This window comes from Mesorhizobium sp. WSM4871 (assembly GCF_055811295.1).
Map to the genome: position 1 here is coordinate 1 of NZ_JBVVPU010000024.1, position 43,299 is coordinate 43,299.

General features: G+C 59.1%; 44 protein-coding genes, 6 pseudogenes and 1 riboswitch. Of the genes and pseudogenes, 35 read left to right on the top strand and 15 right to left on the bottom strand.

The window, feature by feature from the left end; translation table 11 throughout:
* Positions 1-294: 294 nt before the first annotated feature.
* Both AC0L2H_RS30650 and AC0L2H_RS30655 read left to right on the top strand, forming a co-directional pair.
* A pseudogene (locus AC0L2H_RS30650) lies at positions 295-895 on the top strand (M14 family metallopeptidase); the annotation flags it as partial.
* Positions 896-1,093: 198 nt separating this feature from the next.
* Entirely contained in the window at positions 1,094-1,579 is a 486-nt protein-coding gene (locus AC0L2H_RS30655) for a hypothetical protein (protein ID WP_348626602.1), read from the top strand.
* On the opposite strand, the gene AC0L2H_RS30660 is transcribed toward AC0L2H_RS30655, so the two are convergent.
* Positions 1,528-2,604: an IS5 family transposase gene (locus tag AC0L2H_RS30660; RefSeq protein WP_223217796.1), complete on the bottom strand. Its 1,077-nt coding sequence runs from the start codon at positions 2,602-2,604 to the stop codon at positions 1,528-1,530. The genes AC0L2H_RS30655 and AC0L2H_RS30660 overlap by 52 nt on opposite strands.
* Positions 2,605-2,802: 198 nt before the next feature.
* Between AC0L2H_RS30660 and AC0L2H_RS30665 the strand changes: the two genes are divergently transcribed.
* From AC0L2H_RS30665 to AC0L2H_RS30750, 18 genes and pseudogenes are all read left to right on the top strand, one after another.
* Positions 2,803-3,399 carry a M24 family metallopeptidase gene (locus AC0L2H_RS30665; protein ID WP_167626459.1) on the top strand — a complete coding sequence of 199 codons (597 nt, stop codon included), beginning with the start codon at positions 2,803-2,805 and terminating at the stop codon, positions 3,397-3,399.
* A gap of 740 nt (positions 3,400-4,139) precedes the next feature.
* Positions 4,140-5,135, top strand: a complete 996-nt coding sequence (locus AC0L2H_RS30670) for a succinylglutamate desuccinylase/aspartoacylase domain-containing protein (protein WP_019863459.1) — start codon at positions 4,140-4,142, stop codon at positions 5,133-5,135.
* A 299-nt stretch (positions 5,136-5,434) separates the two neighbouring features.
* On the top strand, positions 5,435-5,638 hold the full coding sequence (locus tag AC0L2H_RS30675; RefSeq protein WP_080643881.1) for a leucine zipper domain-containing protein: 204 nt from the start codon (positions 5,435-5,437) through the stop codon (positions 5,636-5,638).
* 353 nt (positions 5,639-5,991) lie between these two features.
* A complete protein-coding gene (locus AC0L2H_RS30680; RefSeq protein ID WP_155249168.1) occupies positions 5,992-6,372 on the top strand; it encodes a transposase in 381 nt (126 codons plus the stop codon).
* A gap of 88 nt (positions 6,373-6,460) precedes the next feature.
* A pseudogene (locus tag AC0L2H_RS30685) lies at positions 6,461-6,568 on the top strand (transposase); the annotation flags it as partial.
* 19 nt (positions 6,569-6,587) lie between these two features.
* The gene (locus tag AC0L2H_RS30690) at positions 6,588-6,998 is read left to right on the top strand and encodes a M24 family metallopeptidase (RefSeq protein ID WP_019863461.1); all 411 of its coding nucleotides are present in this window, start codon (positions 6,588-6,590) and stop codon (positions 6,996-6,998) included.
* Between the two features lie 229 nt (positions 6,999-7,227).
* Positions 7,228-8,481, top strand: coding sequence for a methylaspartate ammonia-lyase (locus tag AC0L2H_RS30695; RefSeq protein ID WP_019863462.1), 1,254 nt, complete (start codon positions 7,228-7,230; stop codon positions 8,479-8,481).
* Between the two features lie 15 nt (positions 8,482-8,496).
* A complete protein-coding gene (locus AC0L2H_RS30700; protein ID WP_019863463.1) occupies positions 8,497-9,648 on the top strand; it encodes a CaiB/BaiF CoA transferase family protein in 1,152 nt (383 codons plus the stop codon).
* 141 nt (positions 9,649-9,789) lie between these two features.
* On the top strand, positions 9,790-10,704 hold the full coding sequence (locus AC0L2H_RS30705) for an HpcH/HpaI aldolase/citrate lyase family protein (RefSeq protein ID WP_027047804.1): 915 nt from the start codon (positions 9,790-9,792) through the stop codon (positions 10,702-10,704).
* A gap of 175 nt (positions 10,705-10,879) precedes the next feature.
* Positions 10,880-11,806, top strand: coding sequence for a LysR family transcriptional regulator (locus AC0L2H_RS30710; RefSeq protein WP_019863465.1), 927 nt, complete (start codon positions 10,880-10,882; stop codon positions 11,804-11,806).
* 197 nt (positions 11,807-12,003) lie between these two features.
* Positions 12,004-13,437 carry an NAD-dependent succinate-semialdehyde dehydrogenase gene (locus AC0L2H_RS30715; RefSeq protein ID WP_020629160.1) on the top strand — a complete coding sequence of 478 codons (1,434 nt, stop codon included), beginning with the start codon at positions 12,004-12,006 and terminating at the stop codon, positions 13,435-13,437.
* A 6-nt stretch (positions 13,438-13,443) separates the two neighbouring features.
* Entirely contained in the window at positions 13,444-14,988 is a 1,545-nt protein-coding gene (locus tag AC0L2H_RS30720; RefSeq protein ID WP_019863467.1) for a fumarate hydratase, read from the top strand.
* A 68-nt stretch (positions 14,989-15,056) separates the two neighbouring features.
* Positions 15,057-15,554 carry an Lrp/AsnC family transcriptional regulator gene (locus AC0L2H_RS30725; RefSeq protein ID WP_019863468.1) on the top strand — a complete coding sequence of 166 codons (498 nt, stop codon included), beginning with the start codon at positions 15,057-15,059 and terminating at the stop codon, positions 15,552-15,554.
* A gap of 162 nt (positions 15,555-15,716) precedes the next feature.
* On the top strand, positions 15,717-17,123 hold the full coding sequence (locus AC0L2H_RS30730) for an aminotransferase (RefSeq protein ID WP_019863469.1): 1,407 nt from the start codon (positions 15,717-15,719) through the stop codon (positions 17,121-17,123).
* 667 nt (positions 17,124-17,790) lie between these two features.
* Positions 17,791-18,516 (top strand): LuxR family transcriptional regulator, encoded by a 726-nt coding sequence (locus AC0L2H_RS30735; RefSeq protein WP_019863470.1) that lies wholly within the window; start codon positions 17,791-17,793, stop codon positions 18,514-18,516.
* Between the two features lie 99 nt (positions 18,517-18,615).
* Positions 18,616-19,243, top strand: a pseudogene (locus AC0L2H_RS30740) (acyl-homoserine-lactone synthase).
* 7 nt (positions 19,244-19,250) lie between these two features.
* The gene (locus AC0L2H_RS30745; RefSeq protein ID WP_223217951.1) at positions 19,251-19,586 is read left to right on the top strand and encodes a transcriptional regulator domain-containing protein; all 336 of its coding nucleotides are present in this window, start codon (positions 19,251-19,253) and stop codon (positions 19,584-19,586) included.
* Positions 19,561-20,046, top strand: coding sequence for a DUF2285 domain-containing protein (locus AC0L2H_RS30750; RefSeq protein ID WP_245306407.1), 486 nt, complete (start codon positions 19,561-19,563; stop codon positions 20,044-20,046). Before AC0L2H_RS30745 ends, AC0L2H_RS30750 begins: the two co-directional genes overlap by 26 nt.
* A 30-nt stretch (positions 20,047-20,076) precedes the next feature.
* Here the strand turns inward: AC0L2H_RS30750 and AC0L2H_RS30755 are convergent, their stop codons facing one another.
* The gene (locus AC0L2H_RS30755) at positions 20,077-20,328 is read right to left on the bottom strand and encodes a DNA -binding domain-containing protein (protein ID WP_019863472.1); all 252 of its coding nucleotides are present in this window, start codon (positions 20,326-20,328) and stop codon (positions 20,077-20,079) included.
* Positions 20,329-20,453: 125 nt separating this feature from the next.
* Between AC0L2H_RS30755 and AC0L2H_RS30760 the strand changes: the two genes are divergently transcribed.
* The 4 genes from AC0L2H_RS30760 to AC0L2H_RS30775 all read left to right on the top strand — a co-directional run bounded on the left by AC0L2H_RS30760 (position 20,454) and on the right by AC0L2H_RS30775 (position 21,810).
* Positions 20,454-20,663 (top strand): helix-turn-helix domain-containing protein, encoded by a 210-nt coding sequence (locus AC0L2H_RS30760; protein WP_010913773.1) that lies wholly within the window; start codon positions 20,454-20,456, stop codon positions 20,661-20,663.
* Between the two features lie 302 nt (positions 20,664-20,965).
* Positions 20,966-21,181 (top strand): helix-turn-helix domain-containing protein, encoded by a 216-nt coding sequence (locus AC0L2H_RS30765; RefSeq protein ID WP_019863473.1) that lies wholly within the window; start codon positions 20,966-20,968, stop codon positions 21,179-21,181.
* A 64-nt stretch (positions 21,182-21,245) separates the two neighbouring features.
* Entirely contained in the window at positions 21,246-21,443 is a 198-nt protein-coding gene (locus AC0L2H_RS30770; RefSeq protein WP_019863474.1) for a helix-turn-helix domain-containing protein, read from the top strand.
* Between the two features lie 157 nt (positions 21,444-21,600).
* Positions 21,601-21,810 (top strand): helix-turn-helix transcriptional regulator, encoded by a 210-nt coding sequence (locus tag AC0L2H_RS30775; protein ID WP_019863475.1) that lies wholly within the window; start codon positions 21,601-21,603, stop codon positions 21,808-21,810.
* 226 nt (positions 21,811-22,036) lie between these two features.
* Here AC0L2H_RS30775 and AC0L2H_RS30780 read toward each other — a convergent pair whose 3' ends face one another.
* Positions 22,037-22,576, bottom strand: coding sequence for a hypothetical protein (locus tag AC0L2H_RS30780; RefSeq protein ID WP_019863476.1), 540 nt, complete (start codon positions 22,574-22,576; stop codon positions 22,037-22,039).
* 195 nt (positions 22,577-22,771) lie between these two features.
* Here AC0L2H_RS30780 and AC0L2H_RS30785 point away from each other — a divergent pair, with 195 nt between their 5' ends.
* The 4 genes from AC0L2H_RS30785 to AC0L2H_RS30800 all read left to right on the top strand — a co-directional run bounded on the left by AC0L2H_RS30785 (position 22,772) and on the right by AC0L2H_RS30800 (position 27,412).
* The gene (locus tag AC0L2H_RS30785) at positions 22,772-24,109 is read left to right on the top strand and encodes a serine hydroxymethyltransferase (protein WP_019863478.1); all 1,338 of its coding nucleotides are present in this window, start codon (positions 22,772-22,774) and stop codon (positions 24,107-24,109) included.
* 57 nt (positions 24,110-24,166) lie between these two features.
* Positions 24,167-25,342, top strand: a complete 1,176-nt coding sequence (metK, locus tag AC0L2H_RS30790; RefSeq protein WP_019863479.1) for a methionine adenosyltransferase — start codon at positions 24,167-24,169, stop codon at positions 25,340-25,342.
* A 100-nt stretch (positions 25,343-25,442) separates the two neighbouring features.
* A complete protein-coding gene (locus tag AC0L2H_RS30795) occupies positions 25,443-26,435 on the top strand; it encodes an adenosine kinase (protein WP_027047806.1) in 993 nt (330 codons plus the stop codon).
* Positions 26,436-26,812: 377 nt separating this feature from the next.
* Positions 26,813-27,412 carry a cold-shock protein gene (locus tag AC0L2H_RS30800; RefSeq protein ID WP_080643883.1) on the top strand — a complete coding sequence of 200 codons (600 nt, stop codon included), beginning with the start codon at positions 26,813-26,815 and terminating at the stop codon, positions 27,410-27,412.
* A 258-nt stretch (positions 27,413-27,670) separates the two neighbouring features.
* Here the strand turns inward: AC0L2H_RS30800 and AC0L2H_RS30805 are convergent, their stop codons facing one another.
* Positions 27,671-28,135 carry a Ros/MucR family transcriptional regulator gene (locus AC0L2H_RS30805; RefSeq protein WP_019863481.1) on the bottom strand — a complete coding sequence of 155 codons (465 nt, stop codon included), beginning with the start codon at positions 28,133-28,135 and terminating at the stop codon, positions 27,671-27,673.
* A 244-nt stretch (positions 28,136-28,379) separates the two neighbouring features.
* On the opposite strand from AC0L2H_RS30805, the pseudogene AC0L2H_RS30810 reads away from it, so the two are divergent.
* Positions 28,380-28,529, top strand: a pseudogene (locus AC0L2H_RS30810) (DUF982 domain-containing protein); the annotation flags it as partial.
* Positions 28,530-28,656: 127 nt separating this feature from the next.
* A riboswitch (cobalamin riboswitch) is annotated at positions 28,657-28,856 on the bottom strand.
* Between the two features lie 136 nt (positions 28,857-28,992).
* Here the strand turns inward: AC0L2H_RS30810 and AC0L2H_RS30815 are convergent.
* From AC0L2H_RS30815 to AC0L2H_RS30835, 5 genes are all read right to left on the bottom strand, one after another.
* Positions 28,993-30,450, bottom strand: coding sequence for an NAD-dependent succinate-semialdehyde dehydrogenase (locus AC0L2H_RS30815; RefSeq protein WP_019863486.1), 1,458 nt, complete (start codon positions 30,448-30,450; stop codon positions 28,993-28,995).
* Between the two features lie 417 nt (positions 30,451-30,867).
* A complete protein-coding gene (locus AC0L2H_RS30820; protein ID WP_223217795.1) occupies positions 30,868-31,449 on the bottom strand; it encodes a cytochrome P450 family protein in 582 nt (193 codons plus the stop codon).
* Entirely contained in the window at positions 31,404-31,841 is a 438-nt protein-coding gene (locus AC0L2H_RS30825; protein ID WP_473593504.1) for a hypothetical protein, read from the bottom strand. The genes AC0L2H_RS30820 and AC0L2H_RS30825 overlap by 46 nt, the downstream gene beginning before the upstream one ends.
* A 259-nt stretch (positions 31,842-32,100) precedes the next feature.
* Positions 32,101-32,793: an OmpW/AlkL family protein gene (locus AC0L2H_RS30830; RefSeq protein WP_019863487.1), complete on the bottom strand. Its 693-nt coding sequence runs from the start codon at positions 32,791-32,793 to the stop codon at positions 32,101-32,103.
* Between the two features lie 230 nt (positions 32,794-33,023).
* A complete protein-coding gene (locus AC0L2H_RS30835) occupies positions 33,024-33,395 on the bottom strand; it encodes a transposase (RefSeq protein WP_019863488.1) in 372 nt (123 codons plus the stop codon).
* A gap of 174 nt (positions 33,396-33,569) precedes the next feature.
* Between AC0L2H_RS30835 and AC0L2H_RS30840 the strand changes: the two genes are divergently transcribed.
* The 3 genes and pseudogenes from AC0L2H_RS30840 (at position 33,570) to AC0L2H_RS30850 (ending at position 36,492) form a co-directional block, all read left to right on the top strand.
* On the top strand, positions 33,570-34,445 hold the full coding sequence (locus tag AC0L2H_RS30840; protein WP_019863489.1) for an AraC family transcriptional regulator: 876 nt from the start codon (positions 33,570-33,572) through the stop codon (positions 34,443-34,445).
* 71 nt (positions 34,446-34,516) lie between these two features.
* A pseudogene (locus AC0L2H_RS30845) lies at positions 34,517-35,607 on the top strand (threonine aldolase family protein).
* A 429-nt stretch (positions 35,608-36,036) separates the two neighbouring features.
* A complete protein-coding gene (locus AC0L2H_RS30850) occupies positions 36,037-36,492 on the top strand; it encodes a GNAT family N-acetyltransferase (protein ID WP_019863490.1) in 456 nt (151 codons plus the stop codon).
* Between the two features lie 291 nt (positions 36,493-36,783).
* Here AC0L2H_RS30850 and AC0L2H_RS30855 read toward each other — a convergent pair whose 3' ends face one another.
* The 5 genes from AC0L2H_RS30855 to AC0L2H_RS30875 all read right to left on the bottom strand — a co-directional run bounded on the left by AC0L2H_RS30855 (position 36,784) and on the right by AC0L2H_RS30875 (position 40,208).
* Positions 36,784-36,993, bottom strand: coding sequence for a hypothetical protein (locus AC0L2H_RS30855; protein WP_019863493.1), 210 nt, complete (start codon positions 36,991-36,993; stop codon positions 36,784-36,786).
* Positions 36,994-37,861: 868 nt separating this feature from the next.
* The gene (locus tag AC0L2H_RS30860; protein ID WP_019863494.1) at positions 37,862-38,818 is read right to left on the bottom strand and encodes an ImmA/IrrE family metallo-endopeptidase; all 957 of its coding nucleotides are present in this window, start codon (positions 38,816-38,818) and stop codon (positions 37,862-37,864) included.
* Positions 38,815-39,342 carry a helix-turn-helix domain-containing protein gene (locus AC0L2H_RS30865; protein WP_032920912.1) on the bottom strand — a complete coding sequence of 176 codons (528 nt, stop codon included), beginning with the start codon at positions 39,340-39,342 and terminating at the stop codon, positions 38,815-38,817. Before AC0L2H_RS30865 ends, AC0L2H_RS30860 begins: the two co-directional genes overlap by 4 nt.
* Positions 39,343-39,357: 15 nt before the next feature.
* Positions 39,358-40,005 (bottom strand): hypothetical protein, encoded by a 648-nt coding sequence (locus AC0L2H_RS30870; protein WP_019863497.1) that lies wholly within the window; start codon positions 40,003-40,005, stop codon positions 39,358-39,360.
* Positions 40,002-40,208, bottom strand: coding sequence for a ribbon-helix-helix protein, CopG family (locus AC0L2H_RS30875; RefSeq protein WP_032921561.1), 207 nt, complete (start codon positions 40,206-40,208; stop codon positions 40,002-40,004). Before AC0L2H_RS30875 ends, AC0L2H_RS30870 begins: the two co-directional genes overlap by 4 nt.
* 148 nt (positions 40,209-40,356) lie before the next feature.
* On the opposite strand from AC0L2H_RS30875, the gene AC0L2H_RS30880 reads away from it, so the two are divergent.
* From AC0L2H_RS30880 to AC0L2H_RS30890, 3 genes are read left to right on the top strand one after another with little or no spacing between them, the layout of a single operon-like run.
* Positions 40,357-41,013 carry a multiubiquitin domain-containing protein gene (locus AC0L2H_RS30880; RefSeq protein ID WP_032921563.1) on the top strand — a complete coding sequence of 219 codons (657 nt, stop codon included), beginning with the start codon at positions 40,357-40,359 and terminating at the stop codon, positions 41,011-41,013.
* Positions 40,988-42,175 carry a ThiF family adenylyltransferase gene (locus AC0L2H_RS30885; protein ID WP_019863500.1) on the top strand — a complete coding sequence of 396 codons (1,188 nt, stop codon included), beginning with the start codon at positions 40,988-40,990 and terminating at the stop codon, positions 42,173-42,175. The genes AC0L2H_RS30880 and AC0L2H_RS30885 overlap by 26 nt, the downstream gene beginning before the upstream one ends.
* The gene (locus AC0L2H_RS30890) at positions 42,172-42,576 is read left to right on the top strand and encodes a ubiquitination-like system serine protease family protein (RefSeq protein WP_027047811.1); all 405 of its coding nucleotides are present in this window, start codon (positions 42,172-42,174) and stop codon (positions 42,574-42,576) included. Before AC0L2H_RS30885 ends, AC0L2H_RS30890 begins: the two co-directional genes overlap by 4 nt.
* 45 nt (positions 42,577-42,621) lie before the next feature.
* Here AC0L2H_RS30890 and AC0L2H_RS30895 read toward each other — a convergent pair.
* A pseudogene (locus tag AC0L2H_RS30895) lies at positions 42,622-42,811 on the bottom strand (aldehyde dehydrogenase family protein); the annotation flags it as partial.
* Between the last annotated feature and the right edge of the window lie 488 nt (positions 42,812-43,299).

Consider the following 43,299-nt stretch of genomic DNA (forward strand, 5'->3'; position numbering starts at 1 on the left):
CCTCCCATATTGTAGCGGCGAGAATGCGGCCTTCACTTGGCAACACTAGCCAAGCAATTGCGCTGCCTTGCGCGAAAGGTTCCTCTCCTACGCAGGAAAAGGGCGTTCTGCTTACATTTGAGCAAAGCAAGCGGGCTTGATGTAACTTCGTTTGTAGGCCCTCACTGCGTCACCGAATCATCCTGATCACCACGCCCTATCGTTCGGTCCATCGTTTCGGCCTGCCCGTATGTCCAGACATGGCTGGCAATGGTGGTCGACCAATGCTCGAGGCAATAATTGGCGATGCAACGCGATGGCTTGAATCTTAATCGAGCGTTTCCGGGCCGCGCCGAAGGGGTCGGTAACAGAACGCATTGCCGATGCGGTTTCAGGCCTGCTGTTGCCAATGGCCGACACCGTGTTTGATCTACACAGCATCGGACCTACCTGGGATTTTTTGCCGTCGAGCACGACGCACCCCATCGACGATCCCGATTTGATGGTTAAAACGGTCAAAATGGCAGAAGCGTTCAAATTTCCAATGACATTGATCTGGGAACACCACTCAAAACCAAGGCAAAATATTCGGTTGCGCTGAACTCGGCGGTGGCATCGTTGGCTCCGAAGGGCTCGCGATCTACGAAGCGGGCGTACAGAACGCACTCATCGCTCTCGGACTCGTCGAAGGAAAAGCTCAATATCTGCCTTCCGTCAAAAGCAGTCCACTCAGACATTTGAAACGCTCACGTCCGACGAGCTGAAATCGCCCGCGCGAGGCATTTTTGAACCTCGCCGCTCGACACTAGATGAAGTGAAACAGGGGGATCTTATAGGCATCCTGCATCCAATGGATACATTATCCCATTGTTCCATTGATATTCGCGCGCCTACGGCGGCAATCGTCTGCGGGGTTAATCCACAGCTCCTAGCATCGGTCCGATGCGTACTCTGCGTAACCAAACCACTGCACGGCAAATGATTGAGGTGAGATACGGCGACGATTACCTCAGCTATTCCCCTTACGAGTGTCCCGTTTCCGAGATCCGATTACGAGCGCCGACAGGGTAACGTGCTGGCGGCAGTAGCGAACGCGGGGTTAGACGCTCTTGTAGTGACTGCCCTTGGCCATCTCCCGTATCTTAGCGGATACGATGGCAGTGGTGGGTACTTCGCCCCGTTTCCTTTGATCATGGCGCCCGGTCGGTCGCCAACATATGTTGTACGACAGTATGATGAGCAATCAATTCGTTCTTATAGTTGTATTTATGAGATAGTTACTTATATGCACCAGCAAGATTTTGGGACAGTGTGTGCAGATGTCCTTCGATGGCATGGTTTGCAAAGCAGAGTGTCGGTTTTGATCTTGGCTGTTGGAACCTCGCGTTGGCAGATGGACACCTCGAACTACCGGCATTTCCAGAGGGAGTGGTGCGGCAATGAGGTTGCGAACAATCTGACGCGCGGCGGTGGCTGGATTTCGGTCGTTGGGGCTGATGCTGGTTGCCGATTTCGGCATCGCGGCGGCGTTTTCCGCCGCTCTCGCCGTCATGCGAACGCAGTTCGCCCCTGGTGCCAAACGAAGCGGGTGAGATTGTAGGCGAGGTTGGCCATGCCGATCTTGGTACGGGCGCGGGCGATGCCGATCGTGCGGACAAACAGGCCCATGCGGGATTTCTGCTGCGCGAAGACGTGCTCGACGAAAGCGCGGATCTTTGAGCGCCGGCCATTGGCCCGTGCCATCGCCTCACTCATCGGCCGGACCTTTCGGCTTCTTGTGATGAATGTCGGAGACGTAGCCGTTCTTGTCCAGCCACGCCTCATTCTTCTTCGAGCGATAGGCGGTGTCGGCCCACACCGTCGAGCCGGTGTTGTTCTTGTCCAGCACGTTGCGAAGCTGCGCCCCGTCCCCGAGGCGCCGGTGACGTTCCAGCCGCGGATGAAGCCGTGCCGGCGATCAATCGAGGCATGGTTCTTGTAGCCGAAGGCAGGAACGGCGATATCGCGCTGCTTCGTCTTTCCCTCCTCATCGGCCTTGGCCTTCGAGAACTTCACGGTCCAGCGCGCGTCCCGGTCCTTCTGGCGCAGCTTGGCTGGCTTCTTCTGCCACTCGTCCGGCACCTTTCCTGCCTTGATGTCGGCCTTTTCAGCATCGGAATTGCGTTGCTTCGGCGCCGCCACGATCGTGGCATCCACGATCTGGCCACCCATCGCCAGATAACCGGCCTTGGTGAGGTGCTTGTCAAAACGGGCGAACAGGTTCTCCACCGCCCGGGCCTGCGTGAGGTGCTCCCTAAACAACCAGATCGTCTTGGCGTCGGGAACCTTGTCGCCGAGCCCCAACCCGAGGAAGCGCATGAAGGAAAGCCGGTCCTGGAGCTGGAACTCGGCCTGATCGTCCGAGAGACTGTAGAGCGCCTGCAGAACCAGGACCTTGAACATCATCACCGCATCAAAGGGCGGCCGGCCGCCTTTGGCGCCATCGGAGCGCTTCAGCGCCTTGGCCAGCGGTTTCCGGAAAACCTCCCACGGCACCACCGCGTTCAGCTTCTCCAGTGGATCGCCGGCCTCGCTCAGCCGGACATAGCGCTCGTCAATGTCCCAGAACCCAGCCTGGCTTCGCATCCAACGCCTCCGTGCAAATCACCAGGCGAAGTGAATCAAAATGCGTTCTCGATTGCTAGGTTTTTCGAGGTGTCCAGATGTCAATGCGCTTCAGGCGCAGCTTCCAGGCTTAAGATCGCCGATGCGACTCGGCAGGTGTCTTCAGTGGCGGCGGTAAAGGGCGAGCTAGAACTCGAGTGCATGCGCGGCGCAATGCGCATGACTGACCTGGCAGTGCGAAACCTTCCAAAGCTCGCTACGGCGAGGTGTTACCGAACTGGAGATGGCAGCGACTATTGCAGCGGCCGTCAGAGCAGACGCCAGCAACGCTGGCGGGGAGGTTGGGGTTTCTGGCGGTACCATTTTGTTCGGAGAACGGACGAAGTTGCCGCATGGCCGCCATCTCGGTATCTAATTAATAACAACGAGCCGGCCTTTCTGGAAATCGGCACGTCAAAACACGGCTACATTGTAGGGATGGTGCGGTGCGCTGTGCTTGGTCGACATCCTGAGGCTGAGTCTTTGCACACCTTGGCCGAGGAAGTCATTGAGGCCTTGGTTGCCGCAGTTAAGCCGGGTGTCTCCGCGGCGGCAGTCGACGCTGCTGGCTGTGAGGTGCTGGAGCGATCTGGGAGAAAGGGAGTCGTTCGCCAAAGAACCGGATACCAGACTGGCATTAATTGGACTGAACGCGGTGACCTGAGCTTGGAGCCCGGCGCGGAGGATATCCTGCAGCCCGGCATTACCTTGCACATGCCAATATATTGTGCAGTGAAAACGGCTACCTCTTTGGCGCTGGCGCCCACGTCTTGGTAACCGAGCTTGGTAGGGAAGTGCTCAGCCGCATACCGCATACGCTCTATCGCGCATGATTTTTGCAGGTCGTGTCGCGACGAAGCATTGCCTATCGCTGTGCGGCGGAACCTGTCCGGCTAAAGGACCTAGCGACAGGACGTAAGTTGTGACGGCTTGACCAGAGTTGCGCGCGACGCTCGTTAGCTTAGCCACTGTTTCTCAGGATCGGGATTGCCCACGCCGTGTGGCTATATTTTCAGTTACCGATCAGCCCGTGCGTGGTGGAGGACATGCCAGGGGCATCGTCGTTAGCCATGAGACGGTGTGGCCATGGTTCGAGAAATTCGGCTGGCATATTGCCGGATGTACTCCGCTATTGCGCGCCGTGGATCAGGTCGGGCGTACCCCCTTCATCCAAAGCCGCCGCGACAAGCCGGCTGCAATGTACAGCGTTTCGTCTCAATTCAAGTTTCGATCGACACTCGTTGCATTTTCCGGATCAACACCCGAACTCTCCCAGCGTGGAAGCGACAAGCGTTGTGGTCCGAAGCGGCCGCTTTTACTCCGCCGCAGGAGCGAGTCTGCTGCATGCCCAGGGTTCGACTTGGGGCCGTTAGGGTGAGTGCCGGCGGCCCATCTGAAAACGCGATGGCTCGGTCCAGGACTTTATATTGGAAAACTGGCGATAACTTGGCTCATGATTGCAGAGCGAAGAACGTAACCGGGTAAGGTTGCGTGAGCACTCACAATAAGGCTGAACAATGAACGAAGCACCGCATCTCACGTTTGATTTGGACATGCCCGGCGTGAGCAGGGGGCATCTTGTTGTCCCGGGAGGTACTGACCATGGGGAGCTTTCGCTCCCGGTCTTCAGTCTCAACAAAGGAGAGGGACCGCGTCTTCTTGTCACCGGCGGAAATCACGGCAATGAATTGGAGGGGCCAATCGTTGCGCGACGGCTTATTAAGTGGCTGCCAGAAGTGCAAGCCTGTGGACGAGTTATCGTCCTACCAGTGCTCAATCCATTGGCCGTGGAGGCCTGGAGCCGCAATACTCCGCTCGACGGGTTGAACCTAAATCGCGTTTTTCCGGGCCGCGCCGACGGGTCGGTGACTGAACGAATCGCGGATGCGGTTTCGCGGGTGTTGTTGCCAGCGGCCGACACCGTGTTTGATCTGCACAGCTTCGGACCAACGTGGGATTTTCCACCAGCGGCCACGACGCACCCCATTGCCGATCCCGATCTCATGGTCAGGACGGTGGGAATGGCGGAAGCGTTCAAATTGCCGTTGACCTTGGTCTGGCAACACAACGACACGGGTGGAATGTTTGATGTCACGGCTCAAAATCAGGGCAAGGTATTTGTTTGCACCGAATTCGGTGGTGGTACGGTCGGCGCGGACAATCTCGCGATCTACGAGGCTGGAGTGCGCAACGCGCTCATCGCGCTCGGGCTGGTCGAGGGAAAAGCCGACTATCCAACGTTCCGTCAGCAGAAGTTCGGCCAAACTCTCGAGACGCGCCCGTCCGATGAGTTGAAATCTCCTGCGCCGGGCATTTTCGAACCTCGCTGCTCGGTGTTGGATGAAGTGAAGAAGGGAGATCTCATAGGTATCCTGCATTCGATAGATTCGCTATCCGCTGAGTCCATTGATATCCGCGCGCCCGAAACGTCCATTGTCTTGGCAGTAGCATCGGGGGCGCATGTCGACGCCAACAAGGTGGTAGCGCTCGTTGCGCGGCCGCTGAAACTTTGAGGATCGGATACGCAGCGAAATGCTGACTACATCAGCGGGTGGTTTAGGTTCCGGTGCGCCTGTTCGATCAGTTAGAGCTGTCGTTGAAAGGCCTTTCCGTGCGCCGGAGTCTTCTGTTGGCAGCAATAATCTTTCGACGACGGCGTGCTTGCTCCGCATCGGGAGCCGGTCGCCCACGCCAGAAGTAGGAGACGATAGCTGCACCGAGGTCGTCGCCTGTGTGCTTTCAGTAGGTTGTCCATCCGGTCCGGACCGGGAAAGCTGAGGTTGCGAAGCTTCAGTGATTCTCGGAGGACCAGATGGACGTTCATAAAAATGCCCGGCTGACGCCGCGTGGTCGAGAGCGAATTATTAGGCAGGCCGAGAGCGGGCAGACGCTGCAGGCCGTTGCCGAAGCCGCGGACGTCTGCCCGCGGACTGTCCGAAAGTGGGCTGAGCACTATCTGCGCGAAGGATTGTCGGGCTTGCAGGACCGCTCTTCCCGGCCACTTCCACTGCGCTGACCGACGCCTGAGGCGGTGGTTGCAGAGATCGAAAGCCTGCGCCGCCAGCGCTGGACAGGCAAGCAGATCGCTGCAGAGACAGGCGTTTCGCCGGCAACCGTCAGCCGGCGTCGGCAAAAGTTGGCTTGCCGGCGCGCTCGGCCACAAGGTATGCCGCGAGGATTTCTCGGTGCGTACCACCGTGTGCCGCGCATCTTCGCCTCGCTCGCCCTTGCCCGCGAGGACGGCCATCCCGCAAAGCTACAAGGTAAGCGATGCGCGAAGGCACCTTGCGATAGGCCGATGAACATGGAGTTTTCGGGCCATGACATTGGAACATGCAAGGGGCGATATGGTCGCCGAGTTAAGCGGCGGTGCGGCGGCCGAAGATCTTGCAACGGTGCCCGGGCGCGCGGCAACTGTGGAGTTGCACCGAGAAGCGCGCGTTGGTCGACTTGGCGAACGCGGCGGGGTCGTCGGTGACCGAGGTCGCGGAAGCGTTCGGCGTAGCTCCGTCACAGCTCTATGCCTGGCGCAAGCAGATGGCCGGCGGCGAGCTTGACGCCGATCAGGCGATGGCGACCTCCGCACGGATCGACGTGAGCGATCTGCCCGGTGTCGAACGCCCCGTCGCCGATTGCCCGGACCCGGCTGGCAAGATCGTCGTGGTCTTTCCGAGCGGCACGCGATTGCGGATCGACGGGATCGTCGATCCGACAGCACTGCGCATCGTCCTGACGGAGTTGACCAGGTGATCACGGTGGTGCCGACCGACCGGATTTACCTGTGCTGCGGCGCGACCGACATGCGTCGCGGGATCAACAGTTGGCGCGGATGGTGCAACAGGTGCTCGCGCTAAACCCCCACATCCAATGCCTCGTCCCCGGCAGCGCTCTCTCTCCCGATGGGCGTTGGCTCAGTTGCCGGCCACGCTTCTTCCTGCCCATCTATTTCGGCGGCTGTTCCTCAAATGGGTGAGCCAACCGCTCGGGCTCGGCACCTCCATCAAGCCGCTTTGGACGGTTTCCTCGCAGAGGCTGAAACGATACGGCCGGGAGTTACGTGCTCTGAAGTTTCGCAAGCGTTCCAGCGCGCCTTTAAATCATACGGGGTGCGTAAGGAATCCAGGAGCGGCTACTCCATCGGCCACGGTTGGGTCGACAGCGGAATCAGCTTCCAGGAGGACGATCACACCGTGATTGAACCCAACATGACCTTCCACGTCCTCATCGGCATTTTTGAGAAGGATGACGGCTACGTCTTCAGTGAGACTGTCCGCGTGACCGAGAACGGTGCGACGTCGTTGAGCAATATGTCCCGCGACTTGTTGATAAATGCTGATTTTTGGCACAATGGGATGTCCGGCCAAGGGTTTCGCTGAGGGGAGAGATTGCTTCATGGCTTCTGAAAGGGGACCGTTGATGAATCGAAACCATTTCTGTCAGCGAGCAACGGTTGCGCGGCTTGAGTCATTGGCCATCTGGAAACGCGATGGCTCCGTCCGGGAGATTATATTGGCGACCTGAATGCCATATGGCGCATAACTTGGTGATCAGCGGATCGAACTGTATCAGTCCGTCAACGCCTTCCGAAAAATCGAGCGAAGTGAAGTGCAGATCAAAGACGTCCTCCTCGCGCCAGGAAATGGTGCGTTTTTCTATGATGACCAAGCTGCTATCAGGGTCGGCGCGGTGCAGCACGGCTTCATTTATGCTGGCGAACCGATAACGCCCGGGTTCGCGTCAATTCGCGTTCCGGCAGCTTCGCTCAGCATCGGGCTTGTCCTGGTCGACAACAGTGTTGTCTGGGGCGATATGATGAGCGTCCAGTATTCAGGTGCTGGTGGACGCGATCCTTTGTTTGAGACTGCTCAAATCGCGGATTTGACGTCGCGGGTTGTGGTGCCCCGGCTTTTCGATGTCGATGCGTCTCGTTACCTTGATGCCTGCGCCAAGGTTTTCGAGCCCTTCGAACACAAGCGCTTACCTCTCGCGATTGAGTATGGCGTCAGCCAGGCGCTCCTTCGCGCAGCGGCCCATCTTCACCGTACGACGATGGCGGAGATCGTATGCAGTGAATTTAACCTGCCGCTGCCAACTCGTAAGGTCCGAATCTATTGCCAGAGCGGCGATGCTCGGGAAATCAACGTCGACAAGATGATCCTGAAAGCCGTGGATGTGCTTCCCCACGGACTGATCAACTCACGGCAGAAATTCGGTGTCAACGGCCAGACTTTCGTGGAGTTCGTAAAGTGGGTTGCAACGCGTACGATCGAAATCGGCCGCCCGGGGTATCATCCGGTGCTGCATTTCGATGTGTACGGCTGGATCGGCCTGGAAATCGGCCTGGAGCCGCAACGAATCGCCGACTTTATCTGCAGCGTTGCCGATACCGTTCCGGGTTTTACGCTCAACATCGAGTGCCCGGCCGATTTTGGCTCCACAAAGGCGCAAATTGATAACTACGCTCGAATTGTATCGATTCTGGCTGACCGTGGTTCCAGCGCTCGCATTGTCGTGGATGAGAGATGCAATACGCTCGAGGATATCCGACTCTTCGCGGAAGCGAAGGCTGCGCATCTCGTTCAAATCAAGACCCCCGATGTCGGCTCAATTGCCAACACAGCGCGTGCTGTTCTCCTTTGCAAGGCCAACAAGGTCGGAGCGTACGTCGGAGGAAGCTGTACCGAGACAGATCTCTCCGCCCAGGCTTCTGTCCACGTATCAGTGGCAACCCAGGCCGACATGATGCTTGCAAAGCCAGGAATGGGTGTCGACGAGGCATTCTCAATCGTTGGGAATGAACAAAACCGATTGCTGACGATGCTGGACCGTCGTCGGGCTCAAAACGAGAACGTTGGATGAAAGCGCGGTGCCGCGATGCAGAACTGCCTTGAGGGGATCACCGTCGTTGCCGTGGAGCAGGCCGTGGCCGCGCCTTATGCATCGTCTCGCCTTGCGGACGCTGGCGCCCGAGTAGTCAAGGTCGAAAGGCCCGAAGGGGACTTTGCCCGAAACTACGACAAGTTGGTGCAGGGGCAAAGCGCCTACTTCGTCTGGCTTAATCGAGGTAAGGAGTCGGTTTGTCTGGATCTGAGATCGGAGGCGGACCGTGACGTCCTGGAAACGCTCATCGCCGCTGCTGACGTCTTCATCCAAAATCTCAAGCCGGGCAGCATCGAAAAACTGGGATTCGGTTCCGCGGATCTCCGCCGACGATTTCCACGGCTGACCACATGCGACATCTCCGGTTTCGGGGAGGGGGGGCCGTTTTCCCACCTGAAGGCTTACGATCTTATCGTACAAGCCGAGACAGGTTTGTGTGCGATCACGGGAACGCAACACGGGCCGGCGCGGGTAGGGGTGTCGGTTTGCGACATTTCGGCAGGCATGACGGCCCATAGCGCCATTCTTCAGGCGCTGTTTCATCGGGAGCGGACAGGTGAGGGCGCCCGCATACAAGTCTCGCTATTTGATGCTGTGGCCGACTGGATGAACGTACCGGTTCTGCAGCATGACCATAGCAGCTACGAGACGGTGCGCGCCGGCGTTAACCATCCGTCGCTGGCACCCTACGGTGCCTACCGTTGCGCCGATGGCAAGGACGTCATCTTCTCCGTTCAGAATGACCGGGAATGGGTGAACTTCTGCGACAAATTCCTCAAGCAGCCCGAGCTCACGCGCGAGCCCGGGTTTGCCGATAATATGGAGCGGCTCGGTAGCCGCGCTCGCCTCAATGAGATCATCGAACGGCGCTTTTCCGAACTATCCAGCGAGGAAGCAATGCAGGAGCTCGAGGCGACTGGCCTGGCATACGGTCGTTTGAATGAGATTTCGGCTGTTTCACAGCATCCGCATGTTCGCAGAGTGCAGGTCCGCACACCTGAAGGGATTGTCGAGGCTATAGCGCCTGCGGCGATTTTCAACTCCGAGAGACCCTCGTTGCGCCCTGTCCCGGCACTTGGCGCACATACGAAGGCTGTCCGCGAGGAGGTCCGAGCGCGCTTACGCCTAAGGGCTGCGTCCGCGTGAAGACACCGTCGTCCCTTTGCGCTGACGCGCTCGCAATGTACGAAACCATCGTTACTGTTGGCCTGGCCGGTCCAATTGGCCCCTAAGGAAGGTCATTTCACTGCCAAAGCACCCGCGCAAATGGACAGAAGGAGCGTCCTCGTGAGCAGGGACACCGTTCCAGTCGTCCACAGCGCGAGCTCCATTCCTCGATGGAGGTCCCTGCTCTTTGTCCCCGCCCACGTCTCCCGGTTCGTGGAGAGGGCTCATGACCGCGATGCAGATGCCGTCATACTCGATCTGGAGGACTCTGTTCCCCAGGATCAGAAGGGCCAGGCACGGCGGCAGCTCCCAGAATCCGTGACAAAAGTGGGTCGTAACGGCGCGTCGGTTTTGGTCCGCGTGAACCGTGGCCTGCGCGCGCTGGCTGCCGACCTTGAAGCAGCGATCGTCGCAGGCGTCAATGCGCTTGTCCTTCCCAAGGTGGAGTCGGCCGAGTGGGTGATGGAAGTCGCTGATGCCGTGACGGAACTTGAGCACGAAAGGAATCTTGACGCGGGAAGCGTTCGGTTCGTTGCCCAGATCGAAACTCCGGGGGCATTGACGAGACTCGCAGCAATAGCTTCGGCCCATCCACGGATGGCCGCGATGGCGCTTGGCCCGGAAGATTTCAGCGCGGCCGTTGGCGGGACACCAAGTCCGGAGCTCCTTCTAGGACCGAACCTTTCGGTCTTGTTCGCCGCCCGCGCGAGAGGTCTGCTGCCTCTGGGATTCGTTGGAAGTATCGGGGAGTTCTCGGACACGCAGAAGTTCCGCGATGTCGTCATACAGGCAAGGCGGCTCGGTTTCGTCGGAGCGTTGGCGATTCATCCGACACAAGTTGCCATCCTGAATGAAGCCTTTTCGCCTAGCGCAGAGGAGTTCGAGTGGGCCCGGCGCGTGCTCGCGGCCGAAAGGGATGCTGCGGCAGAGGGTAGAGGTGCTTTTGCCTTGGACGGAAAGATGGTCGATGCCCCGGTTGTCAGGAGGACCCGTGAAATCATCGCCATGGGTCCGAAAGCCGAGTTGGGCGTTTGAGCGGCTGATTTAGACCAGACTGGGACGACACGACACCAAGGTGCTCCACTTGCCTCGGCCGTGGAATGCCCCGGCGCTTGCTGCAGCGCGGCACAATTATTGCTTTCGCGCCATCGCGTTTCGAGATAGATAGGGGGAAGTTGGGGAAAGTGGCCTCAGTTGGGCTCTTCAAGTTATGGAAATTAGGCAGTTAAAATACTTCGTCGGCGTAGTCGAAGCAGGCAGCTTCACGAAGGCCGCTGCGTTCCTCAATATTGCTCAGAGCGCTCTGAGCCTGCATGTCCGCCGGTTGGAGGAAGGCTTCGGCACTCAGCTGCTGATACGCGACAGGACCGGCGTGAGCGTGACGGCGTCAGGAGCCAAACTGCTCGAGCGAGCGCGGGCTATTCTCAGGGAAATTCGACTTACCGAGGTGGAATTGACCAACACAGCTTCTTCCCCTGCCGGGGAGGTAACTATTGGCATTCCATCTGGAGCAGCTCGCGTCCTGAGCGGCCCGCTGCTTGAGACGGTGAGAAACGAACTGCCCAAGGTGTCCCTCAAGATGGTCGAGGGTATGACTGGACCGCTAGAGGAGTGGATGGCTGCTGGACGCTTCAACCTGGCGGTTCTCTACCGCACCGCGGACAGTGTGGGGCGAATGAAGGTGCTAGCGCGCGAAAACCTTTGTCTGGTGGTCCCGTCCGGTGAGCCACCCTTCGAAGATGCAATATCTCTGGCTGACCTGCATGCATTCCCGCTGGCGGTGCCCATGCGCAACAATAACGTCAGACGTTCAGTGGCTGACGTCGTCGCACAACACGGTTGCGCGCTGGACGTCAAGTTTGAAGTGGACTCGCTCTCAACGATCATCAACATGGTCATAGAGGGAAAGGCCCATTCTATTCTCGCCCCATCCGCGGTTCAGAAAGAAGCCTCTCAAGGGCTGGTGCGGACCGTCAAGATCGTCGATCCGGTGATTACCCGCTCCGTCGTGCTTGCTGTGAATCCGAAAGATGAGCGTTCTGCAGCCGTTTCCGCAGTACGTAAGCTCATCCCCAAGGTGGCCAGAGAATTAATTGAGAGCCGCGGCTGGGCAGCGGTGGCTGCTGATCCGACCTGACAACCGTTCAAGCTACAAAGCTGGGCATGACCGCTTGCCGCCATCAACATCAGGTCGATCTGGATTCCAGATGGATTTCGGCACTAAACGATATTTGACCCGCCGCGACCGTCGCGATGAAACTGGCTCAAGCGAGTTCAGCGGTTCGGTGTCGAATGGCGCTCGTATGGCAAAAATTCACATAAGTGGAGCACGCGATGTCAGACGCCAGGAGCCACGAGCTCTTCATCAACGGCAAATGGCGGGCCGGTGGTCGCAGAGCCACATTGCCGGTGATCAATCCGGCAACGGAGAAGGTATTTGCCTCGGTGGCCTCGGCGACGGTGTCGGATCTGGATGAGACCCTCGCTTCGGCAGAACGCAGCCGCAAGGCTTGGTCTTCACGGCCTGCAAAAGAACGTGCCGAAATCCTGGTAGCAGCCGCAAGAATCTTGGCAACGAAGATTGAAGCAGCAGCCAGGGAGCTGTCGGCCGAACAGGGAAAAACGATTGCCGAAGCGACAGGTGAGTACGCACGCGCCGTCGAAACACTGGAGTGGAACGGCACGCACGCCGAAGAGTTGTCGGCCCCTATTCCGATGGGCCCGAACCGGATGATCGTCCCCGAGCCGCTCGGTGTCGTTGCTGCCTTCACGCCATGGAACTATCCGGCCGTTCTCATCGCCCGCAAACTCGCCCCCGCGCTGGCGGCAGGCTGCCCGGTGATCCTCAAAGGGGCTGAAGAGACCCCGAGCGTGGCGGTCCATATCGTTGAATCGTTGCGCCAGGCAGGCATCCCCGACGGCGTGGTCAATCTGGTCTTCGGTGTTCCGGTTCATATATCGCGGCATCTGCTCAGTTCGCCAATCGTGAAGGTCTTGACTTTCACGGGTTCAACCGCAGTTGGAAAACAGCTGGCCACGCTCGCAGCGAACAATTTGCAGCGCTGCATCCTTGAACTCGGTGGGCACTCCCCGGTTATTGTGTGTGAGGATGCCGACCTGGCAAAGACCATACCGGTTATTTCGGAATACAAGTTCGAGTGCGCGGGCCAGAGCTGCAACGCGCCCAGCAGGATACTCGTCGCGCGGACACTCTACGAGGAATTCCTGTCCCGGATGACGGAAGCCGCCCGGAAGATCAGGATAGGCCTACCGGACGACCCTGCAACGGAGATGGGGCCGATGGCAAACGCGCGGCGAATCGAGGCCATGCAGCGCCTGACCAAGGATGCGGTCGATCGTGGCGCCCGCATCGAGACAGGTGGAACCCGCCTCGACCGACCAGGTTTTTACTGGCCGCCAACCATCCTGACGGGCGTACCGAAGGAAGCGAGAGTGCTTCATGAAGAGCCGTTCGGGCCGATTCTCACGGTGGCGCCGTTCGACACGCTCGAGGAGGCGATCGAGGAAGCCAACGCCACTGAGTATGGCTTGGCCGCTTACTTCTTCACGGGCGCTGTCGATACGCAAAGAAGGCTGACCAACAGTCTTTCAGCAGGCGCTGTCAGTGTGAATTACCTTAAAGGGGTTTCCGCGGACGCGCCTTATGGGGGCGTCAAGCAAAGCGGCTATGGATATGAGGGCGGCGAGCAGGGGGTGCGAAGCTTCCAAATCCTGAAAATGGTCAACGGACTCGGTTCATTTGGATGAAATCCGGTGGGAAATAGAACGCGGACCATAGCCGGCAAGGAAATCACAAGGAGCGTGGCCGACGCCCTTCAGTACATCTCGTACTACCATCCTCCAGATTATATTCGGTCTCTTTCGCAAGCATACGCGCGCGAACAGAGCCCGGCGGCGAAGAATGCCATCGGGCAGATTCTACTGAATTCCCGGATGGCGGCCTTCGGGCGGCGGCCGATCTGCCAGGACACCGGCCTTGTGGTGGTCTTCGCAAAAGTCGGCATGGACGCCCGCATCAAATCAACGGTCAGTTTCGCAGACCTTGTGAATGACGGCGTCCGTCAGGCCTATCTCGACCCTGACAATCCGCTTCGGGCATCGATCGTAGCCGATCCGCTCGCGGGGCGGGTCAACACTCGTGACAACACGCCGGCGGTCGTCCACGTCGACCTTGTGCAAGGCAACCAGATTGAGATCACCATTGCCGCAAAAGGTGGCGGATCGGAGAACAAGGCACGCTTTACCACCCTTAACCCCAGCGGGTCCGTTTCGGACTGGGTGGTCGATACCGTTTCGACCCTCGGCAGTGGGTGGTGTCCGCCCGGACTGATCTCCGTTGGCATCGGTGGTAGCGCTGAAAAGGCGATGCTGCTGGCCAAGGAGGCCATGAACCAGCCCATCGATATGGCGGAACTGATCGCCAGGGGGCCATCAAGTGCGGAGGAGGCACTACGGGTCGAGCTTTATGAACGGATTAACGCGCTAGGTATCGGCGCCCAGGGCCTTGGTGGCCTGACGACAGTCGTCGACGTCAAGGTTGCGACCTATCCTACCCATGCGGCGTCCAAGCCCGTGGCGCTCATTCCACAATGCGCCGCCAACCGGCACCTGAAGTTTACCTTGGACGGCTCTGGACCCATCAGGCTGGAGCCGCCCGATTTGCGCGAATGGCCCGATATTGGAACCGACGAATTGAGTCCAGCCGGCGTCCGAAGGGTCAATCTCGACGCGCTGACCAAGGAAGAGACGGCATCGTGGCGCTGTGGCGAAACGCTTCTTCTGTCCGGAAAGATGCTGACAGGCCGTGACGCCGCCCACAAGCGGATCGTCGAGTTGATCGACGCCGGCAAGCGGCTTCCGTTCGATCTGCAGGGACGCGTTATCTACTACGTTGGACCCGTCCGCGCCGTGAGAGATGAGGTCGTCGGACCGGCTGGCCCAACAACCTCCAGCCGCTTGGACGATTTTACGGACAAGGTGCTCGCCGAAACCGGGCTTTTCGCGATGGTGGGCAAAGCGGAGAGAGGACGGGCGGCCATCGAGTCGATTGTAAGACACAAAACGCCGTATCTCATCGCAGTGGGTGGGGCTGCCTACCTGATATCAAAATCAATCAAGTCAGCGCGGGTCATTGCCTTCGAAGACCTGGGCATGGAAGCAGTCTATGAATTCGAAGTGCAGGATATGCCTGTCATCATGGCTGTCGATGTTGAGGGAAACTCCATTCACAATTCCGGGCCTCTTGAGTGGCGCAAGCGCATGGCGGCCGACAGCATCGCACGCAACATCGGCGTTTAAGCCTTCCGACCAAGCTCGGTCGGTTGGCGTCAATTTCATTGTCGACAACGGCGTAAGAGCACAAGGTCATGAAGTCGAAGCCCAATCCTGCGCGCCTAGACGCTTGGGACTTCCGGATTCTCTCAGAGATTCAGTCAGACGGCCGGATCTCAAAAAGCGAGCTTGCAAAACGCGTTCATCTTTCGGCGTCGGCCTGCTCGGAGCGGCTCCGTGCACTCGAGGTCGCAGGGATTATTGAGGGGTTCTACGCGCGGCTGAGTCCGGTCCTCATCAGCGGCATGGTCTTTGTCATGGTGGAGGTCGTGCTGGAACGTCATCGCCTCGAGGACCAAAGACACTTCGAGACTGCGATCGGAGAATTTCCGGAAATCCTGGATTGCTGGGCTGTCGGCGGGCGGATCGATTATCTGATGCGCGTCGCATCTCCTTCTATGGCTGCGTATCAGGATTTCATGGAGGGGCTGCTGCAGGCGGGCTTGGGGATCGATCAATATTACAGTCTTGTCGTGACCAAACCAGTCAAATCCAATTCTCCAATCCCCTTGTCCGCACTAAGGCGACGGTAAAAGCCGAGGCTTTGGTTTCCACGGCTTTTGATCCCGATTCCGCGAATTCGTCGGCGAAGGACGTGGATTCCCGCGAAACTGGAGAGGCGTTTGCGGTATGCTAATTGCTAAGGAGGCGGCCGGCCAAGTGCCCTCCGTCAATCCATCGCGAGGAGAGGGACTATGCGGCTGAGTAATCTGGGAACCGAGCAACTCAGAGAGAAGGATCGAAGCTTCGTCTTTCATCCGTCTACGCATCTGGCCAAGCACAGTCGAGGCGAGACCCCAAATCGGATCATGGCCGGTGCGGAAGGCGTGTACATCTGGGATACCGAAGGCCGAAAGAGCCTCGACGGTTTCGGTGGGCTCTACTGCGTCAACATGGGGTATGGCTGCACGGAAATTGCCGAGGCCATTGCCAGGCAAGCACACGAATTGCCGTTCGCTCATGTCTATGCAAGTCAAGGAACAGAGCCAGTCGCCCTCTTGGCAGAGGCCGTCGTCGAGTATTTTGGTCAGAACATGCGAAGGGTGTTTTTCGGCCTTTCCGGCTCCGACGCCAACGAAACCAATATCAAGCTGGTCTGGTACTACAACAACATTCTAGGCCGCCCTGAAAAGAAGAAGATCATCTCGCGACATCGCGGCTATCACGGGTCTGGGCTGGTCACCGGGAGCCTGACAGGCCTTGCCTTCTTCCATAATTTCTTCGACCTGCCTCTGGATTTGGTTCGCCATACCACGACACCGCATCACTATCGCCAGGCGCATGACGGCGAAAGTGAGGAGGCGTTCTCGAAACGCTGCGCGGATGAACTTGAAGCCCTTGTCCTCGCTGAAGGCCCGGAGACCGTTGCAGCTTTTATCGGAGAGCCGGTGCTTGGGACAGGCGGTATCGTTCCGCCCCCAAAAGGATACTGGACCGCGATCCAAAGCGTGCTCGACAAGTACGATATCCTGCTGATCGCCGACGAAGTGGTCTGCGGGTTTGGACGAACCGGTGAGCAATTCGGTTCCCACCTCTATGGCATGCGGCCGGACTTCGTGACCATCGCCAAGGGTTTGAGTTCCGCCTACCTGCCCATCTCCGGGTCAATCATTGGCGACCGGGTCTGGTCGGTCTTGGAACAAGGAACAGAGAAGCACGGCGCTCTCGGCCACGGCTGGACATATTCAGGTCACACGCTTTGCGCTGCGGCCGCGCTCGCCAATATTCGACTCCTAAAGGAAAGAAATATCCTGGAGCATGTCCGCGATGTCGGACCGTATTGGCATGCCCGCATGAATGCCGAACTGGCGGGACACCCCATCGTCGGAGAGGTTCGTGGTGTCGGAATCCTCGCCGCCGTAGAGCTGATGCGAGATCCAAAGCAGAGAATACCGTTTGAATCCGATCTTCAGGTCGGCGTTCGCGCCGCCGCTGCTCTGTTCGAAAATGGTGTCATCGGCCGTGCCATGCCACACGGCGATATCCTCGGCTTTGCCCCGCCTTTGATCATCACCCGTAAGGAGATCGACATAATCGTCGACGCAACCGCGAAATCAGTCGAGACGACCTATCGTGCGCTGAAGGCCGAAGGTGCGATATGAACATGCGAGTGCCGACGGAAGCGAGCCCCGGGTTCGACGCCGTCCCGGGTAAAGTGGTCCCTGGGAGGAACTTTCCCACGGACCAAACGCTTGACGTCAGGCTGGCGTTAGGACTGGTCGCCCATTGGTGTCCCATTGGTGACGAGGGGTTGACAGCGCATTTCGCGCCGAGCCGACCGAAACTGCTAAACTTGAAGCCGTCAGATTCTAAGCATGCTTCGGATAACTTCGATCGCAAGCGATAGCCAAATCAGTTCTGCCGCCGCTGTCCTGTTGCCCAACGATCAGGGTGTTTGTGCGGCGCGCCCTGCCGGTGTACCTCCCCGCCGGCAGGGCGCCTTTTTTGACCCGCTGGATCTCGGTGCCCCATTGGATCTGGGTGATTGTAGCGCGTCCGCAATCGATAGTTCGAGAAGGAGGTCATCTGCATATCCGGATGGCACATCGGGCTTCGATATTTCTACGACACCAGGGAAACCACCCACAATCGCAGCTTCGGACCCGCGGCTGACGGCAGCCGGCGTCGAGGTCGCATGCACCTCCTTTCATATGATCGAAGGTCCGGGGAGTAGTCACCGCGGTGAATTTTCTCCAGGGGGGAGTCTTCTCGCCGTAGCTGCGAAGAAGCCAGAAAGTCCCAGGTTTAATTAAAACAGCCGCAGGGAAAATGCAGCTCGTCTTCGAAACTTTGCTGGAACAGTTGTCTTTGGGCGTTGATGAAGTCGACTTCCATAACGCACTGGCCAGCGCCGCCGGCGCCTTCGACATTCCCGCATTCGCCTATCTGTCTCTGGTGTCTGATCGCGTCACCAAACCCAGACTGATATCGAACTATCATTCCGGCTGGACGTCGCACTACTTGCGCCACCAATATGAAAGGATCGACCCGGTCATAGAATGGGCAAGATGCAGCGAATGTCCCTTTCAGTGGGGACCGGGATTCGGCCATGCCGGCATTTCAACGCGACAGCAACAGCTTTTCGATGAGGCTGCCGAATTCGGCATCTGCTGCGGACTGACGATTCCACTTGTCGACCGCCGCGGCGGTGTCGCTGCGATGACCTTCGCGGCAGACAGACTCGATCCGACCTTCCTGCGCACCGCCGAGCAATATGAACAGGCGCTCGAGATTATGGCGACCTGCTTTCACATCTCTGTTCGCCGCAAGCTTTCAGGTGGTCTGGCGGTGGATGGTGTTTCGCTGACACCCCGTGAGTACGAATGCCTGCAATGGACGGCAAAGGGCAAGTCCGCCTGGGAGATCGGCTGCATCTTGGGGATCAAGGAGCGCACAGCCGCTTTCCATCTGGACAATGCCAAGAAGAAGCTCGGCGTTCGTACCAAAAATCAGGCGGTGACGCTGCTGGCCTCCTCACGACCATCAATTCTCTGAGGAACAGAATCCCTCTTTGATCTACCTGTGCAAATGCACAGGCAGTCGCGGCATGAAGGTTCGCCTCCAATGGCAGGGTCATACCTGCGAGGGACCATCATGATTGAGCTTATTGTGCCCGGCTCTTACAGCGCCTTTGCCGACGAACCTCACGAAATGCACCGCTTGCGCTACCGCGTCTTTAAGGAGCGCCTCGATTGGAACGTGAGCACGACCCGCGGCTTCGATATCGATTCATTCGATTCTCTGAAACCGCACTATCTTGTGTTGCGCGATTCCGCCGGTCGCGTCGGGAGCGGCGTACGCCTTCTGCCCTCGACAGGCCCGACGATGTTGCGAGATGTCCTTTCGAGGCTGTTGGAGGAGAGAACGGCACCCGAGGAACCGAGTGTCTGGGAAAGCAGCCGTTTCGCCCTTGATCTTCCACCGTCTGGACCGAAGGGCAGTGGGAGTATTGCTGTTGCCACCTATCAACTCCTCGCTGGCATGATCGAGTTCGGTTTGTCGCGGCGGCTTACCCATACCGGTTACAGATTTGCGCATGGAGCGAATCCTGCGTCGCGCCGGATGGCCGCTGGCCCGGATATGTCCGCCCCAGACAATCGGCACCACGCGCGCCGTTGCCGGCTGTTTGGATGTCTCAGAGGAGAGCCTTGGTGCGGTCCGCCACAATGGCAGTCTTGGCGGTCCCATACTGTGGGCCCCGGTGCTCTGCACGGGCGCCTGACATGGTTATGATAGGTAATGACGCCGACTGGCCGGACTGGCAGGATGAGAAATCCTATCGCTATACGCGGCACCTGACGCGACGCGGCTGGGCCTGGGAATTCCTACGGCGCAATCCGGCCTTCCAGCGTGACTGCAGGCTCTCGCTTGAGCAGGCAGAATTTGCAGAAAGGTGGTTCGAGGTGGAAGTGGTGAGATCGTCGCTCGATCTCACGCAGTGGGGGCTCCTTTTTCGCAGGCTCGTTGAGGCGCGATGCGGCTGTTTTCTGGTGCTTCCGCCAATGCCCGCATGTTCTGCCGCTCATCGCGGAAAAGGCATTGTCGGCCGAAACGCTTTCGTTTGATCTCGCTGCATTGCCATGTCGGGCGGCACTCGTGATCACGGCGGACGGTTCCCAGCATGTCATGCTGCGAAATGCTCACCGGGATTTACAACTGGCTGTGGAGGGCGCGGACGTTTTGCGCCCCGTTCGCCTTTCCGTCGACGCGATCTGGCCCGCCGGTCGGATGAAACATCACCTGAATGCGCTCGAATGCCTCAATGCTCTTCACGCGACCGGGCAACTTCCCGACAAGCTGTTTCCGCCCGAAGCGCGCGCCAGCCGTCTGCGCTTTGTCCTCCAGGCGCTTGACGGCTCGCTGGGCGGGGCATCGCACCGCCAAATCGCACTGGCCCTGTTGGGCCGACAACGCGTCCAGGCCGACTGGACGGATCCGCGCAACCACCTTCGCGATCGCATTCGCCGTGCCGTCCGGCGCGGTCACATGCTCATGGATCGCGGCTATCAGGATTTCCTCGCCTGAAGGTGATTGCAATAGCTCACCTGGAGCCGCTCAGCGCGCGAACAGTTCTTTGTATCCAGTCGTAACCATCCAGTTTGCCCGACCGAGATGGCTGCGAACCGCCATTCGAGCGCGCTCAGGTTCTCGCACCGGATCGATGCCGAGGACGATCTGCGCCATCTCATCCTCGCTGGCATCGTCGGCGGACGCGTCCAGGAGCCTCATATAGAGAGTGAAGTGCTCGTTGTCGTAGGCGGTCAGGCGGTCCGACCATGGGACTTCGTCTTGAACTTTGGGTTTCATCGCGACCTCCTGGGGTTCGGGTTTGTCGTCATCGGATAGGGCAAGACATCTCTCGTTAGGCTAATCATATCGAATAGGAACGATCGTTCCTAGAACGATAGTTCCGGTTCTGGTCCCTTCTTGCCATGGACCTCAAAGAGGTCATGGCGATCAACATGCGTCGTTTGCGCCATGATCAGGACCTGACGCAGGAAGAATTGGCTGCTCGCGCAGAGCTGAGCATGCGCTATGTGGGCTCGATCGAGCGTGCTCGGGTTTCCGCAAGCGTCAGTGTGCTTGGCCAGCTCGCAAAAGCGCTTGACGTTGATCCTTGTGAGTTGATTAGGCCGCAGTAACAAAGGCGATCCGGCCCATCCCGGATTGCCGCAATCGATTTTGATGGCGCGCAGCCGGCCGCCGGTGAACTGAGCCCGCTTTCTTCGACATGGGCCTAGACCATTCGGCTTCGCCCCCTGGCGCAGCTTTGGTGACCTACAGCGCTGACCTTGAGCGATAATCATCGTCAGATTGCATCCGCGAAGTCGCGATCCCTAACAGCAGGTAGTTCGGGCAAAGTCGATGCTCGTGCGAGTTGCTCCTTAAGTTTGTAGAGTATACTCCGTGGTGAAATCCTCAACAAGAGGGTGGCCTCTCGCGTATGGGAATCCGAGAGGTCTTTGCCCGCAATCTGCGTAGGCTTCGCGAGAAAAAGAAGCTGTCGCAGGAGGCGCTGGCACATGAAGCTGGTGTTGATCGAACCTACATCAGCGCTCTTGAGCGCAGTGTATATGCTGCTAGCATCGACATGGTCGAGAAGCTCGCTATGGTGCTGGAGGTTGAGCCGGCAACGCTGCTCGATCCGCGATCTGAATAGACTTAAGCACAGTCTGACGCCGGCATCTCTTCGATCGCCCCGCCAACGCAGGCTGCTGGAATAGATGATAGCGGCGCGCAAGAACAAGGGCTTGAGCCAGGCCAAGGTTGCCGAAGCGCTTCGCCGCCCGCAGTCTTTCGTGGCCAAGTATGAGAGCGGTGAACGTCGCATAGACGTCATTGAGTTCCTCGACGTAGCGGAGGCGCTCGAAATCGACCCTTGCGAGGTTCTCGCACATGTGCGCCGCCTGCGTGACCGATAGCTCGTGCTGTGCTTGGCTGGAGCGGCCAACGTCATCAAAATCGCATCCCTGGATTTCCTGCCCCTCGCGGCAGATGGTTTGGGCACATCGATGACAAATGTGGATTACATATTATAGTTGATAAACTCAAGGCCCGTGATCCGCTGACCATCCGCGCATGGATATGCGCAAGTTGGTCGGACGAAATGCACGCAGGATCAGGGAGAAGGCCGGCTTGACGCAGGAGCAGCTTGCCGAGATCTCCGGCTTCAGCCAGCAGTACATCAGCGGGCTGGAGAAGGGTAAAAGGAACCCCACCATCGTCACGCTTTATGAACTGGCACAAGCCCTCCGTGTCAGTCATATCGATCTGGTGCGACCTGACTGACTGGCCGCGGACATTGCGACCGCAGATGATGCTGCGCACACTCGGATAGGCGAAGAGGCACGACGTGGTGCCAGTCGCGCCGCCAGCTTTGAGTGATCGCCGGGTATCGCCGGCCCAGTCGCCGGCCTCGAAGTCCTCCAGACCCTGCATGCCGGCCTGGCGTCCGCGCCCGGGCAGATGGGCTGAGCGTCGGCACGACGGCTTCGCGACCTTCCGTGACACGAAATCAAGCAAATGGCGGGTCAGATGCACGAAGCAGCTTAGCACTGTCGCCTGGGGAGGTGGCGCCGATCGCCTCCCTCTTGCCCAAGCAGTTCGCCAGCTTGGCTTCTCCCAGCACCTCGCCAATCTCATTGCGTTCTCGTTTGGGCGTTGCAACAGATCCTTCAAGGAAATTCACGGAAACTTTGCGACCGCAAATCGCTATCAATGGTACGCTCACCACAACTTTCGAGTTCAGTGGCTGCAGAAATCTGGTGTCGTTTTGTGTTCCGCCGCCGAACAGCATTTGCGAAGAGCGCGAAATGACAAAGTCAGCAGGACAAGGGTTCGGTTCTTCTATTTGGCGTCGTGCCGACCAATGAAGATACTTGTCGATCGCCTGATGACAGCAGCGCATCCTGATCGCCTTCGGATCCTGGGCCTTTGCGCACATGCCGACCTCACTGTCCGCGAACTGGCGGAGATTCTCGATCTTCGTCGGGAGCGCGTTGCGCGACACGTCCAGATGCTGGCCAGGGCTGACATTCTTTGCCGCAATCGACAAGGTCCTTGGTGCTCATATCATCTCAATGCAGGAGGCAAGGACGGAGGGTTGGTTCAATTCCTGGTCGATCTCCTGCCCCACGACGATGGGTATCATAAGCGCGACCTGGAGCGGCTCGAGGCGGCACAAGACGCGTGGTCGAAGGGGACTGCTGCTTGATCGTGGAATAGATTAAGCCAATGGAGCGCGACTACCATGGACAACTCCGCTGACGCAGCCATCGCAGAGCCCGGCACATACGGACGGTCTTCCTTGATCCACGTCGATTGCCGCGTTCACGAACTGCTTCTAAGACAGGAGCGGCAGGAGCGGACAACGCTCAAACTCATCCCATCCGAGAACTTTGCCTCTTCGGCCGTACTGGAAGCGACCGGCTCTATATTCACGAACAAGTATGCCGAAGGGTACCCGGGTGCGCGCTACTACGCGGGAAACGAGATCGTCGATGAGCTTGAGACCCTCGCGATCGAGCGACTGAAAGCGCTCTTTGGCAGTGAGCACGCCAACGTCCAGCCTTATTCGGGCTCGCCAGCCAACCAGGCCATCCATCGAGCACTGTTGAGTCCGGGAGACAAAGTGATGGGCTTGCCTTTACCCGAAGGCGGCCATCTGACTCATGGTTGGTCCGTCAACTTTTCCGGCACTGATTATCAACGCGTGCCCTATGGGCTGCACGAAAAGACGCAGCAAATTGACTATGACCGCGTGCGCGAGACGGCCAGGCGGGAACGGCCGAAACTGATTTGGGTCGGCGGAACTGCCTACCCGCGTGTCTTTGACTACGCGGCAATGGCAGAAATCGCTGCGGAGGCTAACTCCTATCTCGTGGCCGACATTGCGCACATCAGCGGCCTGATTGTCGCTGGCGCGCATCCGAATCCCATGGCCCATTGCGACGTCGTCACCAGCACGTCTCACAAGTCGATCCGCGGCCCCCGTGGAGGCTTTATTTTGTCGAAGAATGAAGATCGCTATCAGGCGCTCTATCATCCCACGAGCAAACACAATCTCGCCAGACGGATTGATCGCGCGGTGTTTCCTCAACTGCAAGGCGGGCCCCATGTGAATACCATCGCCGCGCTAGCTGTCGCTTTGCAGGAGGCCGCGAACCCATCTTTCCGCAGCTACGGTCAGCAGATCGTCAAAAATGCCAAGGCTCTGGCCGAGGCGCTTCTGGACCGTGGTTATGACCTGGTCACCGGCGGGACTGACAATCACATGCTGATCCTTGATCTGCGGGACCGGCCGCTATCAGGCAAAGCCTATGCCGAGCGCCTGGCCAAGGCAGGCATCATTACGAACTTCAACATGGTGCCGGGCGACCCGCGCGATCCAGCGGTTACAAGCGGGGTCCGGCTAGGGTCGCCGGCAGTGACGTCCATGGGCATGCGTGAGGGGGAAATGGTGCAGATCGCCGCCTTCATCGACTCGGTCTGCCGCCAGCCCGACGACCAGGAAGTTCATGCGAGCGTACGAAGAGAAGTTGCCGACTTCTGCACTGCGTTCGACGTCCCCGGCATCCCCGACCGGTAAGCCACCCCAATCCAGAAACTCCCCACCTGACTCCGACACTTGAAGCGAGGGCATTCCATGACCAGGCAGTTCGTGTTCTCTTCCGAATCAGTCGGCGCGGGACACCCCGACAAGATGGCCGATAACATCTCCGATGCCATCCTCGATGCGGTCCTCCGCACCGATCCGAAGGCGCGCGTCGCCTGTGAAACGTTGGTGAAAACAGGGATGGTCGTTCTGGCTGGCGAGATCACCAGCCACGCTGAGATCGATTACAGCCAAGTTGCCCGCGATACGATACTCGATATTGGCTACGACGACGATGCCATCGGCTTTGATGGTCGACGTTGCGCCGTCGTTCTCGCTCTCACCGAGCAGTCGCCCGACATAAGCCAGGGCGTTGACGAAGGACGAGGGCAGGATATCGAGCAGGGGGCGGGGGATCAGGGCCTCATGTTTGGATTCGCATGCAACGAGACGGATACATTGATGCCCTTGCCGATCCAACTCGCTCACAATCTGACGAAAAGACAGGCAGAGATCCGGAGAACGGGACAGCTTGGCTGGCTGCGTCCGGATGTGAAATCTCAAGTATCCGTACGCTACGAGGGTCTCCGCCCGGTGGCGCTGGATACCATAGTCCTGTCAACGCAGCATGACGAGGCGGTCTCCCAAGATACAGTCCGCGAAGGCGTCATTGAGGAGATCATAAAACCGGTCCTGCCGCCCCACCTGGATACTTCGGGGATCAGATTTCTGGTCAACCCAACAGGGCGGTTCGTGGTCGGTGGGCCTGCCGGCGACTGCGGCCTCACTGGACGCAAGATCATCGTCGATACCTACGGTGGAATGGGGCGTCACGGCGGCGGCGCCTTTTCGGGGAAGGACCCATCTAAGGTTGACCGCTCGGCGGCCTACGCCGCCCGGTATGTCGCGAAGAATATCGTTGCCAGCGGGCTTGCGGAGGTCTGCGAGGTTCAACTTGCCTACGCGATCGGCGTGGCCAGTCCGGTTTCTGTCATGGTCAACACATTCGGAAGCGCAAGGATTGAGGAAAAAAGGATCGAGCGCCTTATTCTCGAGCTTTTCGATCTCCGACCGAAAGGCATCATCAAGATGCTTGATCTCTTACGCCCGATATACCGCAAGACCGCGACATACGGACACTTCGGCCGTGAAGAGCCTGAGTTCACCTGGGAGAAGACGGACAGAGCCGACGACTTGCTGCGTGAAGCAGGACCGGCAGCTGCGTGAGGGCCGCTGGATCAAGCGCATGCGGCAACCCATTTCAACTCGCTAGACCCGCGCCTGGCCGGCATAGCAGAAAGCCGGTGGGTAGTTGGCGGAGACATTGATGCCGGATTATGACGTGCTTTGCATCGGCAATGCCATTGTCGACATCATAGCCCAGTGCGACGAGGAATTCCTCGAGACCAACGGCATCATCAAGGGCGCGATGAACCTCATCGACACCCGGCGCGCCGAATTGCTCTACAGCCGCATGGGCCCGGCGATCGAAGCGTCCGGCGGCAGCGCCGGCAACACGGCGGCCGGCGTCGCCAGCTTCGGCGGCCGCGCCGCCTTCTTCGGCAAGGTTTCGAACGATGCGCTCGGCGAAATCTACGCCCATGACATCCATGCGCAGGGCGTCGCCTTCGACACAAAGCCGCTGGCGGGCCTGCCGCCGACGGCGCGCTCGATGATCTTCGTCACCCCCGACGGCGAGCGCTCGATGAACACCTATCTCGGCGCCTGCGTCGAGCTCGGACCGGAGGATGTCGAGGCCGACAAGGCTTCTGGCGCCAAGGTCACCTATTTCGAGGGCTATCTGTGGGATCCGCCGCGCGCCAAGGAGGCGATCCGGCAGACGGCGAAGCTGGCGCATGCAGCAGGCCGCGAGGTGTCCATGACACTCTCGGATTCGTTCTGCGTCGACCGCTACCGCGACGAGTTCCTCGAGCTGATGCGCTCGGGCACCGTCGATATCGTCTTTGCCAACAGCCACGAGATCAAGTCGCTCTACCAGACATCGTCCTTCGACGAGGCGCTGGCGCAGATCCGCGAGGATTGCCGGATCGCCGCCGTCACCCGCTCGGAAAAAGGCTCGGTCATCGTGCGCGGCGACGAGACCGTGGTCATCCAGGCGACCGCGATCAAGGAACTGGTCGACACGACAGGCGCCGGCGACCTCTATGCCGCCGGTTTCCTGCATGGCTACACGCAAGGCCGCGACCTCAAGACCTGTGGCGACCTTGGCTCACTGGCCGCCGGCCTGGTGATCCAGCAGATCGGCCCGCGCCCGCGCCAGAACCTGCGCCGCGAGGCCGAGCTGGCGGGGTTGATCTAGCCTGACGATCCAACGACGAGCTGCCGGTCTCCTCTCCTGCAGGCTGTGGGGGAAAGTGCGTGTAAATCGAAATGTCGGATGCGCATCCGCGTGAGGCGGCAGCCCGGGGCATGTCACGAATCGAACGGTTGACGGCGGTGCCGCCCTTCAGCGCGACCCTTTTGCCCTGCGATATAGGGAACGCGTTCGGATCAGCTGCTCGGCCTGCGGCATATATTGCTCACCGCCATCATCGACCTCGTGTGGCAACAGGTCGGCCGGGATCGTGATGCGATAGAGCGGGTGAAGCGGCCGACTGGTGAATTGACATCAATGCATCGCCCGATTGAGATTACCTGCCAGGAGCGCAGTGCGTTGTTCAAGCCAGTCGGACGATCATGGGCAAATATAAGGACCATTGTGAGCCACGCCGGCATCGCCATGACGATGGCGCGGTTTCTTTTTCCGAACGGCCTTCCGAGCCAAGCTACTTTCAGCGTTCGTCGATCGTAACCGCGGACCCTGTCGACGCCGAAGTGATCTGGTTCAACACCAGCAAGGGTTTTGGCTTTGTCAAATTGCCGGAGGACATCGAGGCCTATCTGCACATCCGGGTGCTGGAGGCGGCCGGAAGCCCCAGTGTTTCGGAGGGAACGCGTCTGAAGGTCACAACGGAAGAAAGTCCAAGAGGTCGTCAGGTCGCGCAAGTGCTGGAGGTCGGCGGTCAGACCGCGAAATCTGAGCTGCTTACACGTTGCACTGGAGAATCCACCGCCGGAACCAGCGCCCAGTTGGAGAGCGAGGGCACGGTCAAGTGGTACAATCCCCAAAAGGGCTTCGGCTTCATTGCTCCTGAAAACGGTGAGAAGGACATCTTCGTTCATGCCACCGCGCTGACCCGCTCAGGACTCAGCATGCTGATGGAGGGTCAGAAGGTGTTTGTCCAATGCGGACAGGGCAAGAAAGGCCCGGAAGTTCGGAGCATTCGCCTCGCTTAGAGCCAAATGCGTTGGCCTACCGAAATCGTCCCTCAGACAAAGAAAAAGCCCGCTACCGGGAGGAGGTGGCAGCGGGCTCGATTTAGAATGAGACGCGGGAGGAGGTGCGCCCCATTCAGCGTCGGCACCACATCTGGGAGGAGTAGACGGCCGACACCCTGATCATACCGATCGCCGCGGATATTGCAACGCACAAATTTTATCTCGCGACTGCGAAATGATGCCGGATCCCCTTAGCCGATCCTGAAAAAACTGCGGTCAGGCTGCGGCTTTCTTGCCGGCACGCTTGGCAGGTGCCGGCGTTTCCGGTTCCTTCGGCTTGCGGCCCAGACCCATGGTCTTGGCCAATGCCGAGCGCGCCGCAGCGTAATTCGGCGCCACCATGGGATAGTCCGCCGGCAGCCCCCATTTCGCGCGATATTCGTCGGGTGTAAGGCCATAGTGGGTAGCCAGGTGACGCTTGAGCGACTTGAACTTCTTACCGTCCTCTAGGCTGACAATATAATCGGGTGTAACCGATTTTCTGATCGGTACGGCAGGCTTGAGAGCTTCCGGCTTTTCTGGTGCGGCATTACCAGCAGTGCCTTTCAATGCGATGTGGATCTGGCTGATAAGCCCAGGCAGTTCACCGACGGGAACCGGATTGTTCGAAACATAGGCTGAGACGACATGGGCGGTGAGTTCGATGAGGTTGTCAGCTTTGCTCTCGGTTTCGTCGGTCATGAAAACGCTCCTGCGGGCTTAGACTAGGCGGTGAAGAATCACTTCATAGCTTAATAGTGACGACCGCCTTTGATAGCAACCAAGCCATTGCATGATGTGGTGGCGGATCGCTGCACGCCCTGTCGCCGTCACGGATCTTCCTCTTGAACCGTCATCGCCCTGACAACACATTGTGTCAGGGTCGCCTCGCGTCGATGCGGCGCCTCTTCAAACAAATTGGCTATTTGGAAGGTTGGAGGAACTAATGAACGCTGAGGCTTTCAGCAGCCCGCTTTTCGTGAGGCGCGCAACGCACATCATCCAAGAGATTGCCGGCCTTGCGGATGCAATCGATTTTCTCAATGAATGGCCGGAAGATCGCAGGGACCTGATCCACGAAGCCGCCCTGAGGGCATGCTACGATGCACAGGAATTTGTTGAGAGACAGTCATGCCATACCCCGATGGTTGGGGCGGGGGACCAGGAACGCGCGAGCAGGCGGCACGAAGCCGAGCTACCGCGACCACCAGACACCCCGCCCGTGGACATTGTTCGTCGTGGCAGGTCTCCTGGCTCGCGGGTCAAAGCCTGCGCCCGTCTTCCCGAGGCCGTTCGCCTCAGTGACATCAATGGGCTTGGCTCGCCGCTAACAGTTGCGGGGGCAGCGCCGGTATCGCACCGGCTTCCCTCTTAGCTCCGCTACAGCAGTGCCGCGCGGAGAACCATGACATGCGCACAATCACAGCCGCTTCGCTCCTTGTCAATACCATATAACGAGATGTTTATGTGATTATGCGAACTGCTCGCCAGCTGCCCGTAGCCTGGTGCTCAGCACGCCCGCTGAATTGCCGGATCTTGCGAGCGTGCAAGCAGAAGCTTCAGATCCCACCCATGCAGAGGTATTTCATTTCGAGGTAGTCCTCGAGGCCATGGCGAGAACCCTCCCGCCCGATGCCCGACTGCTTCATGCCGCCAAAGGGCGCCGCTTCCGAAGACATACGCCCCGTGTTGATGCCAACCATGCCATATTCCAATGCCTCGGCCACGCGCCAGACACGCTTCAGGTTCGAGGCATAGAAATAGGCAGCGAGGCCGTAGATCGTGTCGTTGGCCTCACGCACAACCTGATCCGCACCTTCGAAGCGAATGATCGGCGCCAGCGGCCCGAAAGTCTCCTCTTGCGCAACCGCCATGATGCTGGAAATTTCGGTAAGCACTGTGGGCTTGAAGAAGGTGCCATCCTTGCCGATGCGTTCGGCCCCGCATCGAATAATCCCACCCTTGGCAACGGCATCTGCGATGTGCGACTCGATCTTGGCCAGAGCATGGATGTCGATGAGCGGTCCGATGTCCACTCCGGCAGCGAAGCCGTCGCCGACCGACAAGTGCCGGACTTTCTCCACGAACTTCTCGACGAACGCATCGTGAACGCTCGATTGGACGTAAAGACGGTTTGCCGAAACGCAAGTCTGGCCGCCGTTGCGGAACTTCGCCTGGATTGCGCCGTCAACCGCGGCGTCAATGTCAGCGTCGTCGAACACAATGAAAGGGGCATTGCCGCCGAGCTCGAGGCTGACCTTCTTGATCTGCTCGGAGCACTGGCGCATGAGCAGCCGGCCAACCTCGGTCGAGCCCGTAAAGCTGATCTTTCGAACCTTGGGATTGGAGCAGAGTTCGCGTCCAACGGCATCACCTTCGGACGCATAGACCAGGTTGATGACGCCGTCGGGAAAGCCGGCCTGCTGCGCGAGGGCAAACATTGCACCTGCCACGAGCGGCGTCTGTTCAGCAGGTTTGAGCACGATCGCGCAGCCGGCCGCAAGGGCCGGCGAGATCTTGCGCGCCACCATCGACGCTGGGAAATTCCATGGCGTAATCGTGCCGACCACACCGATCGGCTGCTTGATGACCAGCATGCGACGGTCTGTCGAGGGTGCGGGAATCGTCTCGCCATAGATGCGATTGGCTTCTTCGGCGTACCATTGCAGATACGCGGCCGCATGCGAAACCTCCGACTTGGCTTCGGCAAACGGCTTGCCCATCTCTGCAGTGAGGATGGCGGCAAGATCACCGGCGTGGTCCATGATCAGCTCATGCCATCGCCACAGAACGTCGCTGCGTTCTCGGGCGGTCAGCCCCGCCCATCCAGGCTGCGCTGCGTAGGCCTTGTCGATCGCAGCGCGCGTCTCCTCCACCCCCATGTCGGGAAGTATTGCCAGCATTTCGCTGCTCGACGGGTTGAGGACCTCGAATGTCCGCGGGCTAACCGGCGTGCCGAGCGCCGGCAGGCGATCGACGGCGCGAAACAGCTCAGGGGATTTCAGGTGGCGGATCATCGGCAGGCACAGGGGCAATACCGGCTTCCTCTCAAACACTGCGGAGTTGTATGTCAGCAGGCCTCGGCTTGTACTCCGCACCTGCGGGCTCCTTATAGGGCCTCGACCATACGGCTGGTAGAGGATTCTGGTTCGCCGCGTCCGATACCGGCAAAAGCCAGCTGCAGCGAAGTCTGGGGCAGGGCGTATGCGACCAACGCTCACGTCCGAGGGTCGGGATGACATCAGGTACCACGGCGAGCGCCTGCTTCTCAGGCAAATCGTGGAACATCTGGTCGGGTCTTCCGCTCGCAATCAGTGGATCCGGGGGTGAATGCGGCACGCTCTAAGCGCTGGAAGGCCGGAAGGTGACCGGCAGGCGCTGCGGGCAGCGAATGACGTAGGACGGCATGTAGACGACGTCTTCCGCAACGATGGTCAGCGCCAGACCCTCCAGCCTCCCGAACAGCGCGGGGAAGGCGCAGCGCAATTCCAGACGCGCCAGCTCAGTGCCCAGCAGGAATGCGGTCCCTCGCCGAACGACAGGTGCGGGTTGTGCCGCCGGGTGACATCGAACCTGTCGGCGCCGGGACCGAAGGCCTTTTCGTCCCGGTTCGCCGCATGGAACGCCATCAGACGGCGTCGCCGCGGCGCACCATGCGTCCGTCGATCTCCACGTCCTTGGGTGGCATAGCGGACCGGCAGATTGGCCGCTGAGCTGCCCCAGCGCAGGATCTCCTCGATCGCCAGTGACCACGGAACCTGGCCGCTGCGCACCAGGTGCAGTTGCTGCGGATGGCTCAGCAATGCGAGCACGCCATTGCCGATGACGCCGGCGGTGGTCACGAAGCCCGCAGAGAGCACCATGAACAGCATGTCGATGAGCTCGGTGTCGGAAACGAGCTCGCCATTGTCACGCGCGACGATCAGGGCCGAAGCCAGATCATCGCCGAGCTGGCCCCGCTTGAGCGCGATCAGGCGACGAAAGAACTCCGGGATGCGCTGCCGCGTCTGTCGCACTTCTTCGGCTGTGGCGGAGGTGTTGGCCAGCTGTAGGTGAGCGCGACGATCTCTTCGCGCTGTTCGTCCGGCAAACCGAACAGTTCGGCGATCACGTTGGTGGGCAGCGGAGCGGCGAACTCGCTCATCAGATCGGCACTGCCGCCGCGCTGCGCCATCTCGGCCAGGAATCGATCGACGCATTGTTCGACCCGTGGCGCCAGCAAGGCGATACGACTGGGCGCGAAGCTGCTGGACAGCAGGCCGCGCAAGCGCCGGTGATCGGCGCCGTGCGCCGTGGTCATGTTGTCCACTTTGCATATCCCGATCAGCAGATGATTCTCGGGAATCTCGCCGTCCTGCAGCGCCCGCCACTGTCGCCAGTCCTTGTTGAAACGCTGGTCGGAAAGCATCTGCCTGAGCGTCTGGTGACGGGCTGCCGCCCAGGTCACCACATCGCCTGGCGGCGACACTCGCGCCATCCCCCTGCCGCAGAACCGCAGAAGAAAGACGATCAAGTTGCGTGGGAGCGGCGGACACACCGATCACGTCGCAATGATCGTTTTCTACGCGCATGCCAACAACCCCTTCAAGACCATCGCGGGTCCACTTCTCGGCACGGAAGATCCGCGCGCGGACTTCGAAGAGTGCCCCTTCAGGGTCCTTTCGAAATTAGAAGCGGTAAGTGACACCTGCGCCTATCAACCAGGGATCGAGATTGGCCTTGCCTGTGAGCTTGGCGCCGGCGACAGTGACGTCGAAGTCGGGCTTGAGGAAAAGCTTCTTCACGTCGAAGTTGACGCCCCAGTGCTCGTCCACCATGTAGTCGAATCCGACCTGCAGCGCGGCGCCGAATGTGTTCTTGACCTTGAGATCATCGGCGCTGCCGGCTTGCTGATGATAGAAGATCGTATAGTTCACGCCGGCGCCGAGATAGGGCTCGAAGGCGCCGAAATCGGTAAAATGATACTGCAATGTCACCGTGGGCGGCAGCAGCCACACCTTGCCGACCTTGCCCAGCCCGCCGATCGCACCCTGGCCACCGATGTTGGCATAGGTGGTGCCGAGTATGAGTTCGGCGGCGATGTTGTCCGTGAAGAAATATGAGATATCGAGTTCCGGCGTCACGGTGTTCGAATACGAAAGACCGGAGCCGGGCACCGCATTGACATAGCCCGAATCCTCGGTGATCACCCCCAACGCCCGCAGGCGGATCTGCCAGGGGCTTGGCGCTTCCGCGACCCAGGCTTCTGCCTGCGGCACGCTCGCGGCTTGCCCAATATCTGCCGCGCCGGCTTGTCCAGCAACGATGAGGACGACAGCCGCTGTCATTGCCCGCGCCACGCCAATTCGCGCTCTCGCCATACTTTTCTCTCCTTGATCTTCAGAAGCGACGCACTGCGCCTTGATTGAATCCTGCTCGCATCAATTGAGATTGACGGAGCGCTCATGCGGGAGAGCCCTCGCATGTGTCGTGCCAAATGAGAAAATCGTTGCAGAACAATGCGGTCACTCCGATAGCGCGGTGTCTCATGTCCGACTTCGTCGAAGAGCCGACAATGAGTGCAGCCGTAGCCGCCCCTGGCAGCCGTTCGTCAACATCGGCCGGCAGTTCGTTGGCACGCTGGCACTCGGCTTCGAGTTTTGGCGTATTCTGCGTTCAGCGCCTTGATCGTCGCCTGCTGCTTCGCCGTCAGGCCGGGGAACGTTCCAGCCAGTTGGCGCAGTCCGTGGGCATGTCCGTAAGGCGTCTCGACCGCGACCGATATGGGCGGGAAATCCTTTGACAGAATGCGCCAGCCGCCATCCGATCGGGCCATGTAGCGGATCGCGTTCAAGACCTCGCGCAAGTCCGTCACCACGCGCCGTCCGGTCTTGGCCGCGCCCGGCAGGAACGGTTGTATCCGCGACCATTCCTCATCCGTCAGATCGGGGGGATAACGCTTGATCTTCTCGATATCGGCCATCCGGCCAGGAGTCGCTCGGGTCCACATCCCAAGCTTGAAACACGATTAATCCCGCCAGTCCGCTGCCCGCCCTGCAGCAGGCCCCTCTTCGGGCGTCAATTAATCCTGCTTCGGTTTGAAATTCGCTACGAGGGCACGATATCGTTGTGATGACCAACCTGGATTGATCATCAAGTGGCCGATACCGCCATAGAATGCGGCGAAAAGGCGCGTGGCCGTTCTGAACCTCCGGGCCGGCCGCCGCGCAATCGTGCGGTGATGAAGCACTCCGATGTCCTTGGCGGGCTCGATTACCTGGCGGCGGACTATCACCGGCAGGATTTCTCCAAGCATGTCCACAACGAGTATCTGATCGGGCTGATCGAGCGAGGCGTCCATGATGTCTGGTGCCGAGGCGAGGTTTGGCACGCCGGTAGCGGCACCGTCGCGACCTTCGCGCCCGGCGAACCGCATTTCGGGGGTGCTGGTGACGATCTTGGCTGGAGCCAGAAGATCTTCTACATGCCCGAAGGCCTTGTCCGGCAAGTCCTTGAGGGCAGCGGCCAACACGAACCCGGAACGATCGACTTCAAAAGCCCGTTCCAGGAGAATGCCCCTGTTGCGTACGGCCTCAGCGCGCTTTGGCGCCTGCTTGAACATGAGCACAGCTCGGCACTGGAGATCGAGGAGCATCTGATCCGTTTCCTGCCCCACGTCTTCGCACAAGTCGGCAGGTCGCGCGTTGCTGAGCCAAAATTCGTGCCACCGAGGTTCCGCGACGTATGTGACTTCATCCATGCCCACTTTGACGAAGTTCTGCAGCTCGCCGCCTTGGCCGCCCTCGCCGGATGCTCCAAGGCGACGTTGATCGATGGCTTCAAGGCGCATTTCGGGTTGCCCCCCACCCGCTACCTGATCCAGGTCCGCATCGACGAGGCGCGACGGCTGTTGAGGCGAGGTCAGCACGTCGCCCAGGTCGCCGTGGCGGTCGGGTTCGCAGACCAGAGCCATCTGACCCGACACTTCAAGGCCGTGTTGGGAGTGACGCCGGCACGTTATCTCTCAGCTTGAATATTGTTCAATAAAGCGCGCGGCGAACCGTCTAGCTTGGACGCTCAACGGATGAAACGAGCGTCAAGACCATGAGCGACAGCAAGCAGGCACGCCCCCGCGGCTTCACCAGCGACAACATCGCCGGCGCCTCTCCCGCGGTGATCGCAGCCATCACGGAGTGCGCTTCGGGTCAGGCGCTTCCCTACGGCAACGATGAGCTGACGCACACCGTCGAGCGCCGACTTGCCGAGGTGTTCGAGCATGAGGTCGACGTGTTCCTCGTCTCGACGGGGTCGGCGGCGAACGCGCTGGCGCTCGCGGCGATGACGCCGCCATGGGGCAGCGTCCTTTCGCATGCCGAAGCACACATCAACCGCGACGAGTGCGGCGCGCCGGAATTCTACACCGCCGGTGCGAAGTTGGTGCAGCTCCCGGGCGACGCCGGCAAGATCGACATCGACGCCCTGGCGGCCAACGCGAAGCGCATGCTGGGCGACGTCCACTCGGTCCAGCCCTCCAGCGTCAGCATCACGCAGGCGACCGAGGTGGGATCGGTCTACGGCTCGATGAGATCAAGGCGATCGGCCATATCTGCCGATCGGCGGACCTGCCACTTCACATGGACGGCGCCCGCTTCGCCAATGCCCTCGTCACTCTCGGCTGCTCGCCGGCCGAGATGACGTGGAAGGCCGGCGTCGACCTTGTGTCGTTTGGCGCCACGAAGAACGGAACGTTTGGGGTCGATGCGGTCATCTCATTTCGCAGGGATCTCGCGAGCACGATCGCCTTTCGCCGCAAGCGGGCCGGCCAGTTGAGCTCCAAGATGCGCTTCATGGCGGCGCAGATGGACGGCTATTTGCGAGACGGTGTCTGGCTTCGCAACGCGGCTCATGCCAACGCGATGGCGTCGGCGCTGGCGCAAGGTTTGGCCGCCGTGCCGGGTGTGGAGATCCAGCAGCGTCCCGAGGCCAACATCCTATTCTGCCGACTTCCCACGTCGCTAATCCGGGGGCTGCTCGACATGGGATTCCGCTTCTACCATGACCGCTGGGAGCCCGGGATCGTGAGGTTCGTCACCTCTTTCGCGACGACCGGGGCCGACGTGTCCGACTTGATCGGCGCGGCGACCAGCCTCTGCGCACCGGTCGGCTCGGCTCGTGTTCCGGCTGGCGCCGAATGAGTGTGGCGCCGTCGAGCGCTCTCGCCGCCCGTCACGGACCGTTCAAGGCATTGTCATAGGCCTCTAAGGGATGTCCTCTTTGCTCGACTGCATTGATGATCCGAGCGTTCTGGCCGCACGAGCGCACGAGCATCTCAGGCTGTATCTTCTGTCCCAGCTCAGACCTACAAATTCATCTTACCTCGGCAGGGGGCTTCACCGTGCGGTAACAATGTGACCAGGTTGATTTTCTGTAAGAAGGTCTCCCCTAGGCGCAATTCACCTAAATTCATCCGTGATCCTCAATACTTGTGATATTTATTTTGCATTCTTTTATCATATTTTTTACGAAAAATGCTGTCCATTTAGTCAGACATTACTTAAGAGAGTGAGTCGGACCTGCGCGGGTGGCAGCATCAATCGGAATTTTGACCACTAGCAGGAGAAAATATGCCTTCCATATCTACTCGCCGCGCCAACGCAACGGACGCAGGGACGGTCGTCCGTTTTATTCACGCGCTACTCGATGAACTCACTGGCGGGAAAGCTCCCGCGCCCGACGACGTGAGACAAAGCGCGGAGATAATGCTTGCCGACGCTGGCGTGCTCGTTGTGATCGCAACTGCAGATGGCGAGCCGGTCGGCATCATGGTGCTGAATGAATGCACGGCGATCTATCCAGGAGGTAAGTTCGGCTATATTTCGGAGCTGTATGTTCGACCCGAAAAGCGCTCCAAAGGTATCGCCCCTCATCTGCTAGAGGTCGCCTCGCAGGAAAGCCATGCGCGTGGTTGGAAGCGACTTGAGCTTGCAGCGCCCAGGCAACCAAAATGGAAGCGCACGCTCGATTTCTATCTGCGGAACGGGTTTGAGGAGCTCGGCCCTCGGCTCTGTCGGATGATCTAGACTCAGAGTTTGCTATGGGCTGCTCACAGCAACCTGTCGCACAATGTGAGGGAATGCGAGCGGACCATCCTAATGCTACAGCCGAATGGTCGATAGTTGATTATTTTCGCAGGTCAGGGCACCTCCGTGCCTTTGGCATCAGCGTTTTGGCTTGGACTTCCTCACGTTCTGCGACGAAGCGGCCTTGTGACGCCTCCTGGCGATCGACCTCCGTTTCGGCTTCGAGCCTACGCTTTAGCACAGCGGCGCTCTCGGTGACCAAGCGCCGCTCTTCGATCTGCAGAACCTGGATCAATCATCCAGCTGGGCGAGCTGCCGGGCCCGTTCGGCTGCGGCCTGTCCCAGACAGCGATCCGGCGATTCGAGCGTTTGCTGAACGGCTTCAGGGCGTGCCATAAGGGTCTCGGCAATAAGCGCCACCGCGTCCTTGGTCTCGCTCTTCACCATGTACAGACGGTTGCAGTCCTGCTCGGTGGAACGAGAGACCAGCGGAGCCGTCATCGCCAGCAGAGTCTTGAACCTGCCGAACTAAGTTCGCTCGGTCGGATGACATGCGCACAATCACCGGCACTTCGCTTCTTGTTAATTGCCATATAACGAGATGTTTATGTGGTGATGCGAATAATGCCCTTGCGCTGATCAGTCTCTTTCGACCAAACCCGCTTACGGAGCGGTCCCTCGCATCAGTGCAGGCTCGGAGAAGTCCTTGTCCCCATCGGCCACGCCGGATCAGATCGAGGTCGCCGGGCTCAAAGGGTAAAGTGGGGCCAGTCGTCACGGTCCGCCGGCATCACGGTATTTACCCCGCTCGCTTCGCTCTGCGTGAGACCGCCGAGCCACGGAAGGCACGATTGCCGACGAGAGCTGGCAGTACCCATGTCCGGAGTCGAAAGACTCCCTGAGAGGAAAGACAGACCCACATATTTCGCATCGGCCGCGCTCGTTTCGTAATGCCGGATTGTTCCTCTGCCATCGGATTTGTGTGGCCGCCCTGACAGCAGTTTTTTCGTCGGACCGCATGGCTGCGAGGCGAAGCGGGGAAAACCAGGTTTCCAACGAAGGCAGCGATCCTTACGGGCATCTGTCGGATCCGCCGTTTTCAAAGGCACGGCAGGTACGTCCTCGAGGGCTCGCTGATCGACTCGACCGTTTGGCCGCTGATGGGCCGCTATCTGCAGCGCGTTCAGGCCTCCCGACAAGGCAAAATACCGCTACCGCATCCCACAGCTCTCGACAGTTCGTCCGCTTCAAAGAGCGCAACGATCGACTGAGCGGCTGGAATGCGGGGCATTGCTTTCCGGCAGCCTCGGGCCGCAAGCGGCCGCCTTTGTGCTGTCATCGGGCACTTGAAATACCCGTCTGTTGGTAATCAGGCTGCCCTGAAGCCGACGGGAGAAATGCGTTGGTGTTTCTTCTTATAGATGCAGTAAGTGAGCAAATCATAAGTATTTGAGAAGCTGTGCAACCAGAATATATGCGGTTCGCCGTTCGCGTCATAAAAGATGCTTTCGCCTTCGCCCACCGGACCCCGCTTGCGGTTCGTTGCGTGATCGCAGATGGCGGAATAGGCAACTTCGGTGGTGATGCCGGGAAAGTGCTCAGCAAGCGCTTTCGATCTCGGGAAATAGGCCACATTGTCATTGCCCGCCTTCTCGCAGATATCCCTGTGATAGGGATGCCGGCTGACAACGCCGAAGGCAGGAAATTCCGGATCGCGTTCGCAAACCATTTGCCAAAGCGTTGTCGTAAGGGTGTTCCCGTAGCGCTTGCGAAGCTGCTCGATGCTCTTCCATTCAAATGAGCAGTCGAGCGCTTCGGGACGAAATCTTCCCCCGAGAAACAACAGACGGCGCCCGCCATAATTGGCTTCCGCCTCCATTGCCTGATGGAATGTCGGATTCAGCGTCGACTCATTGTCGCCCAGAAGCAGGGAGCGATGCCAAGGCAGAAGGTCATGCGTAATCTCATGTGCGATGAGGAAGCGTCGCTTCAGCTCGGCCACATCATCATCGATGAAGATCCGCTTGTCGCCTTCCTTCAGCATAAGGATACCACGAAGGCCATATTGCTGGACGACATCGACCATGCGCTTGGCCGTACTGGTGATCTCGTTGCCAGCGATTCGCGCCCGGTGGGCGATCTCATCCAGTAGGCTCAAGTTCGCTTTGCTGTAATAGGTAAGGTCAAGCTTTTGCAGCGCGCGTACCTGCTCGAGCCGTAACGGGGGCTCTGGATTGCCGAGATCACGGAGCAAACGTGATATGTGCTCATGGATATCTTGGCGCTCAAAGTCCCCAATTATCGGCTCAATCGCGGACATGGTCATCCATTCTTCTTATCGATTGACGCCAGTACCTTGACGAAATCGTTGAGGTCGCGCCTTTCAGCCTGGCTTAGCTTCGATAGGTCGTCCGAACTCGCGGCAAAACGATGCGCCGCTTCGGTGAGATTGTCGTTCTGCGCAGACGACGCCGCGGTCAGCTGTTCTACAGCACGTGCTGAAACCCCAATGAACTCGGCCAGCTGATGAACGGTACGCGGGCCTGGAACATAGCAGGGATCCTTTTCCACCTTCTCCAATTCCGCCGCATCAACACGAATTTTGGCAGCCAACTGCGCAATGCTCAATCCGTCCTTGCGTCGAAGCTGATGCACCAATTTAAACAGCACAACAGATTTCTGTTCGGGGGCAGCCGAAGGCTGCCCCGCGGTTGCTTGATGACGAGACTTCTCCTGCATAAGACGCTCAAGCGGAGCTGCATCGCGCAGCGGGAGTCCCGCGTCGCAATCGACATCTGGATCATGTTCGATATGGCTGCGTAGCCAATCGGCAGTGAAATGTAATTTCATGGTCGACTCCTCTTGTTAGTGTTGCACGGATAGGAAAGTCGCAGCATCCCTGCTGGAAAGCTCGAAGTATCTCAGCCCTTTATGCACCCCTTCGCTATCCGCTCCAAGATCCGTCATTCCGATCGCATCCCGGTAGAAAACTTCTGCGCCAGGAAGGGAATGCAGACCGATCCGGCCACCAAACTCTTCTTCCAGGCTCAAGCTGACGGCTGTGCCAACGAGCGCACGCCCCGCACCCTTGTAAGTCGGCTCAGCAACCAGCTTTGGTCGATTCCATGGCGCCGTCGCCAGAAACTCCACGTAGATCAGCGGCATTCGCTGATGCTCGGGATGGCGACTGAAGCAGTCTTGGCCACCTTTGCGCGTCATCATGATGGCCTGTGTGCTGCCACCACATTCGAGCACGAAGAAATCGAACAGGAACGGGTCGTTCAGCGCAGCCAGCGCCTTCTTGCCCCATTCCCAATGGGCGTCTTCGGCATTGACCTCCGCTAAAGTCTGAAGAGAGGCCTTGGCTTCCCTGCGACGCAACTCAAAAAGCGGTCGCCAGCGTCCTTCGATATGCGCGAGATTGGTGCTGTCCAGGCCATGATACAGATCTGCATCTTCGAACCGGCCTGTTGCGCGATTTAAGAGAAAGACGCGATCGATCAGCTCTTTCATAGAACCATCAGCTCTACTTTTTCTGATTTATCGGCGCTTTCGACAAACACCTTTTCGCCACGCGCCAGTCGATCGTCGACTGATTTGTAGAGCCGCAGCGCCTGGCGAACGAGCGCGGTTTTGGACAACCCTTTTTCTTCACACATGGCTTCAAGGACGCTCATTTCCGCGTCCGACAGGTTAAGCGTCATTGTACGCTTCATAGGCGCCTCCCTAACCGGCATCGTTTACGTAGCTATAAACTCCATAATTGTCAATCAAAAAAAGATTACAAAATAGCCATTAATTAGCTAGACATTGGCTAAAAATTGCATATATGTTTTGTGCAGAATGAGAAACAAGGAGGCTTGGATGCCTGACGCAGCGAACTTTACATATAAGCTGAACGGCCGCGTGGTGGCTACCGATGACGCCATCGTTTCAGGTCGCGCGGTCCGCAACAGCGGTGGGCTTGATCCAGCCAGCGACTATATTCTCATCCAGATAGCCGACAGGACATCGCGTTCGATCGGCCTTGAGGAAGCGATCGACCTGCGACAGATGCCCCAGCCTGAGTTCCTTTCATTCAAAGGCGACAGGACCTTCTCTTTCACCGTCAACGAGCGTGGCTGGGAGTGGGGGGCGGCGACAATCTCCGCGTTCGACATCTACCGCTACGCCAGCATCGCCGAGGAACTCGAGCTGATCCTGGACAGCGCCGGCGATACGGTCATTCCCGCCGATGGCGCGGTGGTTCTTGGCGGACATGGCGTCGAGCGCATCCGCAGCCGCGAGGCGAAAACGGTGGTCATCAAGATCAACGGTCGATCGCGCACGATACCCCGGAGAAAGCACAGCTATCGCGAGATTGCACTGCTCGCATACCCCGACGCCGATTTTGAGAAGTTCAAGTACACGATCACCTACCTGAAAGGTGTCCACGGCGCGGAAGGTGATCTGGTCGAGGGCGAGAAGATCGAAGTCAAGAACGGGATGGTCTTCAATGTCCGCCGATCTGATAAGTCGTGATCCGCATCTGAAGCGGCTGCTGGACGAGGGGTTTGAGCTCGAGATGCGCGAGCTCGTCCTTCTCGTTCACAGCGTGCCCTACGTGAAGCGCGACATGTCGCTTGGCCGCGGCACGCTTGTCTGCATTCTGTCGCTGGATAGCGAAGGCCTGACCTCGACTCCACAAACCGGCCACACCATGTGGTTCACCGGAGAGACGCCTTGCCATCGCGATGGTACGCCGATGACCAATATCATCCACAACAGCAACGAGGCGACCGTCGGATCCGACATCAAGGTCCACCATTACTTCTCGTCGAAGCCAGAAGGGACTGGCCGGTATGCCAACATTTACGACAAGGTCGTCACCTACGAATCTCACCTCGGCGCCGCTGCGCGGTCGCACGACAAGACCGCGAACGCGCGCACAGGCGTCACGTTAGCCAGCGCAGAGGACGATAGCCCCTTCGCGATCCCCGATTCTGCGTCAGCCCGCTATGGAATCGTCATCGCCAACCGCAAGCTCAAGGGCCGCATTGCTATCATCGGCCTTGGCGGCACAGGTGCCTATCTGCTCGATCTCGCCGCCAAGACCCGCGTTGCCGAGATCCACATCTACGACGACGATCAACTTCTCAACCACAATCTTTTCCGTTCGCCCGGTGCTCCCGAACTGGCGCTGGCGAAGAATTTTCCCCGCAAGGTAGATTATTACGCAGCGCTTTACGCGCGTATGCACAAGGGCGTGAAGCCGCACGCCACTAGGGTCAAGGCTGACAACATTGATGAATTTGCAGGTTATGACTTCGTCTTTGTCTGTGTTGACAAGGGATCGTCGCGGCGCGTCATTGCCGAAGGGTTGGTTCGCCTGGGCATTCCGTTCGTCGACACTGGCATTGGTCTTGGGCTCGACGACAACACGCTCGACGGCTGCGCACGGGCGACTTTCATTGCCCCCGGCACGCCCTGGGCGGAAGTGGCGACCCATCTGTCGTTCGGTGACGACGATGAAGAGGCCGATGTGTACGGAACCGAAATCCAGATCGCCGAGCTCAATTCGTTGAACGCGATCATGGCGATCATGCGCTGGAAGCGCTGGCTGACCTTCTATCGTGATGAACGCAACGAAAAGAACGCGACGTACATGATCGAGGGCAACAATATCACGAACCGGGGGGCATGATGGCTCGGGTGGATTGTCTTGCAACGGTCTTTGTCGAAGACATTCCCGAACAGCTGGAAGACGGGGTCCTTTACGTGTCGCGCCAATGCCACGTTGCCCTCCATAATTGCGCCTGTGGGTGTGGTGAGGAGGTTTCAACACCGCTCGTTGCAACCGAATATGACTTTGTCATGGAGGACGAGGGCGCCTCGATCTGGCCGTCGATCGGCAACCACGACTTCCCTTGTGGCTCACACTACATCATCAAACGTGGCCGAATCCATTGGGCGGGCAAGATGTCTCGCGAGCAGATCGAAGCCGGCCGCGCCTATGACCGCCTTCTCAAGCGCGGCGCCCAGCCGAAGGGGCTCGGGGCCATCCTCGCATGGTTCAAGCGCCTGTGGATCAAGTTCATCGGCTAATCAGTGTGCAGCCGGCGGCATCGCGTTTGCAGGCACAGATCAGGTGACGACGCCTTCGGGAAAGCCTGCCTCTCCCGCGAGCGCAACCATTGCGCCTGCAAAAAGCGGCGTCTGTTCGGCGGGTTTCAATATCTCGGTGCAGCCCGCCGCCAGTGCCGGCGAGATCTTGCGCGCGACCATTGAAGCCGGGAAAATTCTGCAGCGTGATCGTGCCAATAACGCCGATCGGCTGCTTCTCTGCCGTGTCGGCGGCGCCAACCGCGGAGTTTCGCTTGTGGGGAGAGAGAGATAGACAGGCCTACCTCTTGGAATCGTGGGGTCGTGGCCCCATTTTGGGGAAACCGATGCAGGGGTGCCCATACCTTCCATCTGCGAAATCCCGGGTTTTCCTCGACATTTTGACCTGAAGGGCCATATTGTGATTGTCGCAAAGACGGACTTCTAGCGACAGCTCGCCGGGCAACCGGTTCACACCCAAGTGTGGAATATCCAAGAAGCGTCCGATTTAAAAGGCGCACCGCCATCCTGGCGGCCGCCGGCTACGACGTCTCGCTGCTTCTTAACTGGTTCAGGCAGCTTCTGGCTGCTCATCGCAGCGCTCAAGCGGCTGACAAAACCTGTCGCAGCCTGATCCGCTTTCATTGTGCACGGACGACCAGTTCATCGTTGAAATAATCGCGCAGCCGGGCGACGGCCGCGCTCATGGCCGGCTGACTTAGGTTG

Bases quoted from the DNA above. Each gene is read 5' to 3' on its own strand.
- AC0L2H_RS30775 (WP_019863475.1), top strand. From the start codon at position 21,601: ATGGATATGCGCAAGTTGGTCGGACGAAATGCACGCAGGATCAGGGAG.
- AC0L2H_RS30715 (WP_020629160.1), top strand. From the start codon at position 12,004: ATGTCAGACGCCAGGAGCCACGAGCTCTTCATCAACGGCAAATGGCGG.
- AC0L2H_RS30765 (WP_019863473.1), top strand. From the start codon at position 20,966: ATGGGAATCCGAGAGGTCTTTGCCCGCAATCTGCGTAGGCTTCGCGAG.
- AC0L2H_RS30785 (WP_019863478.1), top strand. From the start codon at position 22,772: ATGGACAACTCCGCTGACGCAGCCATCGCAGAGCCCGGCACATACGGA.
- AC0L2H_RS30855 (WP_019863493.1), bottom strand. From the start codon at position 36,993: ATGACGGCTCCGCTGGTCTCTCGTTCCACCGAGCAGGACTGCAACCGT.
- AC0L2H_RS30850 (WP_019863490.1), top strand. From the start codon at position 36,037: ATGCCTTCCATATCTACTCGCCGCGCCAACGCAACGGACGCAGGGACG.
- AC0L2H_RS30875 (WP_032921561.1), bottom strand. From the start codon at position 40,208: ATGAAGCGTACAATGACGCTTAACCTGTCGGACGCGGAAATGAGCGTC.
- metK (WP_019863479.1), top strand. From the start codon at position 24,167: ATGACCAGGCAGTTCGTGTTCTCTTCCGAATCAGTCGGCGCGGGACAC.
- AC0L2H_RS30835 (WP_019863488.1), bottom strand. From the start codon at position 33,395: ATGGCCGATATCGAGAAGATCAAGCGTTATCCCCCCGATCTGACGGAT.
- AC0L2H_RS30670 (WP_019863459.1), top strand. From the start codon at position 4,140: ATGAACGAAGCACCGCATCTCACGTTTGATTTGGACATGCCCGGCGTG.
- AC0L2H_RS30825 (WP_473593504.1), bottom strand. From the start codon at position 31,841: ATGCTTTCCGACCAGCGTTTCAACAAGGACTGGCGACAGTGGCGGGCG.
- AC0L2H_RS30665 (WP_167626459.1), top strand. From the start codon at position 2,803: ATGACTGACCTGGCAGTGCGAAACCTTCCAAAGCTCGCTACGGCGAGG.
- AC0L2H_RS30800 (WP_080643883.1), top strand. From the start codon at position 26,813: ATGGGCAAATATAAGGACCATTGTGAGCCACGCCGGCATCGCCATGAC.
- AC0L2H_RS30725 (WP_019863468.1), top strand. From the start codon at position 15,057: ATGAAGTCGAAGCCCAATCCTGCGCGCCTAGACGCTTGGGACTTCCGG.
- AC0L2H_RS30735 (WP_019863470.1), top strand. From the start codon at position 17,791: ATGCAGCTCGTCTTCGAAACTTTGCTGGAACAGTTGTCTTTGGGCGTT.
- AC0L2H_RS30755 (WP_019863472.1), bottom strand. From the start codon at position 20,328: ATGAAACCCAAAGTTCAAGACGAAGTCCCATGGTCGGACCGCCTGACC.
- AC0L2H_RS30760 (WP_010913773.1), top strand. From the start codon at position 20,454: ATGGACCTCAAAGAGGTCATGGCGATCAACATGCGTCGTTTGCGCCAT.
- AC0L2H_RS30730 (WP_019863469.1), top strand. From the start codon at position 15,717: ATGCGGCTGAGTAATCTGGGAACCGAGCAACTCAGAGAGAAGGATCGA.
- AC0L2H_RS30660 (WP_223217796.1), bottom strand. From the start codon at position 2,604: ATGCGAAGCCAGGCTGGGTTCTGGGACATTGACGAGCGCTATGTCCGG.
- AC0L2H_RS30880 (WP_032921563.1), top strand. From the start codon at position 40,357: ATGCCTGACGCAGCGAACTTTACATATAAGCTGAACGGCCGCGTGGTG.
- AC0L2H_RS30675 (WP_080643881.1), top strand. From the start codon at position 5,435: ATGGACGTTCATAAAAATGCCCGGCTGACGCCGCGTGGTCGAGAGCGA.
- AC0L2H_RS30795 (WP_027047806.1), top strand. From the start codon at position 25,443: ATGCCGGATTATGACGTGCTTTGCATCGGCAATGCCATTGTCGACATC.
- AC0L2H_RS30805 (WP_019863481.1), bottom strand. From the start codon at position 28,135: ATGACCGACGAAACCGAGAGCAAAGCTGACAACCTCATCGAACTCACC.
- AC0L2H_RS30745 (WP_223217951.1), top strand. From the start codon at position 19,251: ATGATAGGTAATGACGCCGACTGGCCGGACTGGCAGGATGAGAAATCC.
- AC0L2H_RS30885 (WP_019863500.1), top strand. From the start codon at position 40,988: ATGTCCGCCGATCTGATAAGTCGTGATCCGCATCTGAAGCGGCTGCTG.
- AC0L2H_RS30860 (WP_019863494.1), bottom strand. From the start codon at position 38,818: ATGACCATGTCCGCGATTGAGCCGATAATTGGGGACTTTGAGCGCCAA.
- AC0L2H_RS30870 (WP_019863497.1), bottom strand. From the start codon at position 40,005: ATGAAAGAGCTGATCGATCGCGTCTTTCTCTTAAATCGCGCAACAGGC.
- AC0L2H_RS30830 (WP_019863487.1), bottom strand. From the start codon at position 32,793: ATGGCGAGAGCGCGAATTGGCGTGGCGCGGGCAATGACAGCGGCTGTC.
- AC0L2H_RS30700 (WP_019863463.1), top strand. From the start codon at position 8,497: ATGCAGAACTGCCTTGAGGGGATCACCGTCGTTGCCGTGGAGCAGGCC.
- AC0L2H_RS30710 (WP_019863465.1), top strand. From the start codon at position 10,880: ATGGAAATTAGGCAGTTAAAATACTTCGTCGGCGTAGTCGAAGCAGGC.
- AC0L2H_RS30890 (WP_027047811.1), top strand. From the start codon at position 42,172: ATGATGGCTCGGGTGGATTGTCTTGCAACGGTCTTTGTCGAAGACATT.
- AC0L2H_RS30690 (WP_019863461.1), top strand. From the start codon at position 6,588: ATGGGTGAGCCAACCGCTCGGGCTCGGCACCTCCATCAAGCCGCTTTG.
- AC0L2H_RS30865 (WP_032920912.1), bottom strand. From the start codon at position 39,342: ATGAAATTACATTTCACTGCCGATTGGCTACGCAGCCATATCGAACAT.
- AC0L2H_RS30815 (WP_019863486.1), bottom strand. From the start codon at position 30,450: ATGATCCGCCACCTGAAATCCCCTGAGCTGTTTCGCGCCGTCGATCGC.
- AC0L2H_RS30770 (WP_019863474.1), top strand. From the start codon at position 21,246: ATGATAGCGGCGCGCAAGAACAAGGGCTTGAGCCAGGCCAAGGTTGCC.